This is a genomic window from Bacteroidales bacterium (assembly GCA_014860575.1).
Taxonomy (GTDB): domain Bacteria; phylum Bacteroidota; class Bacteroidia; order Bacteroidales; family JAAYJT01; genus JAAYJT01.
This window is the reverse complement of the sequence record JACZJK010000033.1, coordinates 57,672-115,342: the sequence shown is the minus strand read 5'-3', so window position 1 is coordinate 115,342 and position 57,671 is coordinate 57,672. Positions and strand designations below refer to the sequence as shown.

At 42.7% G+C, this 57,671-nt stretch carries 49 protein-coding genes (2 of these 49 cut by a window edge); 20 read left to right on the top strand and 29 right to left on the bottom strand.

All coding sequences use genetic code 11. The features are described 5' to 3' along the window. The 4 genes from IH597_09350 to IH597_09335 all read left to right on the top strand — a co-directional run. Nucleotides 1–1,039: the end of a T9SS type A sorting domain-containing protein gene (locus IH597_09350; GenBank protein ID MBE0662661.1), read on the top strand. Its footprint begins 3,488 nt before the window's first position; only the last 1,039 of its 4,527 coding nucleotides appear in the window; its start codon lies beyond the left edge, outside the window; its stop codon occupies nt 1,037–1,039. A 156-nt stretch (nt 1,040–1,195) separates the two neighbouring features. Further along, nucleotides 1,196–1,636 (top strand): response regulator, encoded by a 441-nt coding sequence (locus tag IH597_09345; GenBank protein ID MBE0662660.1) that lies wholly within the window; start codon nt 1,196–1,198, stop codon nt 1,634–1,636. A 178-nt stretch (nt 1,637–1,814) separates the two neighbouring features. After that, nucleotides 1,815–2,027, top strand: coding sequence for a type II toxin-antitoxin system HicB family antitoxin (locus IH597_09340; protein MBE0662659.1), 213 nt, complete (start codon nt 1,815–1,817; stop codon nt 2,025–2,027). Then, a complete protein-coding gene (locus tag IH597_09335; protein ID MBE0662658.1) occupies nt 2,024–2,212 on the top strand; it encodes a type II toxin-antitoxin system HicA family toxin in 189 nt (62 codons plus the stop codon). The genes IH597_09340 and IH597_09335 overlap by 4 nt, the downstream gene beginning before the upstream one ends. A 264-nt stretch (nt 2,213–2,476) precedes the next feature. On the opposite strand, the gene IH597_09330 is transcribed toward IH597_09335, so the two are convergent. The 6 genes from IH597_09330 to IH597_09305 are packed head-to-tail and all read right to left on the bottom strand — an operon-like array spanning nt 2,477 to nt 7,458. Then, entirely contained in the window at nt 2,477–3,049 is a 573-nt protein-coding gene (locus tag IH597_09330; GenBank protein MBE0662657.1) for an electron transport complex protein RnfA, read from the bottom strand. A 12-nt stretch (nt 3,050–3,061) separates the two neighbouring features. Beyond that, nucleotides 3,062–3,679 (bottom strand): electron transport complex subunit E, encoded by a 618-nt coding sequence (locus IH597_09325; protein ID MBE0662656.1) that lies wholly within the window; start codon nt 3,677–3,679, stop codon nt 3,062–3,064. Next, nucleotides 3,672–4,259, bottom strand: coding sequence for an RnfABCDGE type electron transport complex subunit G (locus IH597_09320; GenBank protein ID MBE0662655.1), 588 nt, complete (start codon nt 4,257–4,259; stop codon nt 3,672–3,674). The genes IH597_09325 and IH597_09320 overlap by 8 nt, the downstream gene beginning before the upstream one ends. Then, nucleotides 4,252–5,259, bottom strand: a complete 1,008-nt coding sequence (locus IH597_09315; protein MBE0662654.1) for an RnfABCDGE type electron transport complex subunit D — start codon at nt 5,257–5,259, stop codon at nt 4,252–4,254. The genes IH597_09320 and IH597_09315 overlap by 8 nt, the downstream gene beginning before the upstream one ends. Before the next feature lie 3 nt (nt 5,260–5,262). Further along, nucleotides 5,263–6,594: an electron transport complex subunit RsxC gene (gene rsxC / locus IH597_09310; GenBank protein MBE0662653.1), complete on the bottom strand. Its 1,332-nt coding sequence runs from the start codon at nt 6,592–6,594 to the stop codon at nt 5,263–5,265. 9 nt (nt 6,595–6,603) lie between these two features. Beyond that, nucleotides 6,604–7,458, bottom strand: a complete 855-nt coding sequence (locus IH597_09305) for an RnfABCDGE type electron transport complex subunit B (protein ID MBE0662652.1) — start codon at nt 7,456–7,458, stop codon at nt 6,604–6,606. Between the two features lie 472 nt (nt 7,459–7,930). Between IH597_09305 and IH597_09300 the strand changes: the two genes are divergently transcribed. Continuing rightward, nucleotides 7,931–8,233, top strand: coding sequence for a hypothetical protein (locus IH597_09300; protein MBE0662651.1), 303 nt, complete (start codon nt 7,931–7,933; stop codon nt 8,231–8,233). 8 nt (nt 8,234–8,241) lie between these two features. Next, complete coding sequence (locus IH597_09295) at nt 8,242–8,814, top strand: nucleotidyl transferase AbiEii/AbiGii toxin family protein (protein ID MBE0662650.1); 573 nt, start codon at nt 8,242–8,244, stop codon at nt 8,812–8,814. A gap of 18 nt (nt 8,815–8,832) precedes the next feature. Here the strand turns inward: IH597_09295 and IH597_09290 are convergent, their stop codons facing one another. Together IH597_09290 and IH597_09285 are read right to left on the bottom strand one after the other, a co-directional pair. Beyond that, the gene (locus tag IH597_09290; protein ID MBE0662649.1) at nt 8,833–9,246 is read right to left on the bottom strand and encodes a SoxR reducing system RseC family protein; all 414 of its coding nucleotides are present in this window, start codon (nt 9,244–9,246) and stop codon (nt 8,833–8,835) included. A 147-nt stretch (nt 9,247–9,393) separates the two neighbouring features. Then, nucleotides 9,394–10,092, bottom strand: coding sequence for an SDR family oxidoreductase (locus IH597_09285; protein MBE0662648.1), 699 nt, complete (start codon nt 10,090–10,092; stop codon nt 9,394–9,396). A gap of 198 nt (nt 10,093–10,290) precedes the next feature. Between IH597_09285 and IH597_09280 the strand changes: the two genes are divergently transcribed. Then, nucleotides 10,291–10,782 (top strand): dihydrofolate reductase, encoded by a 492-nt coding sequence (locus tag IH597_09280; GenBank protein MBE0662647.1) that lies wholly within the window; start codon nt 10,291–10,293, stop codon nt 10,780–10,782. 69 nt (nt 10,783–10,851) lie between these two features. On the opposite strand, the gene IH597_09275 is transcribed toward IH597_09280, so the two are convergent. The 7 genes from IH597_09275 to IH597_09245 all read right to left on the bottom strand — a co-directional run bounded on the left by IH597_09275 (nt 10,852) and on the right by IH597_09245 (nt 22,211). Further along, nucleotides 10,852–12,108, bottom strand: a complete 1,257-nt coding sequence (locus tag IH597_09275) for an asparagine synthetase B (GenBank protein MBE0662646.1) — start codon at nt 12,106–12,108, stop codon at nt 10,852–10,854. A 140-nt stretch (nt 12,109–12,248) separates the two neighbouring features. Then, entirely contained in the window at nt 12,249–13,784 is a 1,536-nt protein-coding gene (gene dnaB, locus IH597_09270; protein MBE0662645.1) for a replicative DNA helicase, read from the bottom strand. Nucleotides 13,785–13,867: 83 nt separating this feature from the next. Continuing rightward, nucleotides 13,868–15,340, bottom strand: a complete 1,473-nt coding sequence (locus IH597_09265; protein MBE0662644.1) for a hypothetical protein — start codon at nt 15,338–15,340, stop codon at nt 13,868–13,870. Nucleotides 15,341–15,396: 56 nt separating this feature from the next. Continuing rightward, entirely contained in the window at nt 15,397–16,077 is a 681-nt protein-coding gene (locus IH597_09260) for a hypothetical protein (GenBank protein ID MBE0662643.1), read from the bottom strand. Then, the gene (locus IH597_09255) at nt 16,049–16,621 is read right to left on the bottom strand and encodes a hypothetical protein (protein MBE0662642.1); all 573 of its coding nucleotides are present in this window, start codon (nt 16,619–16,621) and stop codon (nt 16,049–16,051) included. Before IH597_09255 ends, IH597_09260 begins: the two co-directional genes overlap by 29 nt. A gap of 26 nt (nt 16,622–16,647) precedes the next feature. Then, entirely contained in the window at nt 16,648–19,263 is a 2,616-nt protein-coding gene (locus IH597_09250; protein MBE0662641.1) for a T9SS type A sorting domain-containing protein, read from the bottom strand. A gap of 41 nt (nt 19,264–19,304) precedes the next feature. Then, nucleotides 19,305–22,211, bottom strand: coding sequence for a choice-of-anchor D domain-containing protein (locus IH597_09245; GenBank protein ID MBE0662640.1), 2,907 nt, complete (start codon nt 22,209–22,211; stop codon nt 19,305–19,307). A 304-nt stretch (nt 22,212–22,515) separates the two neighbouring features. Between IH597_09245 and IH597_09240 the strand changes: the two genes are divergently transcribed. The 3 genes from IH597_09240 to IH597_09230 all read left to right on the top strand — a co-directional run bounded on the left by IH597_09240 (nt 22,516) and on the right by IH597_09230 (nt 26,176). Then, on the top strand, nt 22,516–23,766 hold the full coding sequence (locus IH597_09240) for an imidazolonepropionase (protein ID MBE0662639.1): 1,251 nt from the start codon (nt 22,516–22,518) through the stop codon (nt 23,764–23,766). 146 nt (nt 23,767–23,912) lie between these two features. Beyond that, nucleotides 23,913–25,604, top strand: a complete 1,692-nt coding sequence (gene ftcD, locus IH597_09235) for a glutamate formimidoyltransferase (protein ID MBE0662638.1) — start codon at nt 23,913–23,915, stop codon at nt 25,602–25,604. Beyond that, nucleotides 25,601–26,176 carry an HD domain-containing protein gene (locus tag IH597_09230; GenBank protein ID MBE0662637.1) on the top strand — a complete coding sequence of 192 codons (576 nt, stop codon included), beginning with the start codon at nt 25,601–25,603 and terminating at the stop codon, nt 26,174–26,176. The genes ftcD and IH597_09230 overlap by 4 nt, the downstream gene beginning before the upstream one ends. Before the next feature lie 45 nt (nt 26,177–26,221). On the opposite strand, the gene IH597_09225 is transcribed toward IH597_09230, so the two are convergent. Further along, complete coding sequence (locus IH597_09225; protein ID MBE0662636.1) at nt 26,222–30,820, bottom strand: PAS domain S-box protein; 4,599 nt, start codon at nt 30,818–30,820, stop codon at nt 26,222–26,224. A 305-nt stretch (nt 30,821–31,125) separates the two neighbouring features. Here IH597_09225 and IH597_09220 point away from each other — a divergent pair, with 305 nt between their 5' ends. Beyond that, complete coding sequence (locus IH597_09220) at nt 31,126–33,810, top strand: S8 family serine peptidase (protein ID MBE0662635.1); 2,685 nt, start codon at nt 31,126–31,128, stop codon at nt 33,808–33,810. A gap of 312 nt (nt 33,811–34,122) precedes the next feature. Here the strand turns inward: IH597_09220 and IH597_09215 are convergent, their stop codons facing one another. Together IH597_09215 and IH597_09210 are read right to left on the bottom strand one after the other, a co-directional pair. Beyond that, entirely contained in the window at nt 34,123–37,131 is a 3,009-nt protein-coding gene (locus tag IH597_09215) for a M6 family metalloprotease domain-containing protein (protein MBE0662634.1), read from the bottom strand. A 104-nt stretch (nt 37,132–37,235) separates the two neighbouring features. After that, nucleotides 37,236–37,619 (bottom strand): transposase, encoded by a 384-nt coding sequence (locus IH597_09210; protein MBE0662633.1) that lies wholly within the window; start codon nt 37,617–37,619, stop codon nt 37,236–37,238. A gap of 122 nt (nt 37,620–37,741) precedes the next feature. Here IH597_09210 and trxA (IH597_09205) point away from each other — a divergent pair, with 122 nt between their 5' ends. The 4 genes from trxA (IH597_09205) to IH597_09190 all read left to right on the top strand — a co-directional run bounded on the left by trxA (IH597_09205) (nt 37,742) and on the right by IH597_09190 (nt 40,202). Continuing rightward, nucleotides 37,742–38,236, top strand: coding sequence for a thioredoxin (gene trxA, locus IH597_09205; protein MBE0662632.1), 495 nt, complete (start codon nt 37,742–37,744; stop codon nt 38,234–38,236). Between the two features lie 27 nt (nt 38,237–38,263). Next, nucleotides 38,264–38,632 (top strand): thioredoxin, encoded by a 369-nt coding sequence (gene trxA / locus IH597_09200; GenBank protein ID MBE0662631.1) that lies wholly within the window; start codon nt 38,264–38,266, stop codon nt 38,630–38,632. A gap of 96 nt (nt 38,633–38,728) precedes the next feature. Then, nucleotides 38,729–39,367, top strand: a complete 639-nt coding sequence (locus IH597_09195; protein ID MBE0662630.1) for a WbqC family protein — start codon at nt 38,729–38,731, stop codon at nt 39,365–39,367. Between the two features lie 145 nt (nt 39,368–39,512). After that, nucleotides 39,513–40,202 carry an ATP-binding cassette domain-containing protein gene (locus IH597_09190; GenBank protein ID MBE0662629.1) on the top strand — a complete coding sequence of 230 codons (690 nt, stop codon included), beginning with the start codon at nt 39,513–39,515 and terminating at the stop codon, nt 40,200–40,202. Here the strand turns inward: IH597_09190 and IH597_09185 are convergent. Then, a complete protein-coding gene (locus IH597_09185) occupies nt 40,176–41,306 on the bottom strand; it encodes a glycosyltransferase family 1 protein (protein MBE0662628.1) in 1,131 nt (376 codons plus the stop codon). The genes IH597_09190 and IH597_09185 overlap by 27 nt on opposite strands. Further along, nucleotides 41,299–42,417: a glycosyltransferase gene (locus IH597_09180; GenBank protein ID MBE0662627.1), complete on the bottom strand. Its 1,119-nt coding sequence runs from the start codon at nt 42,415–42,417 to the stop codon at nt 41,299–41,301. Before IH597_09180 ends, IH597_09185 begins: the two co-directional genes overlap by 8 nt. 110 nt (nt 42,418–42,527) lie before the next feature. Between IH597_09180 and murB the strand changes: the two genes are divergently transcribed. After that, nucleotides 42,528–43,541, top strand: a complete 1,014-nt coding sequence (gene murB / locus IH597_09175) for a UDP-N-acetylmuramate dehydrogenase (protein ID MBE0662626.1) — start codon at nt 42,528–42,530, stop codon at nt 43,539–43,541. A 197-nt stretch (nt 43,542–43,738) separates the two neighbouring features. Here the strand turns inward: murB and IH597_09170 are convergent, their stop codons facing one another. Then, nucleotides 43,739–44,860: a glycosyltransferase family 4 protein gene (locus tag IH597_09170; protein ID MBE0662625.1), complete on the bottom strand. Its 1,122-nt coding sequence runs from the start codon at nt 44,858–44,860 to the stop codon at nt 43,739–43,741. A gap of 145 nt (nt 44,861–45,005) precedes the next feature. Between IH597_09170 and IH597_09165 the strand changes: the two genes are divergently transcribed. The 4 genes from IH597_09165 to IH597_09150 all read left to right on the top strand — a co-directional run bounded on the left by IH597_09165 (nt 45,006) and on the right by IH597_09150 (nt 50,226). Further along, nucleotides 45,006–46,487, top strand: coding sequence for an oligosaccharide flippase family protein (locus IH597_09165; GenBank protein ID MBE0662624.1), 1,482 nt, complete (start codon nt 45,006–45,008; stop codon nt 46,485–46,487). A 91-nt stretch (nt 46,488–46,578) separates the two neighbouring features. Next, nucleotides 46,579–47,697: a hypothetical protein gene (locus IH597_09160; GenBank protein ID MBE0662623.1), complete on the top strand. Its 1,119-nt coding sequence runs from the start codon at nt 46,579–46,581 to the stop codon at nt 47,695–47,697. 4 nt (nt 47,698–47,701) lie between these two features. Beyond that, complete coding sequence (locus IH597_09155) at nt 47,702–48,685, top strand: hypothetical protein (protein ID MBE0662622.1); 984 nt, start codon at nt 47,702–47,704, stop codon at nt 48,683–48,685. Between the two features lie 35 nt (nt 48,686–48,720). Then, complete coding sequence (locus IH597_09150; GenBank protein ID MBE0662621.1) at nt 48,721–50,226, top strand: O-antigen ligase family protein; 1,506 nt, start codon at nt 48,721–48,723, stop codon at nt 50,224–50,226. A gap of 43 nt (nt 50,227–50,269) precedes the next feature. On the opposite strand, the gene IH597_09145 is transcribed toward IH597_09150, so the two are convergent. The 8 genes from IH597_09145 to IH597_09110 form a co-directional block, all read right to left on the bottom strand. Continuing rightward, a complete protein-coding gene (locus IH597_09145; protein MBE0662620.1) occupies nt 50,270–51,211 on the bottom strand; it encodes a UDP-3-O-(3-hydroxymyristoyl)glucosamine N-acyltransferase in 942 nt (313 codons plus the stop codon). Nucleotides 51,212–51,247: 36 nt separating this feature from the next. After that, nucleotides 51,248–51,814 carry an elongation factor P gene (gene efp, locus IH597_09140; protein ID MBE0662619.1) on the bottom strand — a complete coding sequence of 189 codons (567 nt, stop codon included), beginning with the start codon at nt 51,812–51,814 and terminating at the stop codon, nt 51,248–51,250. Between the two features lie 47 nt (nt 51,815–51,861). Beyond that, nucleotides 51,862–52,506 (bottom strand): ATP-binding cassette domain-containing protein, encoded by a 645-nt coding sequence (locus IH597_09135; protein MBE0662618.1) that lies wholly within the window; start codon nt 52,504–52,506, stop codon nt 51,862–51,864. 53 nt (nt 52,507–52,559) lie between these two features. Then, nucleotides 52,560–53,363, bottom strand: a complete 804-nt coding sequence (gene lpxA / locus IH597_09130) for an acyl-ACP--UDP-N-acetylglucosamine O-acyltransferase (protein ID MBE0662617.1) — start codon at nt 53,361–53,363, stop codon at nt 52,560–52,562. Nucleotides 53,364–53,387: 24 nt separating this feature from the next. Beyond that, nucleotides 53,388–54,788, bottom strand: coding sequence for a bifunctional UDP-3-O-[3-hydroxymyristoyl] N-acetylglucosamine deacetylase/3-hydroxyacyl-ACP dehydratase (locus IH597_09125; protein MBE0662616.1), 1,401 nt, complete (start codon nt 54,786–54,788; stop codon nt 53,388–53,390). A gap of 79 nt (nt 54,789–54,867) precedes the next feature. Continuing rightward, nucleotides 54,868–55,905 (bottom strand): UDP-3-O-(3-hydroxymyristoyl)glucosamine N-acyltransferase, encoded by a 1,038-nt coding sequence (lpxD, locus tag IH597_09120; protein MBE0662615.1) that lies wholly within the window; start codon nt 55,903–55,905, stop codon nt 54,868–54,870. 179 nt (nt 55,906–56,084) lie between these two features. Continuing rightward, nucleotides 56,085–56,858 (bottom strand): class I SAM-dependent methyltransferase, encoded by a 774-nt coding sequence (locus IH597_09115; protein ID MBE0662614.1) that lies wholly within the window; start codon nt 56,856–56,858, stop codon nt 56,085–56,087. 13 nt (nt 56,859–56,871) lie between these two features. Next, a protein-coding gene (locus tag IH597_09110) for a glycerol acyltransferase (protein MBE0662613.1) crosses the window boundary here: on the bottom strand, nt 56,872–57,671 show its 3' portion. 55 nt of this gene lie beyond the right edge of the window; the window shows 800 of its 855 coding nt (coding positions 56–855); the start codon falls outside the window, past its right edge — the gene reads right to left on this strand; it ends in the stop codon at nt 56,872–56,874.

Sequence of the window (57,671 nt, the reverse complement as noted above, 5' to 3'; positions counted from 1 at the left end):
TAATTATCTGGCAAGCCCTGAAGGTTCCGTTGATATTCACGCCAACGCCCCCGGCTGCAACAGCCCGGAGGAAGTAGAAGCAGCCTGCGAACAGCACTGCCTTCCTGACGGTATCACCTTCACCACCCAGGAACAGATTGATAATTTCCAGACTAATTATCCGGGGTGTACGAAGATTGAGGGGGATGTATTTATAAACGGCTGGATTACTAATCTTAATGGTCTAAACATGGTAACTTTAATTGGGGGTAACTTGGAGATTTATTATCCTGGGGAACTTCTAACAACTTTGATTGGCCTAGATGCATTAACTGCTGTCAATGGGAACTTAATGATTGCAAAAACTTCTCTTGTCAATCTTAACGGTCTTGGATCTTTGAACTACATTGGCGGAAACCTTATTCTTGGTATTGATGGTATGTTTCCTGCAACCAATCCTCTACTCATTAGTTTAAGTGGCCTTGAGGCTTTGATGACCATTGGAGGAGCGTTAAATCTCTACGCAAATAATTCACTCAGCAATTTTAATGGACTAAATGCTTTAGCATCTGTCGATGGTTTGGATATTCGGGAAAATATTAACCTCTCCTCTCTGGCGGGTATAGAAAATATCAATGTTGCATCTGTTAACCATATAGGGATAAGTGGAAATACTTCCTTATCATCTTGCAATGTTCAAATCATTTGCAATTATCTGGCAAGCCCAGGAGGTTCTGTTGATATTCACGACAACGCCCCCGGCTGTAACAGCCCGGAGGAAGTTATTGAAGCCTGCCCTACACTGGTGGAAGAAGTTACCGGTGAAACCAGCATCCGCATTATTCCCAACCCGGCCAGGGATATGATTACTGTATTATTGCCAATGCTTACCGGCAATGCGCAGCTTACCTTATTCAACATCACCGGCGAAAAGTTGCTTGAAAAACAGATCACCCGTGCCGAAACCCAGGTGGATATCAGCATGCTGCCCAAAGGCATGTATTTCCTACGCCTGCAATATGAGAATGATGTGAAGGCGGTGAAAATTATTAAGGACTAAAGATTTGGGATTGGTGCATCAAATGAGCATATAAAATGGAACGCGGATGACACGGATTTTACGGATTACCGCGGATTTGATCAGTGCAAATCTGCCTGATCGGTGTCATCTGCGTTCCATCAAAATGAATTGAAAAATGCCAGAAATACCGAGGTCATGCTGCAAACACTCATCATAGACGACGAAGCCCACATCCGCGATACCTTGTCGAAGATGTTGCTGAAGTTTTGCCCGCAGGTGAAACCGGCAGGCGTGGCAACGGGTGTGGCAAGCGGTATTCAGGCTATCTCAAACCTCCACCCCGACCTTGTTTTTCTCGATATCAACCTCGGCGACGGCAATGCATTCGACCTGCTGCATGCGATCAGGAATTTTGACTTCAGGGTTATATTTATTTCCTCATTTAACAACGAGGCCATCCGCACAATGAAGAAATCAGGCATTGATTTTCTGCAAAAACCCTTCAACCCCTCCGACCTGGTTGAAATTGTAAAGAAATCAGAGTTAAGTGATGAAGCTGATAAAACAACCCAGATCGAAGTACTTGAAAATAGCCTTGGATTTGGAAAAAGACGTGTTGAGGGCAAAGGGAAATAGAATTTCTAGTTCACTTGCCACGAATTCACGAATGAAATCCAGAAAACTGTTGCCACGGCTGATAAACTGATTTTATTCGTGCATTCGTGGCCATTAAAAATTATTCAAAGAACTCATTAAGGTTGGTTTTTGTATTTTTGAACTAAAATTACCAGAATAGAATTTGGAGACTCAGGTCATGAAAAATAATTATACGGCTGTAATAAAGCAAATTGATGATTGGTGGGTAGGATGGATCAAGGAAGTTCCGGGTGTAAATTGCCAGGAGAAAACATACGATGCATTGAAGGAAACCCTCGAAGTTACACTTCAGGAAGCTTTAGAATTTAACCGTCAGGAGGCGCTGGCTGCTGCTGGCAGCGGATTCAGGGAAGAAATCATCATTGTATGAAGCGCCGGGAACTCCTGAAGCATCTTCGAAATCATGGCTGTAAATTGCTTAGAGAGGGAAGCAAACATTCATGGTGGCATAATCCATCCCAAAATAGACGATCTGCAATCCCGCGTCATATTGAAATAAAAGATATTCTGGTAAGAAAAATATGCCAGGATTTGGGTGTCAGACCCTTAAAATAATGTTCAAAAAAATGGCCACGAATGCACGATTGAAATCCAGAATACAGTTGCCACGGATTCACGGATAAAAACCTGAATATGGTCGCAACGTAATTTGTCCACTCATGCTGATACACACATACTATCCTTGAATCAGTGGTAATAGAAATCCATGAATCAGTGGCGAAATATTATCCATGAATCAGTGGCAACCAATTCTTTTTAAATGCCACAATAGCGGAAACAACCCGCATTCTCTAAATCACAAATCCAAAATCGTAAATATTAAACCAGTCCTGCAAACCCCATAAACGCTAGCGCCAGGATACCTGCAACCAGCAAGGCAATAGGCGCACCGCGCATAGCTTTGGGAACACCCATCAGATCGAGATGTTCGCGGATGCCGGCAAAAATGATCAATGCCAGTCCGAACCCAATCGCAGTAGCAACAGAAAAAACAACGCTCTGCAATAAGTTAAAATCTTTTTGTACGGTAAGGATCGCAACACCCAGAATGGCACAATTGGTAGTGATTAATGGTAGGAAGATTCCTAAGGCCTGGTAAAGCGGAGGGCTTACTTTCTTGAGTATAAGTTCAACCATCTGAACCAGCGCAGAAATCACCAGGATATAAGTGATGGTTTGGAGGTAGCTGATCCCGAAAGGAATCAGGATAAAGTAGTAGATCAGATAAGTAACAATGGTGGCAATGGTCATAACAAACAATACAGCCCCAGCCATACCACCTGCCGTAGAAATCTTTCCCGATACGCCTAAAAACGGGCAAATGCCGAGAAACTGCGCCAACACAATATTATTGACAAATATGGCCGCGATGATAATTGCAAAGTATTCCATAATGCTTTCAGTTTATTTTTTCGACATTCTTTGTTTCAGCATTGCGTTTAACGCAACAAGGTATGCCAATGCAATAAATGCCCCGGGTGCAAGCACAAACACCAGCATCACCACAGGGTTGCCGTCGGCATCAAGCGGATAAAAACCCAGGTTCAGACCAAAGATGCTGCCCGAACCAAGAATTTCTCTTACGCTTCCCAGCAGGGTAAGCGCGAAGGTAAAACCCAGCCCCATTCCAGTGCCGTCAATGATAGAGGAGAAAACCGTATTTTTCGATGCAAAGGCTTCGGCTCGACCTAAAACCACACAGTTCACAACGATAAGTGGAATGAACAAACCTAGACTTTCGTAAAGTGCAGGAACAAATCCTTCGAGTACCAGTTGCACGATGGTTACAAAGGAGGCGATAACAACAATAAAGGCGGGGATGCGCACCTTAGCGGGGATCAGGTTCTTGATAAGGCTGATCACCAGGTTCGACATAATGAGCACAAAGGCTGTGGCAAGCCCCATCCCGAAACCATTCATGGCCGAAGTGGTAACACCCAATGTCGGGCACAAACCCAGCAACATGATAAATACCGGGTTTTCTTTTATGAACCCTTTTGTAAAGTTTGTAAGATTACTCATGCCTGTCTCCTTTCTGTTCCTTAAATGCGATAAAAGCCCTGTCAATGGCGTCGCTGTATGCGCGCGAGGTAATGGTTGCGGCAGTAATGGCATCCACATCGCCTCCGTCTTTGACTACTTTTAGTTTGAATGAACCGGGATGTTTTCCTTTGAACTGATCGCTCCAGGGCGATTTTTTCTTGTCTACTTTATCGCCCAAACCGGGGGTTTCCTTGTGTTCAAGATGTACCACATCAATGATGGTGCCGTCGGGTGCGAACCCAACCATGGCTCGGATCAGGCCACTGAAACCGTTCATGGTGAATGTTTCCACAGCAATCCCAACGGTATCGCCATCCTTTAGTGCGTAATTGAAGCCCAGCGGCAAGGCCATATCCGGGAATTCAATGTTCTGGCTGATCACCGTGTCAAATGCCGGAAGCACCTGTTTGAGGGCGGCTATTTTCTTGGCAAGTTTGGCCTTTTCTATAGGTTCTTTGGTGAGTTCATAAACTCCGGCCAGTGCGAAAGCTGCTACAGCCGTGATGATAAACAGCGTGAGCAGCATGTTTACAAAGGTTGATTCTGTTTTCTTAGCCATTTTTCACAACCTCCCCGAATCTTTTAGGTTTCAGATATTTATTGAGCAAAGGAGTAAACCCGTTCATGATCAGGATCGCAAAAGAAACACCTTCGGGATAAGCGCCCCATATCCTTATCAGGATAGTGAGTACACCGCATCCTATCCCGAAGATCAGTTGCCCTTTCCGGCTCATGGGTGAACTCACCATATCGGTTGCCATATAGAAAATGCCTAACATCAAACCACCGGTCACAAGATGAAACAGCGGGTCAACATAATAAGTCGGGTCAATCAGCCAGAGTATTCCTGCGAACACAATTACTGAACCCATATACGCTGTAGGAATTTCCCAGGTTATTATTTTGCGAACCAGCATGAAAAGTCCGCCAAGCAGCAATGCAATGGCCGACATTTCGCCTAAGGAGCCGGTCTGGTAGCCAATCATGGTTTCGATGTAGCTGGGGAAAGCCGGGTCGGACATGATTTCCTGAACCGTGCGGCCTGCTGCCACGCCTTCTTTAAGGATTCCCAATGGGGTCGGACCTGTCATGGCATCAGTGATGCTTTCGGCGAAAAGCGGTTTTGGAAGTGGCCAGGAAGTCATTTGCACCGGAAAAGAAATCAGCAGGAATACACGTCCAACCAGCGCCGGGTTGAAGGGGTTTTTGCCCAGACCGCCAAACGACATCTTTCCAATGCCAATGGATACAAACGCTCCAACAAGAATTATCCAAACGGGCAGATTGCCGGGCACATTAAAAGCCAGTAAAATGCCTGTGACCAGCGCAGAGCCATCATTGATGGTAGGTTCCTGCTTCATCAGGAATTTCTGAATAAGGTATTCGAACAACAGACAGCCGGCAACGGAGAAAAATATTACCCGCGCGGCATCCAGCCCGAAAAAGTAAAAAGACACCAGCATGGCCGGGATCATGGCAATGACCACCCCATACATGATCTTTTTTACCGATTGGTCTCCGAACGCATGCGGAGAGCCCGAAACAGTTAATGGATTCATTCGTTATTTTTTAGCTCTGGTTCTGATAATCTGGCCAACTTTATTCTTTCCTAATCGCAGGTAATCAAGCAATGGTCTGCCCGACGGACAGGTATAATGGCATGAGCCACATTCCATGCAGTCCATGACCAGTTCATTCTCAAGGTCTTCCCATCTTTCGGCGGCGCTGAGTTGTGCAAGTAAAACCGGTTCAAGGCCCATTGGACAAACTCCGATGCAACGTCCGCAGCGGATGCAATTGACCATCTTTGGCCGGGTTGCTTCCTTTTCGGTGATAATCAGGATGCCGCTGGTACCTTTCACAACTGGTGCTTCGAGCGAGGTAAGCGCTTTGCCCATCATCGGGCCGCCGCTGACGATCTTGCCGGTATCTTCGGGCAAACCGCCGGAAGCTTCCACCAGGTTGTTTACCGGTGTGCCGATCCGAACCAGATAGTTGGCGGGTTTTTTCACCGATTTTCCGGTAAGGGTCACAACGCGTTCAAACAATGGCTTGTTTTTCTGAACCGCTTCGTATACAGCAAAAGCGGTCCCCACATTCTGAACCACACATCCAACCTCTATGGGAAGTTTTCCGGATGGAACTTCGCGGCCAATCATGGCCTTGATCAGTTGTTTCTCACCTCCTTGCGGGTATTTTACTTTCAGCGCGTGGACTTCAATTCCTTTGAATTTTTTCGCAAGGTTTTTCAGGTTTTCAACTGCATCCGGCTTGTTATTTTCAATGCCTATATAAGCCTTTTCAACTTTCAGGGCTTTCATTAGAATGGTAACACCGACCAAGGTTTCCTCGCCTTTTTCAATCATCAGGCGGTGATCGGAGGTGAGGTACGGTTCGCACTCCACACCATTGATGATAAGGCAATCGGCTTTTTTACCGCTGGGAACCATCATTTTCACATGGGTCGGAAAGGTAGCTCCCCCAAGGCCAACCACACCCATATCTTTGATTTTCTGTGTGATCTCTTCAGGGCTGAGATGACAATCGCGGGTAATGTTGTCAGAACGGTCAATGCTTTCGTCCCAGTCGTCGCCGGCAACATCAATGAAAATGGCTTTGCGTTTGTAACCGCTCTGGTCAATCACATCGTCAACTTTGGCAACCTTTCCGGAAACAGAAGAATGCACATTGGCCGAGATAAAAGCTTCGCCTTTGCCTATGAGTTGGCCCACTTTCACCAAAGCGCCTTTTTCAACAACAGCTTTGGCCGGAGCGCCGAGGTTCTGACCCAGTGGAATATAGACTTTTGGAGGTATAGCAAGTACTTCTGTGACAGCTTTCTCAGAGATTTTGTTTTCAGGAGGGTGAACGCCACCCAAAGCAAATGTCTTCATGCGATGTAATTATGCGGTTTTAGTAGTTTCAGCAGCTTGCTCAGTTTTCTCTTTACGAGGAGGGAAATTAAGCTCATGGATAGCATTGGTAGGGCAAACCGGGGCACATTTACGGCAAAGTTTACACTTTTCGTAGTCAATGTAAGCCAGGTTATTTTCCATTGTAATGGCATCGAACGGACAAACCTGCTGGCATTTGCTGCAGCCAATGCAGGCTACTGAGCAGTTCTTTTTAGCCGGTCCGCCTTTTTCGGTGTTCACACAACAAACAAAAATGCGGCGGCTCTTCTTGCCAACATTTCTCATCTCAATGATTACACGCGGACAAGCTTTTACACAAGCGCCACAGGCCACGCAGTTTTCTTCAATGATCACCGGCAAACCTGTTACTTCGTCCATATACATGGCATCGAACTTACAAGCAGCCACACAATCACCAAGACCCAGGCAGCCATTGGGGCAACCGCTTTCGCCAGCCGATAGGGCATGTGCAAAGGCACAGGACATAGCGCCTTCATACCTGACTTTTTTTGGTGCATTTTCGCACGAACCATTGCAGCGCAGCACAGCCACCTGTTTCTCTTTGGCTTCGGCTGTGAGGCCGAGTGATTCGGCAATGTCGGTCATCATGCTTCCACCACCAACCGGGCAGTTGAGTTCCGAAAGATCAGTTGCTTTTACGATAGCTTCGGCGAAATTGCGGCAACCTGCAAAACCACAGCCTCCGCAGTTGGCGCCGGGCAACTTGTCGTTGACCTCATCAATGCGCGGATCTTCAATAACCTTAAATTTCTGAGCTATAAAATAGAGAATGATGGCGGCTGCAGCGCCGATGCCGCTGAGCGAAACGATGGACACCAACATGACATTACTTACCACGGATGCTCCTTTCTGTATATTTTAAATTCGAATTCGAGAAATCATTTATTTACAAGGACTTAAGATTTACTTTTGTTAAAAGCACTGCAAAAATAGAAACAATAAAAATTATGGGGCTTATTTATAAATGTTCTAAAAGGTTTTATAAAATGCACTTTATCAGTAGTATATAGGCTGTCATCAGCTACTGGTAAAATGCTAAAGTATTTAATCTAATTGAATTTCAATAAGATAAAAATGCTATTTGGAATTTATTTAAATTGAGAGGGAGATGGTGATAACCTATTGGGGGGAGTTAAGGGCCTAAGTTATCACGAGATACTGCTAAAATAGATTCACTGAATTATAACTACTTATGTATTTTTCACAAGCAGTCAAAACCATCCTAAGCAATTTCATTACTTTTGCTCCATACCTTTTAAAGCAAACCTTTAATTCTTTTTGGCAATTACCCATTATGGATCAGCAAGCAAAGCCAATATTCAACAAACGCATTTTCTGGGATGTGGATTTTGAGCAGTTAGATTATGACGCCAAATTGAATTTTGTGATTGAAAGGGTTTTTGAACGCGGCGATGTGGAAGACATCCGCCAGTGCCGGCGTTATTATGGTGATAATAAGGTGAGCGAGGCTCTCCTTGCTGCTAAGTTCCTGCCTGAGCATCGGATTTTTCTGGCAAGTGCAGTGATCAATAAACCTGTAGAAGAATTCAGATGTTACACATTAAGACAGTTGAACCCCACACTTTTTCCATACTGAAGAAATTAATGGAAATTCCATCACTGCAACCCTTCTCGTTGGTTGGAGGTACTGCCTTGACATTGCGATATGGCCATCGCAGTTCTGTTGACCTGGAACTATTCTCTCACCAAAAATTTGATCATTCCCTGATTGAGCATGAATTATTAAAAACATTTGGAAGCTCATTTACTTTCGAAAGCGGGCATACACAAACCGGTATTTTCTGCTTTATTGAAGAGACCAAGGTTGATATTGTTCATTACCCTCACCTGCCTATCAGTAATATAGAATTATTTACAGGAATCAGAATGTATAACGATGCAGACATTGCCGCAATGAAAATTCAGGCTATTTTGGGTAGAGCCAGGAAAAAATATTTTTGGGATATTCATGAGTTGCTTCAACATCATACACTTCAACAGATAATTGACTGGCACAAACAAAAGAACCCCAATCAGATGCTGGCTATAAGTATTCCCAATGCTCTCAGCTACTTTGTTGAGGCTGAGGATAGTGAATCTCCAGTGAGTTTTAGAGGCCAGACCTGGGATCAGGTTAAAAAGGATATTTCAAAGGCAGTTCGGGATTATCTAAGATGAAATAGCATTACGATCCCCCTACTCAATCTCAAACCTGAAAGTATTCCTCAGTTTTTTTCTCATCGCATAAAGGATCAGATAATAAGGAAAAAGCAACAGTAGGGAAATCAACCCGGACTGCAGTTCGCTGCCGGTGAGATAGCTGAACAGAAATAGTGAAGCCATCACTATTACAAATGGCAGCAGATATCCGAGCCACAATGCCTTGTTGCCCATTGAGGTTGACATATTGATGGTAACTACTTCACCGGGTTTGTAGTTCGTAGGGGTTGCATGCTGCACCTCGATGATCTTTTCCTGCACATCGCTGAGGTTGCAGATGCTTTTAGTCTGGCAGGAAGCGCAGGCGGATTTGGATTCGATACTTACCAGTACGCGGTCGTCTTCGCATTTTACGACGATTCCCTGGTGGCAAATGTTGTTTTCTTTCATCATTCAATTTTTAAGTCCCAAATTCCAAATCTCAAGCCCCAAGGGGAATTTACCAATTTTGTATGATTAAACTGAATTTCCAGAACACAAAACCTAATGCAATCTTCCCTTGGAATTTGGGATTTGAGACCTGGTTCTTGGGTCTTTTCACGGCGTTGAAACCGAAACCGGCAACACCTTCCCATTAAAATATTTATGGCCTTTTACTAAAAAATCCGCAACAAACACTGCCATCTCTGATGCAGAAAGCGGAGCTTGGTATCCGGGGAATGCTGCAGCAAGCATCTCAGTTTGAACCGCTCCAAAAGCAAGGCAGTTTACGCTGATCTTTCTATCTTTGAGTTCTTCAGCAAGGCACTCCGTAAGGATGGCCAGCGCTCCTTTGCTGGCACTATAAAGTGCGAGTCCCGGAAACTTGGCGCTGCCTTGCACCCCGCCCATGCTTCCTGCATTTATAATGTGCGAACCTTTGTTCATTAACGGCAGTAGATCTCTGATTATCCGGAATGGGGCATCAAGATTGGTTCGCATTACAAGGTTAAAATCTTCGTCGCTGCATTCGGCAAAAGGCTTGTTAACCAGAGCCCCGGCATTGTTAAAAAGACCGTCAATTCTGAAATCCAATTCGCTGAGGAAAGGGATGAGATTGTTTTTGATGCTGCCGTTTACAATATCAAATTTTAAGGGGATAATTTCTGAAACAAGAGGATTAGCCTTTGTAGCCAGCTCATGAAGTTTTTCAATATTCCTTGAGATCGCAATGATGCGGTTTCCCGGCAACTTTCCCAAGTGCCTTACAGTCTCAAATCCAATTCCTTTTCCGGCACCGGTAACAATTAAATCCATTTGGTGTTTTTATATGGTGATTTACAACTTTAGATGATTTTATACGCTGATAATCTGGTATTCGATGCAGTTCATTGATTTTTACCTTATCATCTTAAGCTTGCATCATGCAAAGTTAAGTTTTTATAGGTATATCCTAACGCTTGTTTTTTCTTTACTTTTGGTGCGAACTTTCAATACGGACTGAAATTTCAAAACATGATCTCACTCATCGTCGCCATAGCGCAAAACAATGTAATTGGCAAAGATAATAAGCTGGTGTGGCATCTTCCGGCTGATCTGCGTTATTTCAAAAACACCACAATGGGGCATACATTGATCATGGGTCGTAAAACTTTTGAGAGTTTTGGTAAGCCGCTTCCGGGTCGCAAATCTATAGTGATCACACGGCAGAAAGACTGGCAGCATGAAGGTGTTACAGTAGTTCATTCATTGCAGGAAGCAATAGGTTCCGCACCTAAAAATGAAGAGGTTTTTATTGTTGGAGGGGCAGAGATTTACCGGCAAGCCATGCCGTTTTGCCAGAAAATGTATATCACTATCATCCACCATGATTTTGAAGGCGACACTTATTTTCCGCCAATTGACTATTCGCAATGGAGGCTGATGAGCGATGAAATGCACATGCCCGATGAAAAAAATCCATGGTCTTATAGTTTCAGAATATTTGAAAGAACCCCTCAACTGTAACTATTTCCCTTCGCCCATGCCCTAAGCCCAACGCTCCATGCCCACTGCTCTTTACTTCAAGCTCTTCTCCTAGGTTTTCTGTTTTTTCTTTCTTGCAGCTGGAAACAACACATTATTTAATATGAGCCGGTAGCCGGGCGAGTTTGGATAAAGATCGAGGTTGGTTGGCGGATCGCCGACAAAATGCTGGTAATCTTCGGGATCATGCCCACCAAGAAAAGTAAATGTACCGTTTCCAAATGCTCCGTGAATGTAGCGGGCTTCGTTCCACGCTTTATTTTCTCCGAGGATAGTTACAGTAGGTTTGATATATTGTTTTCGGAACGCCGTTGATTGACCCATAAAACCTTTTACAACCGTTTCGTGGTTTTGGTTCAGCATAGTTGGAACCTGATCCCACTTGGCTGAGAATTCAAACAGGCTAAAGAGATCCAAAGCCTGGTTGCGGCCTGTTTTTGGAACATCCAGGCTTGATTTCGCATACTCATAAGGGTTCATGACCAATTGAAAATCCTGGAAGGCAAAAGTCTTGCTAAAATCAAGTTTTTGCTGTGCGTTTGGGTCAGGAGGATCGCCATCGTACATTACATCACAGATGTCAACTCCTTCTGCAGCAAGCGCAATATCGAGGCTTTCAGGCGCTGAACACATGGAAAAAAGATACCCGCCCCCGGCAACAAACTCCTGTATTTTCTTTGCTACCGAAAGTTTTAGATGAGAAATCTTGGTAAACCCATGTTTGTTGGCAATATTGGTCAGCGTGCGGAATTCCTCCTGATACCAGGCTGCATTGCGGTAATTGGCATAAAACTTTCCGAGTTGCCCTGTAAAATCTTCATGGTGAAGATGGAGCCAGTCATACATGGGAAGAGCCCCATTCATTATCTCATCGTTATATATTTTTTCGTAAGGGATCTCTGCATAAGTGAGGGCGAGGGTAACTGCATCATCCCAGGGTTGGCTGAGCGGTGGCGTATAAACTGCAATGTTGGGCGCTTTATGAAGTTTTACCTCATCCATGTTGACGTTTGGATCAGCAATTTCATTCAGGATTGCCGCGGCCTGCACATCGGCAATTACCTGGTAGGATACATCACGGATAATGCACTCATTTTCAAATGTTTTATGATGCTGAAACATAAAACTGCCGCCACGGTAATTCAGCAGCCAGCTTATTTCTGTTTCGTATGTAAGCACCCAATAAGCGATGCCATAAGCTTTAAGATGGTTTCGCTGGGAGTTATCCATCGGGATCAGAATATAAGCCCCAAATCCCTGGGCATAAATAATTAATACGAAAAAGAATAGGAGAATTAGTCGTTTCATTGGCATCAAGGCATTGGTTGAAATAGAAAACTATAACGCTTGAGTCACGGAATTAGTTTAGTAAGCACTTTCTGCACTTTGCTCTCTGCTTCACGCCCTTAGCCCCAAGCTCTATGCACCATGCTCCACGCCCCACGCCCCTAGAACGGTTGGTCGTCGTCAGACGAATCATCCATCTCGTTAATTTTACTCTGGTAGGTAACAGTATTCTGATTGCCTTGATAAGGATGCTGCTGGTTGTAACCCGGGTCGCTTTGATAGTTCTCTTCCAGATCCATGAAGCGGGCAAACTGATCAACGAAGCGCAGGTTAATATCTGCAAGCTTGCCGTTCCTATGCTTTGCAATACTTATTTCTGCGATCCCGGCCAGGGAGTTCCCCTCACTGTCCTCGGTGATTTTGTAATATTCCGGGCGGTAGATAAACAAAACCATATCGGCGTCCTGTTCGATGGCGCCTGATTCACGAAGGTCGGAAAGAATTGGCTTTTTTGAACCGCCACGGGTTTCAACGGCACGGCTTAATTGCGACAGGGCAATGATCGGGATATTCAGTTCTTTGGCAAGCGCTTTCAGCGATCTTGAAATATTGCTAATTTCCTGTTCGCGATTTCCCCTGTTTTCACCGCCACCCGACATCAACTGCAGGTAGTCAACCACGGCAAGTTGAATATCATATTGTGCTTTCAAACGCCGGCATTTGGCCCGGAGTTCAAAAATCGTCAGTGCCGGTGTATCGTCAATGAGCAGCTTGGCATCTTCCAGATTTTTTATTTTAGCATTGAGTTGATGCCATTCATGGTTTTCAAGTGTTCCTTTTTTCAGTTTATCGGCCGGAAGCATGGTTTCGGCTGAGATCAAGCGGGTCACAAGTTGAATAGCCGACATTTCAAGAGAAAAAACAGCCATAGGCCTTTTGAAATCAACGGCAATATTTCGGGCCATTGTAAGTACGAAAGCCGTTTTACCCATACCAGGCCTGGCTGCAATAATGATGAGGTCAGAAGGTTGCCATCCGTTTGTGATGCGATCCAATGCGGAAAATCCGGATGGAACCCCACTAAGGTGACCTTCCATATTTTTTGCTTTCTCAATATTTTCAACGGCTTCCTTTATAAGTGAAGGCATGTCCTGAAAATTGCGCCTGAGGTTGGTTTCGCTCAACGAAAACAGGTTTTGTTCAGCTTTGTCGAGCAAGTCGAAAACATCGGTGGTGTCTTCAAAGGAATCGCGGATGATTTCTGATGAGGTTCGGATCAACTCACGCTGAATATATTTCTGCATCAGGATGCGGGCGTGATATTCAATGTTGGCGGCCGAAGATATCCTGTTTGTAAGTTGCGTAATGTAATATGGCCCGCCTACAATTTCAAGCTTGCCATTGGTTTTCAGCTGGTTGGTGACGGTGAGGATATCAACAGGTTCAGTCTTTTGAAAGAGTTGCGTAATGGCTTCAAAAATAATATGGTGAACTTCCTTGTAAAAGGTATCGGGCTTTAAAATGTCAATTACCGCTGTGAGTGCATCTTTTTCGAGCATAATAGCTCCGAGTACGGCTTCTTCGAGCTCAATAGCTTGTGGCGGCAATTTGCCATGATCCATCAGATCATTAGTAACAGCGGGCTTTTTGAGGCGACGGCGGGTGCTATCGGCAAAGGTGTTTTTTTGTTCTTCCATGGGGTCAAAAATAGGGATATTAAAACAGGTTTGGCTGTGAAATGTGCGAGAATATTTTTCAACAATTCGCTACAATCAACTAATCAATTGGTTGGAAATTTTGGCTCAGTTATTATTTTCAAATACTTAAAAAATGCTGACATCTTTTGAATCTGAAAATGCGAGCTTGCTTGCATCCTGATCATGAAATCTTCCTGCTCCTTACTCTTTCCTGACACAATGTTATAAGCTGATGAAGCTTCAAGTTCGCTGGCAAACAAGTCTTTTACAGAAGTACTGAAAGATGCGACAGTAGGAATCTCCGGAAGTTCATTTTTCTGGTTTGCCTGAGGGTCGTAATAATAATTGCTTTTCAAAACTGCAGACAGATCTAATATTGTTTTATTCGAACCTGGCTGAATAGTAGAATTTAAAACCGAAACTTTATCAATTAAGAATACGTCATCAAACAGAATGATGCTCTTGCTGGTTTCGAGGATTTCAATGAGCAATTGATAGAAAACTGGCAATGAATTTTGACCAGGTTCAAAATAATGATGCTTTAATTCTGGTTCAGAAAAGGAACGATACGCATGGCCAGTGCTTAGAAAAAACGGCAACTTCTCATATGGCCTCGTCCCCGCATATAGTGGTACAGCCGGCCGATGATACCAAACTTTAAGGAAGCATACAGCATATTCAATCTTTTCAATGAATCCGCGGATGAATTCCTTGTCAATGAAGGGTGTTGCGGTTTTGTGTGCCTGGAGTTTCATTTTCTGAACCGGGTCGGTAAGGAAATCATCAGGAATATCCACCAGCAGCAAAATACTTTTTGAGTACAACTCAAACTTTTGTTCCTCATTTAACAATTGCAGTTCGAAAATGGAGTTTTTGGGAATGTGCTTCCAGCAATGCCCCTGGAAATCGCAGGGGTAGGGCTTGTTGCAATGCGGGCCGATGTCAATGGCCGGAGATTTTGAAAGTTCGGTAACTTTGAGTTGGGCGGCAATTTCTTCGGCTATCATGGGCTGCCTTGATCTGGCTTCTTCAAGCACACTTTGTGTGATGAAAAGTTGGTTCAGATCAAGTTCCGCTTGCCGCACATAATCCTTGTTCATATAAATAATGGAGAAGTCTTCTAGGTCAACACCGCAATTGCTGATCACATGGTATTGCAGAGCTGCATCATTGAGATAGGTTTCGCTGATTGAGAGTGAACTTTTTACTTCGTAACCATACCATTTCCCATCTCTGTGTTCAAGAATATCCAAAGCCACCACAACAGAATCATTACTGAAATAGGCTTCGTAAATAACCGGATGTTTCCTGGCTACAAGTTCACGGGTTGTTTCTACCGCACGGGCAGTTTGAAAGTGGATTGGAGGACTTGCATCAAACCCATTTGGGAACAATTGTCTGGCCAAAACACCCACATTGGTGCCGCGTTTAAACTTTGCCAATTGTTCAGGCAAGAGTTTATCGCGCAGGAAATATCTATGCTTATAAAGGTAAAGCGATTTATGGCATTGCATTCCACGGATAAATGTGGATTTGGAAAGTAAATTTTTCTTCATTCCTGTATTCGATTGTTTGAGAAATGGCCTTAACAGAATTTCCGTTTGGCTGGAGCTTAATTCATGCTTCTTAAAACTTCGATTCCATTATTCATAACATATTTTACAAGCCCATGTTCTCTGGCAATAAAAATTTCCCTGATTGTAAAATTTGTCCAATTTTCAGGAAAATCATTTATTGTAAACTTCAAAACCTCGTCATACGTGAAACCGTTCAGTTCAAGATGATTTAGCATTTCAACAGTTGACTCAATGATGATGTAACCGGAGTATCCTTCGTCTGTCATCGTCTTTGATTTATAGCCAAATGGCGTGTCAAGCCTTGAAATTTCGTTGTATTTCAAATCGTAGGCAAAGGTAATCCCATCAAGGTTCACATATAATTCATCGCCAAACGGAGGGTAATTGGCGCTCAAAGAAAGACTGAATCTATGACTGTAAGTGGATGAAAAAGCCTGGTGAAATGACTCCCTTTTGCTTACTTCGGTTGTAACAAAGAAGTACCCACTGGCGCCTTCACTAAACTCATGATCGCTGGAGTACAATAAAAAACTTTCTGAAATTCCATTATTGTCTGCCATGATTATGCCGCTGCCAACATCTCCATCATACAACCAACCTTTGTTCCCATCTTCAATCTTATAAACTTTTTCTTTTGGCAGATTGCAGGCTGCAAGCGAAGCCATCAGCGCAACCAATATGAAAGTATTAATCAATAATGCTATAGTATTCTTCATTCGACATTTTAATAAAGATTATACCTTCAGTTCGGTTGTAATACACACTATCAACCTTGATGGGTTCATTGTAAAGGTTATGGTTGTATGGTTTGATCCTGAAAACATCATAATAATACGTGCTGCCAATCTGTATCGAGTCGGCATAATCAAGAAATACTGAGTATTGATGCTTGTGAACCGGGATGTTGAGAAAGTATTTGCCAACATTGCAGGAAAACCCATATTGAATAGTGTCAGCGTTTGATAGCCAAAAGTCAATGCTGAAAACAGGATAATCAGGGGTCAGTTTGGTTGAGTTGATTTCATAACTGATTGTGTGATCACAACAATAGTGGCAATCCTCTACTTCCGTTTCTGAAAACCGTGTGGAAGCAAAGTTGATTATTTGTCCATTGGAATGCTGAAGCGAGTAAACATTTCCATCTGCATAAGGAACCATCGCAAGTATGCTATCTGGCAACGGTCCGTTGTCGAGCACAATCGGATCATCGCATGGCACGCAGCCATACAGCAGCAACACTAAAAATAGGTTGGTTCTCATGAAATTAATGATTGGTAGATTGTTTCTTAATCTGCGATCACAATTTTCTGGTTGACGTTACCCGACCCGATTGCAAGGTTGATAATATACACGCCGGCAGTAAGGGATTTGCCATTTTCATGCGTAGCATTCCAGTTATAAGTGTGGGAACCGCCAGGATGATTTCCTGAAGCCAGGGTAGCAACAAGCATTCCGTTGAGGCTGTATATTGCAAGATTGACATTGGATTCGCTTGCCATGTAAAACGAAATTTCAATTTCCGAGGTAGCTGCTCTTGAAAATGGATTAGGCGCAGGTGGTTTGAGCACAACAGCATTGCTCTTTATTTGCTGAGCTGTTTCATCATATCCTGTGAGAAGACCAAGATCAAGCTTGTAAGCTGAACAACCATAAGTTCCTGCCACAATGCTGCGGGTTGGATGATGAATTTTCAGATCCGTTACCGGCACATTCGGAATACCCTGCGATAAACCCCACCATTGCTCCCCGCCATTTTCTGTGTAAAATATCCCGGCATCGGTTCCCACAAACAAACGGTTCTGAACACCGGGATCGGCAATAATAACATTCACAGGTAACTCAGGCAGGTTGCCATTGATGCTTTCCCAATCCTGGCCAAGGTTTGTGGATCGAAACACATAAGGATGCGGCTCATCCCATCTGAACCCCGATACTGTAGCATAAATAGTGTTAATTTCAAACGGATCGAAAGCCACCCGTGTGATCCAGCGCACAGGCAGGCCCGCAGAGATATCCGCCCAGTTCAGGCCTCCGTTTGCAGTAATGTGAACGCGCCCATCATCAGATCCGGTAAGCAGGTAGTTTGGATTAAGTGTAGAGATTGCCAGCGTGCTTAGCGTACTGAATCCGGAAGCACCAAGGTTGTTAGTAAGATCACTGCTGATAGCCGTCCAGGAATTGCCCCGGTTCGTGGTTTTCCAAACCCGGTAAGTTCCGAAAAACAAAGTTTGATTATTATCAGGATGCATGACAAAAGGTGAGGACCAATTGGTGCGGTCGCCTGAAAAATCATCAGCTATGTACGAGAAGTTATTTCCTCCGGTGGTTGACCGGTAAAGATTTCCCCATTGTGATTCAGCATAAATGGTGTTGGAGTTGGTGTAATCTACCAGGCAATAGAATCCGTCGCCGTCAAGGATGCGCTGCCAGTCGGTGAGTGAGCCGGTAAGCGTTCGCACCGTATTGTTATCCTGGGTTCCGCCATAAATTCTTTGTGGGTTCAGGTAATCAATTTCGATGGCGTAAAATTGGGTCATTGGCAAGTTATTGACTTTGTTCCACGAGTTGCCATAATTGGAACTCGTGTATAAGCCGCCATCATTTCCATGAACAATAAACCCTGTGTTCGGATCAATATACATGGCATGATTATCAACGTAAATTTCATCTATATTGAAGTAACCGGCGATTTGTGTGTAAGAACTGCCGCCATTATCTGAGCGGTAAAGGTCAACACCAAGCATGAAGATGCGGTTGTCGTTGAGCGGATCAACCCTGATCTGGCCAAAGTACCAGCCGAAAGTACTGTTCATGTCCGAAAGTGCACCATCATTGGTTTGTTGCCACGATGCTCCTCCGTTGATTGTTTTATAAACACTTGCAACAACGTTTCCACTCATATTGCGGTCAATAAATGCATACACGATTTCCGGGTTGTTCTGCGCAATGGCCAGCCCGATGCGCCCTTTCTGGCTTCCGCCGGGAAGCCCGTTTTCCAGCAAAGTCCATGTATCGCCTCCATCCATGGTTTTGTAAATACCTGAAGTTGGCCCGTGCGAACGCCGGTAAGTAATGCCGCGCATGCGTTCCCACATGGCAGCATAAAGAATGTCCGGATTGGAAGGATGCTGCACAATATCAACTCCAGCCGTGGAGTCCGAAACAAACAATACCTGCTCCCAGGTACTACCGGCATCTTCGGAACGGTAAATACCACGTTGCTCATTGGGTGTGAACAGGGTTCCGCAGGCGGCAGCAAAAACACGCTGGCTATTGGAATGGTCAACCAAAATGCGACCAAAATATGCCGATTGCTCAAGCCCGATAAAGTCCCATGAAAGACCTGCATCACTTGATTTATACAAACCGTTGCCGATAAAGCTGTAACTTGATGCATTGGCTTCACCGGTTCCGGCATATAATACGTTCTGATCAGCAGGGTCAATGGCCAGCGCTCCAATCGAAATCACAGGGGCTTCAGTGAAAACATTTTCCCAGGATAATCCGTTGTTGGTTGTTTTTAGTATGCCGCCGGATGCTGCACCAATATACATGGTGGTTGGATTATCAGGATGTATGGCAATGTCGGTAATGCGACCACCAATATTCTTTGGCCCGGCCAGTTCCCACGAAGCCCTGAAAGAGGGTGAATTGTCATGCAACGTTCTGGCCTGCCGGAGTGAGTGTAAGTAATGCTCATGACTGAATTTGGAATTGGGATAGAGCTTTTGCTTGGCCATCCAGTCGTTAGGCACCATCTTTGGCTCCTTGTTTTCAGGCAAGGATTGGAAAAGTGGTTTTTCATTGGAAATGGTGGCAAGATAGAAAGTAATCCCGGCTATTCCTAGAACCAGAGCTAGTAGGCTAAGTAGAGTTGTTCGGCGTAATCTGAGTTTGTGCATCGCTGAATATATTGGTGTTAGAGTAAATTAGTACATTGGGCTTACTCGCCCATCAAAATCAACTTACCCGAAGAACTCCGGCCCTGCAACAATACTTCATAAATGTAAATGCCTTGGCGCAGTTTTTTTCCATGATTGTTAGTACCGTTCCATTTGATTTCATGTTGGCCCTGCTGATACATCTTTTCCGGCAACTGCCACACATTGGTTCCCGAAATGTCAATAATATTAATGCTCATTGAAGCTGCAAATGGCAGATTTACTGTAATGGTTGTTTCTTCCGTAAACGGATTCGGAAAACTGCTGACCATGAAAGTGTTTCCTTCTGGTTTCTGAGGATCATCAATCCCTACAAAAGTATCCACTCCGCCTGAATAGCAAACAACTTTACCATTTCTTCCACCGGCAATCATTTCCCATGAATGGTCGCCTGTAATATCCGGAATAACACCGATGGCATCAATAGCCTCTCCATAATTCTGCGAGAAAAGGTCTGTACCGTCGGTTCCTTTCAGGAAATAGACAAAATTGCTTTGGAACAGGGTTCCAACCACAACATCATTAATGTTGTTTCCGCTCACATCGGGGATGCGTGCCACATTCCAGGGTTTATCGGGTAATGATTTTGTCCAGATTTGCGAACCATCATAACCATTGATCACCATGGCTACGGTTCCGGAGTGGCCGGGTATGATATCTGCATAGCCATCGCCGTTCACATCATCAAGGCTCGCGAATTTTACAATCAGGTTGTTTCCTAAATATCCCTGGTGCAACACCGAGCCATTTACCGGGTTCATCAGGTAATAATTACCGTTAAAACTTCCTGCAATGATATCGGGTACTCCATCGCCGTTGATATCATCAAGGGTTTCTATGGCAAATACTGAAATACCTGAAGTGGTGTAAGACCACAAAATGCCACCGTTGGTTCCATTGATTCCTGCTACCCTTCCTGCACTTCCGCTTTGGTTGTCGCCGGCAGCAATTACATCAGGAATTCCGTCATTATTAAAATCTTCAACACCCATTACGGCAAAAGCTGCTGCACTGAAGAAGGATTCCCAGATTGGATTTCCAATTTTGCCATCAAGGCAATAAACCCTGCGTGGGCCGGTGCCGTTGCCATCATCTCCTGTTGCTGCCAATACATCGGGAAATTCATCTCCGTTGTAATCAAACTTTGTATCAACGGCATAAACCCATCCACCTCCACCTATGTTTGTAGTGCTGTGTTTCCATAAAATTTCACCTGTTTTCCCGCTTAGGGCTACTATTGAGCGATCACCGCCCGTGGTTCCCACTACAACATCGGTATAGCCATCTTCATTGATGTCTTCAATGAGTGTAAGTGCAGTTTGCTGGTAGATATTACCGGAATAAATTTCCCGTGCCCAAAGTACTTGTCCCTCACCGGACGCATTGCCATTAAAACACCTTACGTTATTATCTTCGGAGCAAACTATGTAATCAGCTATTCCATCTCCATTAATATCTGGAATATAATGCATGGCTTTTGGGCTGTTATCGAAACCATTCGTAATAACATGCTGCCATAAATTGGTGCCGATAGGGTAGGGGCCATCCTGTCCGGAGCCTGCCAGCTCAACGAGTAAAGGATTGTTGGGCAGGTCATTGCTTTCGATGCTCAGTGTAGCCTCATAGGGCATGCCTTGTGAAGGCCAGAACCAGACATTGAAATATGCCTGTGCGAGCGGAGCCAGGTTTATCGGCAGGCTGACATTGTCTTCTACATAAAAATTTGGATCGTCAACCGTGATTGAATTAATTGTCAAAACAGCATTTCCAGTATTCTGAACCTCCATCGTCCAACGTTTAGTAGCATTGGTACGGATGGTTCCATAATTATGGCTTGAAACCGGCAAGTGAATATTGGGGCCATCAATTACTCCATAACCATTCATGGTGATGCTTACCGATGGGTTCACAGGATCGTTTGATACAACCTGGGCGCTGCCATTCAATGGTCCGGCTGCCTGTGGTGCGAACACAATTGGAATTGTTGCCGATTGTCCGTTTGGAATTATAACCGGAAAAGTAGCTGTGCTATACACCGGAAAATTGGGTGGGAAAAGAATATTGCTGACTTCCAACGGCGCTGTACCGGTGCTTTGCACAAGCAAATTCCAGGTTCCTGTAGAACCAACGGTAACATTTCCAAAGTCCCATGAGTTAACCGGTACCTGAATTGCAGGAGTTCCTGCTCCACCTGGATCAACTTTATAAAGTGTGCTGTTTGCACCCAGCGGCCCATCAACATACCAGAGATAAGTTCCATCAAATACAATCCCTGCCGGACGCTGATTCTCGGCATCATGACTTTCGAGGACAGTGCCGGTTTGATCAACTTTATTAATCTTGTAGGCATTGTAATCAACAATCCACAGGTCATTGCCCTGCAGGCAGATGTCCCAGGGCTGATCGTGTGGCGGAGCAAATTGTTGGAGAATGGCGCCGGCGTTGGTAACTTTATAGACCACGCCTGGATCCGGATAGTAAACATTAACCCAAAAATCACCATTATCGTAGGCTATGCCCGACATGTACTGAGCCGGAAGTGTAAACTGTGAAACAATATTTCCACTCAAATCAAGCTGCAGAGCATAAGAAGGACCGGACGTTCCACGGTCAATGATCCAAAGATGCTGCCCATCGTAAGTCATGCCATATGAATCGCCTATTGATGGATTGGAGAATTGCAGTTGGTTTGTTCCGCTTACCGGATCGAACCGATACACTTTGTCACCGTTTGCACCGTAAATACCAAAGTAAAGGTAGGTTCCATCCCATGCCAGTCCGGAAGCTTTGCCCGGAACGGTGTATGTTTCGAGGATAGTCCAGCTTCGCTCACCGGTCTGGCTTTGAGCTGTCTGGAACAGCATCAGGCTGATAACGATTAAAATAATTTGTAAAGCTTTGTTTTTCATGACTTTAATATTGGTTAAAGGATTATAATAATTTGCAGGTCGTCAAAGAGAAATCACTCAGACTGCTTTTTCAGCAGCAAAAAAAAAGTTAGCCTGTAAAGGTATGAATATTTTTTAGGTTGTACTTTGACCAGTTTTATTCGTAAAATCTCTCGCTACGAGGTGAAGTTGCGAAGAGAGTTTAGAAGTTTAGAAGTTTAGGGTGTTTAGAGAGTTGAGCGGTGTGTAATGATCGCAAAAAACCGGTTTCGTTCTTCTTTCCTGTAATTGTTTAATTTCGCAACCGAATTATAATAAAGCAACTATGGAGATTTTGATTGAAAGCATTAAGGAATTAATTGGCATTGATGATGGAAACCGGCTTTTAGCCAGGGGTAAGGAAATGGGCAGGCTTAATACTTTGAAGAATGCCTGGCTGCTCATCGAAGACGGTAAAATCGCTGACTTTGGAAGCATGCGAGACTTATCATTAAAAAATATAAATACGGAAAAATTAGAAAAGATTGATGCCAGCGGTAAAATGGTATTCCCATCATTCTGCGACTCCCACACCCACCTTGTGTATGCTGGAAGCCGCGAAATTGAATACATTGATAAGATAAAGGGCTTGAGTTATGAAGAGATTGCCAAACGCGGTGGAGGGATTTTGAATTCCGCAAAGCGTTTGCATGATACATCTTTTGACAGCCTCGTTGAACAGGCACAGGCAAGGCTAAATGAAATTATTGGCTTTGGAACCGGCGCCGTTGAAATCAAAAGCGGTTACGGTCTGAACACCGAAGACGAATTGAAAATGTTGCGTGTGATCCGAAAGCTGAAAGAAGTTTCTCCGCTCACTATAGTGGCTACATTTCTTGGAGCGCACGCTGTTCCGCTCGAATATAAAGGCAGGCAGGGCGAATACGTTGATCTGATCATCAATGAAATGATCCCGGCAGTTGCTGCTGAAGATCTTGCCGATTATATTGATGTTTTCTGTGATAAAGGATTCTTTACAACCGAAGAAACCGAACGCATTCTGATGGCTGGCATAAAATACGGCCTGCGTCCAAAAATACATGCCAATGAATTGGATTTTTCAGGTGGCATTCAGGTGGGCGTAAAATACAACGCCCTTTCTGTTGACCACCTCGAATATACAGGTGATGATGAAATTACATCATTGCTTGATTCTGATACCATGCCTACCTTGTTACCGGGCGCATCTTTTTTTCTTGGTCTGATATATGCCCCTGCCCGGAAAATGATTGATGCAGGATTACCTGTGGCAATGGCAAGTGATTTTAATCCTGGTTCATCTCCTTCGGGAAACATGCAACTGATCCTCTCCATGGGTTGCATCAAATATCGTATGACCCCAGAGGAAGCATTTAATGCTACAACCATCAACAGCGCTTATGCTATGGGCCTGAGTGAAGAAATGGGCAGTATTGCAATTGGCAAAAAAGCCAATCTTTTCATTACACAGCCCATCCCTACATACGCTTTCATGCCTTATGCCTATGGCAGTAATAAGGTTGAAACGGTAATCCTAAATGGTAGGGTCGTTAAATGAAAAGAAGTGTTTTCATTCTGCAAACAACCTTTTTAATATCAGATTTTCGGTAACATTCAGCATGATGGGGTTTTCGGAATTCTCATCCAATTCTTACATTTGCAACCGGCAATTCCAATCTTAATTACTCTTAACAGAACTTAAAGATTATGCAACAACTTATTGAATGCGTCCCCAATTTCAGTGAAGGCCGCGATATGGCAATCATTAAACAAATTACCGATCAGATTGAAAGCGTTGAAGGTGTAAAACTGCTTGATGTTGATCCCGGTGCAGCAACTAACCGCACAGTAGTTACAATGGTTGGAACACCGGAAGCGGTGATTGAGGCTGCTTTTCTCGCTGTGAAGAAAGCATCCGAAATTATTGATATGCGCAAACACAAAGGCGAGCATCCCCGCTTTGGAGCTACAGATGTTTGCCCGCTAATTCCGATTTCAGGAATTACCATGGAAGAAACCGTTGAATACGCACGAAAACTTGCTAAAAGAATAGGGGAGGAGTTGGGTATTTCAGTTTATTGCTATGAGAATGCTGCACAGTTTCCTGAACGAAAGAACCTTGCAAATTGCCGCGCAGGCGAATACGAAGGGCTACCCGAAAAGCTTGCGAACCTAACATGGAAACCCGATTTCGGGCCTGCTACCTTCAATGCCAGATCAGGCGCTACAGCCGTTGGCGCGAGGGATTTTCTGGTTGCTTATAATATCAACCTGAACACAACTTCCACCCGTCGTGCTAATGCAATTGCTTTTGATATCAGGGAAAAGGGACGGCCAAAAAGAGAAGGCAACCCGATTACCGGCAAAATTCTGAAAGACGAAAAAGGAAACCCGGTGTATATTCCCGGTTCGCTGAAAGAGTGCAAAGCCATTGGTTGGTTCATCGAAGAATATGGGATTGCACAGATTTCAATTAACCTTACAAATATAAGTGTGACCCCGGTTCATGTAGCTTTTGAAGAAGCCTGCACCAAGGCTCAGGAAAGGGGCATTCGTGTTACCGGTTCTGAACTTGTTGGTTTGATCCCTTTGAAAGCAATGATTGACGCTGGCAAATATTTTCTCAATAAGCAAAATCGTTCCCTGGGAATTTCAGAAGATGAGATCATAAAAATCGCAATAAAATCGCTGGGACTTGACGATCTGAAACCTTTCAAACCAGAGGAAAAGATCATTGAATATATCCTCCGCGATAGAAATGAGAAAAAGCTTGTGGATATGACCTGCAAAGGGTTCGCAAATGAAACGGCTTCGGAATCACCGGCACCCGGCGGCGGGTCTATTTCGGCTTATGTTGGCGCTTTAGGAGTATCGCTTGCAACCATGGTTGCGAATTTATCATCGCACAAAGCCGGATGGGATGATCGCTGGGAAGAGTTCTCTATCTGGGCCGAAAAAGGCCAGCAATTAAAAGATGAAATGTTGCACCTGGTTGATGAAGACACTAACGCTTTCAACCGCATCATGGATGCTTTCGGTTTACCAAAAGCTAATGAAGAGGAAAAAAAAGCACGCAAAAATGCGATCCAGGATGCAACACGTTATGCTACTGAAATTCCTTTCAGGGTAATGGAAAAGGCGCACAAATCAATGGAAGTGATTAAAGCGATGGCCGAAACGGGCAACCCCAATTCGGTTTCTGATGCCGGTGTTGGAGCGCTTTGTGCCAGAGCCGCCGTGATGGGCGCTTACCTGAATGTGAAAATCAATGCAGCCGGTTTGGAAGACAAAGTTTTTGCTGCAAAAATTATTGAACAAGGCGCCGCGATTGAAAATTCTGCCATCGAACTGGAATCAGCTATCCTTAAAATCGTAAACGAAAAGATAGGCGTATGAAACCATTAGGTTTTGATCCGGGCAAATTTATCCTGAATGAAAGCCACTTTGATCATCAGAGTTTGCTGCACGGGATAAATCATACTTACAGGGTTATGTGCCATGTAATGCTGCTTGGAGAGAAACTGGAATGGGAGCGTGAAACCCGACTCGCATTCTGTGCGGCCTTTATTCATGATATGGCGCGCAAGCATGATGGTTATTGTTCAAAACATGGTTTATGGTCAACTGAGAACAAGCTACCGGTCTTTGCTGAGTTTTTTATGAGCCAGGGTGCGAACGCTTACGAGTTGGAAGAAATTGGAACCGCGGTTAGAAATCATTCCGAAGGTTTTGAACTGCACAAAGATCATGCGTTCTGGAAAACTACTGCCTTGCTGAAAGATGCTGATGCACTCGACCGTATCAGGCTGGGTCACGGCAATCTGAACGTAACTTACTTGCGTCTGGACCCGACTCCAACATTTATTCCTCTTGCTAATGATTTGTATTTTAGCACGTCTGATATTTTAGTGAAGTCTTTCACTAATATGCTTGAAATTGCAAAGAAGAATGAAAGCAATAGAACCTGAGGAAGAATTCCTTTATTATTCAGGTTTAAAATTAAAACATTGGAGCTAGTTCACAGGATTTTTGGTAATGTATTTCTCAAGCATGGCTATTATTTCAGAAGGACGAATGGGCTTCGTAATATGGTCGTTGCACCCGATCTGCTTCGAACGCTCTACTTCTTCAGCCATAGCAAAGGCTGTTTGGGCAATTACCGGTAGGTTCGGGAAAAGGTCCTTGATTTTCTGTGTTGCTTCATAGCCATCCATCACTGGCATCCGGATATCCATGAATACGAGATCAATGTTATTACCGGTTTGGCAGGTTTTGAGTGCATCAAGTCCGTTGGTTACTATTGTAACCCGTGCACCGGTTTTAAGTATAATAGTTTCAAGAAAATAGGCGCTTGAAGGTTCATCTTCTGCAATAAGTATATGAAGTCCCGATCCATCAAAAAGCTTGTTTTCTTCTTCTAAAAGATGTTGGTTGGCGCCCGGCATGCTGTTAACTTGTTCAGATGGCAGTGAAACATAGAAAACAGTACCTGAACCGGGAGTACTTTCAACCCAGATTTTACCACCAAGCATCTCGGTAAGGTTTCTCGATATTGTAAGGCCAAGCCCGGTTCCGCCAAAAATTCTTGCATGTGAGTCGTAAGCTTGCCTGAACCGGTCAAAGACAAGGTTTAGCTTGTCTTCTGGAATGCCCACTCCAGTATCTTTTACATAAAAGGTGATGGCTGGGTCCGGTGTTCCTTCAGGAGCGGATGCAGGCACTTGAAAAGTATATCCAAGTTCAATGAATCCAGCTTCGGTAAACTTCAATGCATTGTTGATCAGGTTCGAAATAATTTGCCTGAACCGGAATGAATCGGTTTTGAGCTCCAGTTTGCCGCCATGATAATTTGGAAACCTGACCTCGATACCGGATTTATCCATTTTATGCCGGTATTCGGTGAAATAGTTAAACAGTTCATCGAGCACTTCATTGATGTTGACAACCTTTTTGTCAATTCTTAGTTGCCCGGCTTCAAGTTTGGCCATGTCAATGATGTCGTCAATAAGGTTGAGCAAAACATTGCCGTTGTTCTGAATGATGTGAATAAAATTCTTCCTGTCCTCTTCATTCAGTCCTTTGTCGGCAAGTAAATCTGAGAACCCAATGATGGCGTTCATTGGTGTTCTGATTTCGTGCGACATATTTGCCAGAAAAGCTGTTTTTAATTTGTCCGATTCAACAGCTTTTTCCTTTGCCTGCCGCAATTCATCTTCGGCCCGTTTCTTCTCGATGCTCAACGCAATCTGGTTCGAAACAAATTTCATGATCTCCAAGTCGTTGAGTGTATAGGCGTTAGGGTTTTCATAATCCTGAATTACCAATGCACCTATTACATCATTTTTAAATCTTAAAGGAACACCTAGCCATGATTTTGAAACGGTTCCATGGATTTCAATCACGCCTTCAGCATTCAACTTCCTGATTTCCTCTTCTCCAACAAGCAACGGCAGATCATTCGAAATAACGTAACCTGTGAGGGTTTTGCCAGCCGGAAATGTTGGAAAATGATCTTTTTGGTCGGCCATAAATGGAAGACTTATCGAATTGTCTTCAGCGTTGTGAAGTGCGATAAGGAAATTATTGGTGTCAATGATTTTTGAAAGCTCCTGTTGGATCAACAAAGAAATTTCCACCAGGTTTCCAGTAAAATTGACTGCATTGGCTATGTTAAAAACAACTTTCTGTATTTCTTCATTCCGCTTGCGCCAATTGATATCTGAAATAAATCCTTCAAGAAAAAGCAGTTCATCATTATCATCGTAGATTCCCCTTCCTTTTTCCCAAACCCAAATATAATCCCCCCTGATCGTCTTCATTCTGAATTCAAATTCATAAGGCTGTTTTTCCTCAACTGCAACCTGAACCAAATCCCATATGTCCTGCCTATCATCAGGATGTATCAATTCACTGTATGCCCTGGATCCCTGTTCAAGGAAATCATCAGGTTCGAAACCCGTGATCGCTTTTATGCCATCGGAGAGGAATTGCATTTCCCAATCCTCATTATTGCGGCAACGGTAAACGATGCCTTGCAGGTTGCTCATGAGCGTTGCAAGTGTGCGCTGGCTTTCACGCACTGTTTCTTCTGAGTGTTTACGCGCTGTGATATCCATTGCTGTAAACATCACTCCTTTTTTATGGTCCTGCGGATCTAGAGGTACTGATCTTAAAAGTATATCAATAACTTCACCGTCTTTTCTATTCCATCGCGATTCAACTTCGCCAACTCCCGAAACTTCTATTTGCCTGTATTTTTCTCTTCCTACGAATTCATACTCAACATCATCAGCATAGAGCATCCGGACACTCTTGCCGATGAGTTCCTCATGGCTGTAGCCGGTCAGATTACAAACCCGCTCGTTCACTTCGATGATTACACGGTTAACAACCATTCCGATGCCAACCGGCGCTGCTTTAAAGATACTTGATAGCCTTGATTCATTCTCCGCTATCCTGAGCATTGCTTCCTTTTGCTCAGTAACATCCATTACTGAGATCATTCCGGCAGGTTTGCCATTGTATTGAATCAATGTTCCGCTCAGGTCAACCCAATGTGTTTTTCCGTTTTTTGATATAATACGAAACTGGTATCTGTCGGGAACTGGTAATCCTTGCTGTCGGGCACGCCCTCTTTCCATAATCATGGACTGGTCATCGGGGTGCACGATATGCCAAAAGTTCATTTCTAGCAGGTTCTCTGGTTCATATCCGGTTATTAGTTTCGCACCTTTGTTGGCATAAACCCAGGTATCGCCCTGGTAAATCATGATAGCAACCGGAGTTGATTCAGCCAGCAAGCGGAACTTTTCTTCACTCTCCCGCAATACCTGCTCTTGCTGGTATTTTTCAGTAATATCCCTAAACACGATCACAACGCCCACCAACTCACCATGTTCATTGTGAATAGGAGCAGCGCTGTCGGCAATATGAATTTTTACGCCCGTTTTTGATACAAGTACAGCTCGATTAGACAAATCAATCACGGCATCTTTGCTAAAGACTTTATCTATTATACTTTCAAGGGGCTGATTAGTTTCGCTGTCACGAATGTTCAATATTTCGTCCAAATGTTGCTGGAACGCTTCTGAAGCCTTCCATCCGGTTAATTGCTCTGCTACCTTGTTCAGGCGTGTAATGCGCCCTTCTTTGTTTGTCACAATTACTGCATCGCCAATGCTTTCGAGTGTAATATTCAGGTTGTTTTCACGCTCAAGAATTGCTTGTTCATAATTTTTATGGTTAGTAATATCGCGGACGATGCTTTGTATAAAAACTGTGTCTTCAATTTTAATGCTGCGGGCGCTGATCTCAACAGGAAACTCAATGCCGCTTTTAGTAACATGAATGCTCTCAAGTCGGGTATGGCCTTCACTTAATATTTTTTTAAGAATAGTAGTGGTTCCCCCCTGCATTGACGCTGCCCTAAGCCTGTTGATATTCATACCTTTGATTTCTACACTGGTATACCCGTATTTTTCCAATCCTCTTTCATTCATCTGAATTAGGTCGCCTTTTTCATTCATCAACATAATGATGTCGTTGGCGTATTTGGTGAGGTATCCGTAATGTTGCTCAAGGGCTTTGGTTTCTTTTTCCAATTCAAGCTGCTGCCTTAAAAGTTGAGTTTCATTTCTTTTCCATATTGTTATGAGTACTGAACCTATGGCTATAAGCAGTGCAATAATCATGAATATTAAAAGTATTGTCCTTTCCCAGAATGGGGCATAAATTTCGCGTAAATCAGATTTCACTATCATGAACCAATTGGTTCCAGGAATACCAGAGACACTGGCAAGCACTTTTTCTCCCCGATAATCTGTACCAATAATAACTCCGGCATCACCCAAAATTGCTTTAACTGCCGGAATCACTGAATTGGAATCAATTTCAAACTTTAAGGCGAGTGGTTTATTATTAATAAATCGTGTTTGGTTGATTATTGTCACGCTATCGCCATCTGTTTTGGCAATAAGCGCTTCAGATGTTTCACTTGAAACGGGCCACTCCCTGATTGCAGGGAATAAAAAAATCTCAGGATTAATCGTAAGGATAATAACACCCAACCTGACTCCATCCTTTTGAAGAGGGACAATTATATCGAAATGTAAATGACTGGCAGTTGAGTCGTAATAAATATCACCAAATCGGATGGAATCAGTAAGTTGTTTATTTAAATAATCTTTATGAAAAAGGGTTACGGGTTCATGCGGTTCTGGGCCGGAAAAGAAATAAGCAAGTAATTGATTTCTCAGGCCATATAAATGCATATCCGAATAATCGTGGTTGTTGAGAATTGGTTTGAGCCATTCACCCAATTTAATTTTTGCCGCAGAGTCTTCGGGGTTTTGATTGAGTTGAATAATCATTTCGACAAAATCAGGATTTTGCTGCAGAAAATACCCTTCATTTTTCCGTTCTTCAATCCAGCGTGTTACTTCCCGAACCTTGAGATTGGTAATTGCAGTAAGCTCGTTGTATTTTTCATTCTGAATCTGGCGTTTAAGGAATCTGGAAGCCCAAATACCTGAAATGCCAATGATAAGACCGAGGATCAGCAGTGTAGAAACTATACGTCTGAGCACATTTTTGCGTTTTTTTTTGATCTGCATAAGACTAATTATTTCCGGCCAATAAACAGATATATTGCTACAAACCTCAAAAAAGCATGGGTTCCCCGTCCATGTTTAATTCAGGCAATAAAAGTAACATATTATTATTTGAATGTGATAGTTGTAGGAAAAACACTTTGATGGTTTTTTTGTTGATTAAAAATGCCTGGTTTGCACCGTATAAGTATTTGGAAAAGAAATAGCTAAGACTTTGTGCTTGATTTATCCGGTGGTTCGGGCTGTCTATTAAAACATATTTCTATCTTTGTTCCTTGTATCAAAATGTAAGATTTAAAATTCAAAAAATGAAAACCTTTATGCTCAATCGTTCCCGGATGTTGGTTCTTGGATTTATTACCATTTTCTTTTTCTCGATGAGTTCCTTTGCTCAAACCTTTGAGAAGTATTACCTCGACGGGCAGCTATTTGTAAAATTTCAGGATAATTACGATCCGCAAATTGCCGTAGCAGAAGATCATTCTGTGAGGTTGGAAGATGCAGCCTACTTTTCTGATATCCTTAGCCGCTATAATGTGGAAAGTATCTCTCGCCCACTTGAAGTGAACAATGATGTTAAGTTATTGAGAACCTTTAACCTGAAATTTGAGGATCATTCGGTTCTTGAAAAAGTGATTGCCGAGCTTGAGCAAAAGCCTGAGATTGAGTATGCTGAAAAAGTTGCATTGTATTATATTGACCACAAGCCTAATGATAGCTTGTATAATCTGATCAACGGCCCATTGAAATGGAAATGGCATCTGGATGTGATAAATGCCGAACAAGCCTGGGATATTACAACCGGATCGCCCGATATAAAGGTTGCCATCGTTGATAATGCAGTGTGGTCAGCCCATCCTGACCTGGCAGACAAAATTGTTTTGCAGCGTGATGTTGTCAATAACACGGCCAATTCAAGCCCCCCAGGTACAGGCAGCCCTGGCGACTGGTCTCATGGAACGCATTGCGCTGGCCTTGCAACAGCAATTACCAATAACCATCTGGGAGTGGCAGGGATTGGCTACAACACAAGTATTATAGCAATTAAAGCTGGTCACAGTAATCCTACCCAAATTTCTCATTCTTACGCTGGCGTTTCCTTTGCAATTAACAATGGTGCTGATATCGTTAGCATGTCTTTTGGCGGGCCAGGATTTAACCAAACTTTCCAGAATCTTGTAAATGTTGGCAATTCCATGGGTGTAGTATTTGTGGCGGCAGCAGGAAATGATAATACTAACGCACCTCACTATCCTTCAAGTTATGCAAATGTAATTTCCGTGGCTTCAACCAATGATAATGATGTTAAATCAGACTTTTCAAACTATGGTACCGCAGTAACGGTTAGTGCACCTGGTGGCTTTGCTTCACCCGGGCCATCAGGCTTGCTGAGTACCACCTTCGATTTAACCGCAATGGGTTATTACGATAGTTACTTTGGCACTTCAATGGCCTGCCCTGTAGTAGCCGGACTTGCCAGCCTCATGTTATCAATAAACCCAGCTTTAACGCCTGCACATCTTACAAATATAATGACGGCTACTTGCGATAATATTGATGCTCAAAACCCGAATTATATCGGACAACTCGGAGCAGGCAGGATTAATGCTTACCAGGCTGTACTTGCAGTTCCCTTTTCACCTACGGCTGATTTTTCCACACCGGTTACTATCATTTTACCTGGTACTGCTATAGATTTCACCGATCTTTCAATCGGGGTTCCTGACTCATATTCATGGTCATTTCCAGGTGGAACTCCTTCTTCCTCAAGCCAGCAAAATCCTTCAGGTATTATTTATAATACTCCTGGCACTTATAATGTATCACTTACCGTTCAGAATATTTATGGTTCCAATTCTATCACACTGGACAGTTACATAGTTGTAACATCAACACCTCTTCCCTTTATCCAGTTTGAATCAAGTGAAATTGAATCTTGTATTTATTCTAAAATTGTCCTGGAAGACCTAAGTCTTTACAATCCTACATCATGGCTTTGGGAGTTTGATCCGCCTAATCATGTTTTTGTTGATGGAACGAACCAGAATTCTCAAAATCCACATCTTTATTTTACGCTGCCCGGCACTTACTCAATCACTTTATCTGCTACTAACGCAAATGGTATGAACACAGTGACTTTTGAGGACCATTTTAGTATCGGTGGTATTGCAGTTCCTTTTGAAGATGATTTTGAATCGGGCGCGACAAACGAATTTGAATTGGCGGCCAATGTTAAGGCTGTGATTAAGCTGAGTAGTCGGGCTGCCAATGATAGCGAATACGGATTGCATTTCACCGGAGGCAGTACACCCACCGGTTGGGCTGGCACACCGACTGGCACCTCACCTGCCCAGGCCTGGGAATCAAATACTGACTTCCATGCTACCGCCCATGTTTGTAATATTGACGCTACCGAGTTTGCTGGTATTCACGTTTTCTTCGATTTACGCCAGACCTTTAGCTATGGAAACAAACTATCGTGGTTCAGGGTACTTGTGAATGATTCAATTCAGGTGTCGGATTCAGAAGGAGTTTTTGATTTTAATCCGGTCACGAATGAAGATCCCTTCGTCCGTAAGCATTTTGATCTGACTGAGTTTGGAGGAACAACTTTTTCTTTAACTTTCCAGTCAGCATGCAGGCTATACGATTATTTTTATGCTCAGGGCGATAATGCTTTTGTTGATAACCTTGATATTCGTGGAAGCCTTGTGGGCAGCGGCGAGATGATCAAAATTCCAGTGAACATGCTTTCAATTTTCCCGAACCCAGCCAAAAACATGGTATCGTTTACTTATTTGAGCGCGGGGAAAAGCAATGTTGTTGTATCATTGAATTCGTTAGATGGCAAACTGGTTTATAACCAGAACATGAGTATTGCAGAAAGCAGGTTTGAAGGAAACATTCCCACCGATGGCATTGCGCCGGGATTGTATATTCTAAGTTTAAAAGATAATGACCGGGTATTTACCCGTAAGCTGGTTATTGAATAGAATATCCATAAATTATTGAATGCTTTAAATTCCTCTTCCATTACTGGAAGGGGAATTTTTTTATCTAATGCCCAATTCATCAAATGGTAAGGAATCTCTTACAGTGCAGCACTTTTCCCGATCTACAAGATCGGTATCTGTGTTCAAATCGGGTTACTAATCAAAAGCCTGACAAGTTCTTAGTTTTGTCAGGCTTTTATTTCTTCTTATCCAGACCTGGGTTTTAATCAGATCACGAATATTTTGCTTATTGAATAGCGATATGCCGGTACAGTTTTTGTTTTTCTGGTTCGAACCGGTTAATGCATTGTCTTAGTTAATAAATACTTTCCTGGTTTCTACTTTCTCAGATGATGTTACTCGAACAAGATAAATACTATTTCTAGGCAGGTTTTGGATAGATACTTTGCTTGTGTCCTGGCTTGTTGCAGATGCTGCCAATCGGCCGGTTATATCAAATACCTCAATTACTATCCTGGAATTATCCTGGGGATTAATCCGAATTTCACCATTATATGCATATACGCTGAAATTTGATACAGGAATGTTTTCCAAACCTGTCGGGATTGTTACCGTTAGAGCTACAGGAATTTCAACCACCGGGTTATCGAAATCGTTGCTTTCAATTATTATAGTTGCATTGTGCGTTCCTTGAGTCATTCTCCTGGTATTAAAAACAAGCGGAATCTCATGTGTTTGACCGGCCTGAAGCAGTTCGGGATCCCAGTTAATGAAGAGCCATTCCAGCATGCCGTCGTCAATCCGAAATAGCATACCACCAGTTGCTGACCACCAGAAATCAGTACCATCATGTGCAAAGGCATAGCTCAGGTTCGATGGGCTGTCAAATTCATCAATGACAATGAATTGACCATTTTCCTCTTTCAGTCTCACTATTTTTCCTATACTGCATGCCCATAAGTTTGCCCCGGTATGTTCGGGAACCCAAACCAGCTGGCTGGCGCGGCTCTCGAGGTCGGTTGCGTATTGTTCAAGAATTTCGCCCTGATGGTTCAGACGGTAGAAGAAAGGGCTATTTTGCCCGGCAAGGTTGGCTATAAATGAGTTGCCATCCCAGGCAAGTGTATAAATTTCGTTGGTAGGCATTGAAAAGGTTTCACCAGTTGCAATTCCATTAAGATCATAAGCAGAGAAAACGCCCGTTGAACTTCCGATCCATAAATTTTCGCCATCAAATGCAATGCTGAAAGCCTGGTTGTGGATATCGTAAGTATTAACAACTGCTGATTGCAAAGTGTCATATACATTGAGGGTTCCACCCATTGATACTATATATAGCAAACCGTTGGCAAAGGTTAACCCGGTCCGGCTTGAAGGAAGATTACCATAAGTGCCTTGTACTTCGCCTGCATTTCCGGATTTCAAAGTTGATTGTTTGCTGGCGTCATATTCCTGATCCATGAAATAACGTAGCCATGTATCGCCAGGATTGGTAATATTGAGGGTGTTGTTTGAAGCAGTGTTTACCTCCATGGAAAGATTAAATACAGCAGGGTTAGGTTCAATAACCGGATGGCCCACAATAATGAGATCATTCTTGGTAATTGATCCAAAACCATAGTTGTTTGAAGCGACCAATGAAACCGGGTAAATTCCAGCGCTATTATATACAATGGTAGGATTCTGCAAGTTTGAACTTGCGGGTGTTCCGCCCGGGAATGTCCATATCCAGGAATTGGGAATATTTGTGGAAAGATCAGTGAAATGCACCGAGCCGGTAACCGGTACTGTGGTTGCATCAGCAGTAAAATCGGCGTCAATCTCAGTACCCATTAAAATATCAAAAGAGATGGTTTCGCCGGAAGCGGTGATATTGAAAATATTCAAACCACCCGGGCCACCATTCTGAAGAAAACTGCTGGGATTGGTTTCGTCGTTGATGGCAGTGCGGTTAACATTGAGCGAGAAATTTGCCTGGCTGACATTTCCGTTACTTGTTGGTGTGCCGTTAGGCCTGTAGATATAAACTTCATCCGGGGGGCCACTGGCATTGCCATTTCCTGCTGAAGGATCAATGCGATAAACCAGCAGGCCATCACCAGGAAGGTTTGTTTCATAAAGTCCGGTTCTCTTCCGGTACTCAACAATAAAAAATTCAACACTGGATTTGGGTGAAGCGATTTTGTAGATGTTGTTGGTTGATGAAGTCAGCGGGTTCAGCGTATAGGTTCCGGCAACTGTAATCACGGGGAGTTCTGTGATCCACTGTTGGTCAGCATATTTATACTTCATATAGGCCAGCATGTGCCCGAAACCACTTTCCATCAGATCCCAGGGTCCTGCTGGTGAAATGCCGTTTCCGGTATAATGATAAAGATCCGGAGCTCCTAGAACGTGAAACATTTCATGGCAGAGCGTTTGCGTATTATTTTGGTTCTCAGGTTGAAATGTATAATCGTAGGCGCGTTTTCCGTTAATGTAAACATTGTATGAGTATAATACCCAGCGATGTGCCCATAGTAACTCGGCCCATGCACCGGAGTTGCCACGAATAATGAAGCACATATTGTCAATGTCACCGTCATTGTCGGCATCAATAACCAGATCGGTAGGAACCTCAGGGGCAATAAAGTTGATGGCATTCACCAGCAAAGTATGTTCTCTGGTGCGGCGCTGGTTATCTCCCTGGTAGCCATTCGGATTGTTTACTGCATGGTATGGTTCGTAGTAATTACGTGGATTAGGGTCCATATAGGATAAATTGGTCGTCAGCTCACAGATTGGATACTGGGAACTCTCAATCAACAACTGTTCATAAGAAACCTCGTAAAAATAATTTTTTAAGGAAACGCCATCCGGGTTATTAAAGCGATTATCATAGAAAGATCTTGGCTGTGTGAATTCATTCTGATCACTAAATCTGATATAAACAACAAGGCTGTTGAGCGTGCCGGTATGTGGGGCTTTTACTGATTTATCAGCTCCATCCCAAAATGCATCCTTGCGCTTAAGGTATTCTTTGTTTGAAATCTTAGCCCAGGATTCGAGCCCAATACCGGCAGGGTCAACGCTATTAACCCTATATGCTGTTGGAACCACAAACTCACCCTGAACTTTACCATAATAGTAAAAACCATCTTCGCCAACAATAATGGTATAGCCGTCTTCATCATGGAGCCAGTTAAAGTATTCGTCGCCACTTGCATAGCAGTCAATAGTGCTACCATCGGGTTGGGTTACCGAATATGGCAGACGATCGAACCAGGCTGCCTGAAGGCTTGGTGTGAATATAAACAGGATCAAGCTTAATAGAAATGTAAATGTTACTAGCTTCCAGTTTTGTGTAGAAAAAGTTTTCATATTGTTGTATTGATTTTAAGATAGGAAAATTACGGCCGTAAAATTACTAAATTGTTTCTGTAGTCGGGCAAAATATTGACACTCATTTTAGGATAAGGAAGCTTTCACGAATGATTAATACATTCAAGCACTTTCTTCTTTAACTTCCAACAAGTCATTTGCCGGGTTTGATAAATATCGGAAAGTTTGTAAGTGGAAATATCGGGCTGGCAGCAAATCTCGTAAGCCATCTGAAAAGCCATATTTAGTGGCATCCTGCAACCATGAAAGGGAGTATGGGCCGTGGCTGATTCGTCATGTTTGCAACGTGTGCACCTTCGGGAATAAAGTGTTTTGCCCTTACAATAATTATCATGTCCGCATTTTTTACACCTGAACTGTTCAGTCCATTTTGCCTGAGCAAGAAACGCAAGACATTCCTCCTCAGTAGCAAACTGTGTTGAATATACATTGGAAGAAACTTCTGAAAAAATGCTTTTAAGGTTCATGTTTACTTGGGTCGAACTTTAAACAAAAAAACTAATTGTGTGTTTATTTTGCAAAATTAGTGATATTAATGCGATTTAATTAAATAATTTTTCTAATTTTGCAGCGAATTAAAAATTACATCATGAAAAGCATATTTCTAACAACTGTACTTAGCATTGCACTTTTCACCACCAGTTGCGCCAGTCAGGGTAGTGAAGACAATCAATCCACGTCAAATGCTACTTCTTCTTCATCAAATGAAGGAAAAGCGATTAAGATCAACCAACAGGAATTTCTGGATCTTGTTTATAACTACCAGGCCAATCCCAACGATTGGGTATTTGAAGGCGATCTGCCTGCCATCATTGATTTTTATGCCGATTGGTGCGCACCTTGCCGTATTGTAGCACCTATTCTTGATGAACTGGCTAAAGAATATGAAGGCAAGATCAGGATTTATAAAATTGACACCGACAAAGAAAAAGACCTGGCACGTGTTTTCAACATCCGCAGCATACCGACCATGCTTTTTATTCCGGCCAAAGGGCAGCCGCAAATGAGCCAGGGAGCCTTGCCTAAAGAAACACTTAAGCAAGTGATAGATAATTTTATGCTTGCCCCAACAGAAGAAAAATAAAACATAACCCATTAACTCAATATTAAAATGGAACATTTAACAAAAACAACTTTTTTAGAAAAGGTATTCAATTTTGAAGAAAACAAAGAATGGAAATTTGAAGGTAAAATTCCTGCCCTCATTGATTTCTATGCCGATTGGTGCGCACCTTGCAAAATGATTGCCCCGATACTGGAAGAATTATCAAAAGAGTACGCCGGGAAGATCAATATTTACAAGATTGATACTGAAGCCGAGCAGGAACTGGCGGGTATTTTTGGCATCCGGAGCATTCCTTCATTATTGTTCTGCCCTGTTGGCGATCAGCCACAGATGGCAGCAGGAGCATTGCCAAAGGATTCATTGATACAGGCTATCAATGATATTTTGTTAAAACAAAAACCTGAAGCGAACTAAAGATTGATTTTTTCTTAGGATTCGGATTTTATGTGTTTGGGCGCGGCGAAGCCGCGCCCATGTTTTTTTATCTTTGTCGTCAAATCGTGATCCTGTATGTCGTCCACAGTTTTGCTTTCCACAGCTTACTTTCCTCCCATTTCATGGTTTGCAGCAATACTGAAAAACGATAAAGTAATTCTGGAAGCCTGTGAGACTTATTCCCGTCAAACTTACCGAAATCGTTGCCAAATCCTTGGACCAAACGGGTTGCAGTCACTCTCTGTACCAATAACAAAACCTTACGGAAACAGAACTCAAACTTCAGAAGTTCAAATTGTAACCCCATCAGCCTGGAACCGGCTTCATTGGCGGGCTATTGTAACAACTTACAATGCTTCTCCATTCTTTCTCTATTACCGCGACAAGATTGAACTTGTTCTTTTCGAACCACAAAACTCTTTATTTGCGCTCAATCTTTCGCTAATCGAACTCCTGCTTGAATTACTCGAGATTGAAAAACCAGTCAGCCTTTCCATCGACTTTGAGAAAGACCCGAAAGACCTGATTGACTTACGCAATTCAATTCATCCCAAGAAGGCATTTCTTTCCATGGATTTATTCCCACCATACACACAGGTTTTTAGCACTAAATTTCCTTTTATACCTGATCTCAGCATCATTGACTTGCTTTTCAATGAAGGCCCGGCCAGTAAAGACTATCTCCTCAATCTTTCACAAAAAATTACGCAATGATGCAATACTAATTATACTCTCTTTGCTTTGGCTTCTATTCAACATCACAGCATCACAGCATCAATGCATCACAGCTTCACAGCTTCACAACAACACTGCATCACAATTTTATTACCTAATTTTGCCTTTCAACTAATACAATCCCATGGCGCTCGACACGGTAATTGAACTTAACAATGTTTCTATTTTTCAGAAGAACATCCTTATACTTTCTCAGGTCACGCTTAATGTTGAGAAAGGTGAGTTTGTGTATCTCATTGGTAAAACCGGTACTGGTAAAAGCAGCCTGCTAAAGGTTCTGTATGCTGATTTACCTGTTGCCGAAGGCTATGTAAACGTTGCCGGATCCGAACTCGCCACGCTGAAACGTAAAGATATTCCCTTATTGAGAAGGAAGCTTGGCATTGTTTTCCAGGATTTCCAGTTGTTAACGGATCGCAGTATAAATGAGAACCTTTTATTTGTGATGAAGGCAACCGGTTGGAAAGACAAGCGGGAAATGGAAAAAAGACTGCAGGATGTGCTGAATAAAGTTGGCCTGGGAACCAAGGGATTCAAACTACCGCATCAACTTTCGGGTGGTGAGCAGCAGCGGGTGGCTATTGCAAGGTCGCTTATCAACGATCCCGAAATCATTCTAGCCGATGAGCCTACCGGCAACCTCGACCCTGAAACTTCAGAAGGCATCATGGATTTGCTGTTTGACATCAGTCGTTCAGGCAGGGCAGTGCTCATGGCAACCCATAATTATTCCCTCATCAGGAAATACCCGTCAAGAACCTTGAAATGTGAAAACGGAAGGGTGAGTTCACTCGCCGAAAATGTATTCAATTAATTTTTTGACGTTACTCTCATTTGAATAATTCCCGTTAAGTAATTTCCGGCGGTGCTGGAGTTCGTTCTGATCAAACTCTTTTTCAAATAAATTAAGTGTGCTTTCCCTTATGGTGTCGGCAGTTTCACGCACGGTGCAAAGTTCATCAAGACCGGTTCCATTTAAAATGGTTTTGTTCACAATCACATGGCGACCGTTGTAAAGTGTGTTTAGAAGCTTGAGTTTTAATCCGGTTCCCTGGAAAGTAACCAGCACATTTACCTGCGCATTTCGGATCAGATCAAACATTTCCTCATCCGATGGATTTGCGACCAAACTGATATTACCACCATTGCCAGCAATTTTCTTAAGTGTCTCGGGAGGATTTAATCCTGCAAGGATCAACGGTACCTGAGTTCCCGGAAATACTTCCTTGGCCAGAAACTCTGCAGCAATCGTGTTTTCCGGAACCGAAAGGTTTCCATGGTAGAGAGCATAGCCTCCCTTTCCTTCAAGAATATTGAAATCATCACTTGGGTGGAAACTGGGAAGATGGATTATTCTCTTATGTGGAAAATGCGTCTGCAGATATTTTGTGTCCGCCTTTGAAACAGTGAGCATCAACTGAGCATGCTCAAGAACTCTCTGATACATTTTCAGCTTGATGCTGGCAAGCAGGAAATATGCCTTTTTTAATACGTTGCGTTCAGCCTTGGCCAGGTTAAAGTAATAATGGTGTTCAATATTACTTTCCCGGTAAACTTTTATGCGATCCTTTAGTTTCGGATGATCAATGTAATAGCAGCTATGCAAGCCTTCAAATAAGATGGGATAATCGTCTTTTAATAGGTTCTTAAGTAATTCATCTGAACGCCGGCTCGAAACTATATAAGGTTTTAAACTGAAAGCTGCAAGAGGCCAGGTTAAGCGTTTGTAATAATGCACTTTATGACAAACCGAAGCAAGCTTGCCATTGCCTTCGCGGTCGTATTTGAAGCAATGCAGATGCACCTTTACACCTTGCTTATGCAAGGCCTTCAGCTTGTAGTAAACATCAATCACTCCGCCATAATTGGCAGGGTAGGGGATGTTAAAAGAGATAATATGCAGGTGCTTATCAGGCATATTTGCTGTATAGATCAGTAAGTACTTTTTTTTCGTTTTCCCACGTTAGTTCAGTAGCGGCAAGTTTCAGGTTTGCTTTCCACCTTTTTCTGTCCTCACTGTTTTCGAGCATCATCTTCATTTTGTCAGCAATATGATTCGGTTCGTGATTATCAATAAGACAACCTACATCATATTTTTCGATAATCTGCTTAATTTCTACGAGTGGAGTAGCAAGCACAGGAACGCCTGCGTGGATATAATCGAACAACTTGTTGGGCAGACTATAGCGGTAATTAATGTTGGTGTCTTTGTCCAATGTAAGCCCAATATCGGCTTTGGTTGTGTATTCAAAAAGCATTTCTGGTGCCTGGCGGGGAATAAATTTTACTTTTCGATCCAATCCCATTCTGTTCACTTTTAACTTAAGCTCAACCACAACATCCCCATCGCCAAGAATTACGAGCACAGAATTATCAATGTATTGCATGGCATCAATGGCTTCCTCTGCTCCGCGGTCAACGTTGATGCCGGCTCCTTGAAGCAAAATAATACGCTTTTCTGTTGGAAGCCCAAGCTCAGATTTAGTGGTTTGGGGTTGAGTTTTTACTGTGTCAGGAATATTCCTTACAACAAGAATGTCATTACCATATTCCTCGTGGTAAAGCTTTGCAATGCTCTCATTTACCGTGATAACATGCTGTAGCTTGGGAAAAATCCTGCGTTCAATTGCTTTCCAGATTTTGCGAACGCGTTTACGAACTGCCAGTTCAGGAACCCCGGTAAAATATTCATGTGTATCATAAACCAAAGGTGTTCCTTTAAACTTATGAACCAGGTAATTGGGAAGCAATGTATCGAGATCATTTGAAACAAGCAGGTCAGCTTTATGCATGAGCAATTTTAAAAGGAGGCGGATATTATATTCTGCGTAGAAGAAAGGGCCTTTCCTGAATATCAAATGCATCCGATGGGTTTTATAGGCCCTCTTGCCTATTGCAGGACTATTGTGATATTTCCGACCTAACAATTTTACTTCAAAACCCATTTCGTTCAATGTGTTGCAGACCCTGTCAACACGGCGGTCGCTTACTAAATCGTTGATGACTGAAACAATTACCTTTTTCTTCAACCCGGATGTTTTCAATAAGTGCAACCTAAAAAGTGCTCGCTTCGCATTACAACCACCGTATTAAAAAACCTAATACCTATCTTTGATGCGATTTAATTCTGAAAGGTTGCATAGTGGTACTCAATAACGTTTCAATAAAGCCATATAATACATTTGGTGTAGATGTAAAGGCAAAATATTTTGCTGTTGTTGATCATCCTGCTCAGATACAGGATTTGTTAAACAGCATTAAATTCAAACACTTGCCTGTATTTCTTCTTGGTGGTGGAAGTAATATTCTGTTTACAAAAGATTTTGATGGACTGGTTCTGAAAGTGAATATAAAAGGTATCAGTCATGATTTTGTGGGAGAAAATGAGGTGGTTGTAAATGCTGGCGCTGGTGAGGATTGGAGCAATCTTGTTGAGTATTGTGTGAACCATGGCTGGGGTGGACTCGAAAATTTATCCTTTATTCCAGGAACGGTTGGTGCGGCGCCTATTCAAAACATTGGCGCTTATGGTATTGAACTTAAAGATGTGTTCAGCTATCTGGAAGCCCTGGATTTGAAAAGTTTCGAGACTAGAAGGTTTACATTACCCGGTTGTAATTTTGGTTACCGCAACAGCATTTTTAAGTCTGATTTAAAAGACTGTTTTTTAATAACATCAGTCAGCTTGAAATTATCGGTAAAGCCCGAACCAAACCTTACCTATCCTGCCCTTTCGGGCGAACTGCAGGATACCGGTGAAAAGATAACGATCCGAAATATCGCCGATGCTGTAATCCGGATACGCCGCAGCAAACTTCCCGATCCTGAAATATTGGGAAATGCCGGGAGTTTTTTCAAAAATCCGGTTGTTGATCCTGCAAAATTTAATGCCCTTAAATCAGCAAACCCTGCCATACCTTCTTTTTTACAACCCGACGGTTCAGTTAAAATTCCTGCTGCATGGCTGATTGAGCAGGGTGGTTGGAAAGGAAAACGCTACGGCGATGCCGGTGTTCATGAAAAGCAGCCATTGGTTTTGGTCAATTATGGCCAGGCAAGCGGACTTCAATTACTTGAGCTTGCAGCAAGAATCAAAGATGATGTTTTTAACCGCTTCCAAATCATTCTCGACACCGAGGTAAATATTTTATAATTCTTTAATCTGGAATAGGCGTTTGGGGTTCGATACTAACCAATCCCGCATGTGCGGAATCGCATTTTTTGTGATGCAGTATGCAGTGATGCTGCTTAGGGCTTTTGCCGACTGCTCATTGCCAACTGCCAACTCTTCCCCAAAGGGCTTCTCTGCATCGGAGAAATATAGGGAATAAGACTCAAATCTGATTTTGATTACAAAACCTTTTCAATTGTTCCCCATAACCTATCAGCGGTTTGCTGCCATGAGAAATGCTGCCTGCGTAGCCTCCCCTTGCTAATAAGATCTTGGCGAAGTTCTTTGTTTGAAACTACATCATGCATAGCTTCTGCAATGGAATTGGGCGAAAACGGGTTGACAAGTAATGCTGCATCACCGGCTGCTTCGGGCATGGATGTAATATTTGATGTGATTACAGGGGTATCGCAATAAAACGCTTCTATAATGGGAATTCCAAATCCTTCAAAATAAGAAACATAGGTAAGCGCCAACGCAGAACCCAGCACTTTGTTGAGTTCTTCTGTATTTAGCCTTCCGGTAAAAACAACATCATTCTTGAAAACCATTTCGTTGTAAGCCTGCTCAATGGCTTTGGTCCACCACATCTTTGCGCCAACAATAAGCAGGTTGATGTTTTCAGTATTTTCTTTACGAAAAATATCAAAAGCCTTAAAAAGGTTCACAAGGTTTTTCCGCGGATGAAGCGCTCCAACGAAAACAAAATAGGGTTTGCAGGCAGAATACTTTTGTAATGTTTCCTGCTTCACAGATTCGCTGACCGGTTTATATAAAGGATTGGAACCATTGTAAACCACATCAATCTTGTCGGGGTTCACACCGTAGGTTTTTACTATGTCCTGCTTTGAGTATTCCGATACGGTTGCAATCCGCTCAGCTTTTTTTGCGAATTTCGGGAAGTATCGCCTGTAGTAGAAACGCTCCACAGTCGGAACATCCATGGGGTAATGTTCGAAACTCAGATCGTGGAAGACATTTACAGATTTTACTTTGGTTCGCAGTGATAGGTAACCATCAGGAGAAAAAAACAAATCGGGCTGAATTTTTCGCAATACAGTTGGAATACTGTGTTCGAACCAGACATAATATAATAATGGATGGCGAGCCTGTGGTGGAACTGAAATTGGAGTAATGTTATCGGAGAAGATAAAATCGTTACTCCATTTGCGATCGAAAATGAAAAAGAACTCATGCTCAGGATGTTGTGTGCATATCCTTTTCAGGCTTTCGTATGAAAACCAACCAATGCCTTCAAGTTTATCTTTTAATAAAAGGCGTGTATTAACTGCAATTCTCAAATTCCCAGTGGTTTGACGGTCGTATGATGGATTTCCGGCCCTGAAATAAAATAACGGACTTATTCAATACATTTGCACAAAAATACAGAATTTGAGTTCACGCAAGCCTGTTGCCATTAATTGAGCATATTCATATCATGCTGCTATGCAGAAAAAGTTCCTGACGAATCTCAGCCTCTTGCTCTTTCTGAACCTACTGGTGAAGCCATTTTATATCATTGGCGTTGACCGTGGAGTGCAAAACGCAGTGGGCGCCGAAGAATATGGCTTCTATTTTACAATCCTGAACTTTTCTATTATTTTCAATATCCTTCTCGATTTTGGGATTACAAATTTCAACAACCGGAATATTGCCCAGCATCAGCAGTTATTAAATAAACACTTTTCGAGTATAGTGATATTGAAACTGTTACTATCGGTTTTATACTTCATTGTGATCTTCAGTGCCGGCCTTATAATGAAATACGACAGCCGTCAGCTAATGTTGCTTACAATACTTGGCTGCAACCAGTTTCTGCTGTCATTTATCCTTTATCTGCGATCCAATATTTCGGGTTTGCTGATGTTCCGGACTGACAGTTTGCTTTCAGTAATGGATCGCGTTCTAATGATTCTCTTTTGTGGCATCCTTTTGTGGGGCAATGTTACTGAAGTCCCCTTTAGAATCGAATGGTTTGTTTACACCCAATCTGCCGCATATCTATTGACTATTGTTGTGGCTGCAACGATTGTATCTATCAAGGCTAAGTTCAGGAAGTTGCATTGGAACCGCTTGTTTTTTATCATGATTATCAAGAAAAGTTTTCCGTTTGCATTGTTGGTGCTGCTCATGGCCTTCTACAACCGGATTGACTCAGTAATGATTGAGCGGCTGCTGCGCGACACCATCGGAAATGAACAAGTGGGTATTTATGCCCAGGCTTACCGTTTGCTCGATGCTACCAATCAGATCGGATATTTGTTCGCGGTACTTTTGTTGCCGCTTTATGCTCATATGATCAGGCAGCGCCAATCGGTTCATGAATTGGCAAAACTCGCTTACACATTGTTGTTTGTGGCAGCTATAATGGTAGCATTAAGCGCTTTATTTTATGGTGAACCCATCATGCGCCTGCTTTACCCGCCGCATGATCTTGAAGTGATGGTTGACTATGAAGCCCGCATGAAACAATCGGCACAGGTATTTTCGCTCCTGATGTGTGGCTTTCTGCCAATCAGTACAACCTATGTTTTTGGAACCTTGCTCACAGCCAATGGCAACCTGAAACAGTTAAACATTGTTGCAGCCGGTGGCATGATTTTAAATATTGTATTGAATCTCATCCTTGTTCCGAAATTCTTTGCTACCGGATCGGCTATCACCAGCCTTGCCACCCAAAGCATTACGGCGCTTCTGCAGGTTCTGATAGTGCAGCACATTTTCCATTTCCGGATTGACTACCGCTATTTGCTTCAGCTACTTGTTTTTGCAGTTGGGGCAATAGCACTTGGAAGGTTGTCGCTCAACCTTGAATTGCACTGGATATATTCATTTGCAGTCATGATAGCAGCTTTAGTGGCATTTTCTGTTTCACTTCGGTTAATGAACATTAAAGCTTTTGTCAGGATATTCAGAGGATTAGATTAAGCCGGGATGTTTACACGATCTCTCTTCACCATTTGTTTCGCACGTTAATTAATTTTATAATTTTGGCCTTTCATTTTTTAATCTGACATCTATGGCAGATTCCATTGCAGGAAGCGACAAGTTTGACTCTGGAAGCATTTTATTCTTTATCTATAAATGGAGAAAACCATTGGGTTTTATTGCCTTGGCTGCTGTTGTTCTTTCGTTTGTTTTCTCTTCTCCATTGTTCATTACTCCCAAATTCAAGTCCGCAGTAATACTGTACCCATCTGCTTCGATTAGCATTTCAAGGGCATTGCTGACTGAACGTAGTGGGCAGCGCTATGACATCCTTGATTTCGGCCAGGATTCCCAGACCGAACACATGCTGCAAATCCTGAACTCAAGTAAAATCAGGAACAAGGTTGTCGATCGTTTCAACCTGCTTAACCATTATGATATCCTACCTTCGTATCGCTACAGCAATACGCGGCTTCAGCGGGAATATGAGAGCAATATTTCTTTCAGGCGCACAGAATATATGGCAGTAAAAATTTCAGTTCTCGACAGAGATCCCCAAATGGCTGCCGATATTGCAAATTATATAGCTGTGCTGGTTGACTCGGTTCGCAATAGCATGCAAAAAGCCGTGGCCATTCCAGGGTTCGAGATTGTAGAACAGCAATATAGTCTCCTGCAGAATGAAATCAGGGTGAAAGAAGACTCTCTCACTAAACTCCGCGATTTGGGTGTTCATGAATATGAATCACAATCAGAAATGCTTAACCAGCAGCTTGCAATAGAAATAGCAAGGAATAATCAAGTTGCGATCCGTGCACTGGAGCAGCGGCTGGATATACTTTCAAAATATGGAGGAGCCTATGTTTCGCTGCGGGATCAATTGGTTCACGACAACAGGCAACTTAGCATACTCAGAACCAGGTATGAAGAAGCAAAAGTAGACGCGGAGCAGCAATTGCCATTCAAATTTGTGGTGGAAGAAGCAGTAAAAGCTGAGCGCAAAAGCTACCCGATACGATGGCTGATCATGGTGCTTTCAACCATCGGGGCTTTGCTTGCCGGGGTAATCGCCATTTTGTTGGTCGAAAATTTCAGGGAAATGGCAGCCTACGCTTCCAGTCAAAAAAAAAATCTTCCCGAAACGTTCTCTATTCCAATGGAAAGTGAACAGGAAAATTTCAAAAAATTCAGTCAAATTAAAAAGAGCTAAGACGATGGATAATTATTTCAGTAATATGAACCTTCTGAGAATTTTCCTGAAATGGAAATGGCACTTGCTGGTCATTATTGCTATTGCAGCCGGTGCTGCCGCATTGATATCCAGTCCGGTTTTTATAAAGGAGAAGTTTCGGTCTTCTGCGGTATTGTATCCATCAAACATTGCACCCTACTCTGATGAAAGCGAAACAGAACAAATGTTGCAGTGGCTAAACTCAAGGGATATCATGGATAGTATGTTTGTACACTATGATCTTCCTGCACATTATGGCATCAGTCGTGACCACAAGCATTTCCATTCTGTAATGCAGTATATGTACAACAAGAATGTAAGGATCAGTAAAACCCAATTTGAATCAGTAAATATTGATGTAATGGATACCGATCCGGTTCGCGCCAAGGATATGGTTAATTCCATTATTGATTTTTACAACCAGAAGATCAGGGAAATACATCGCGATAAATACAGAGAAGTAGTTGCCAGCTACAAAAAAATGCTTGAATTAAAACAAATGGAAATAGATTCAGCCCTGCAGCAACATTATATATTGCGAACCCAGTATGAAATCATTGATTATAACAATCAAACGCAGGAAGTTGCCCGTGGACATCTTAGAACCGTAGATGGCAGCAATGTCCAGCATATTGATACGAAAGCGGTCGCAAAACTCAAATCCAACCTCGAAGAAAAAGGTGGCGATTTTATCTTCTACAACACAATGGTTTACACTCTCATGGACCAATTGGGCAAGATTAAAAGTAACTACGAGGATGCGCTTTTACATTATACAAAGGAGTTCACATACACCAACGTCGTGAGCAAGCCGGTAGTTGCTGATAAAAAAATATACCCAATCCGCTGGTTAATTGTGCTTTACACCGTTGTTGCTGTTGCTTTTTTTAGCATTGTGGTAATTGCCATCATTGAGAACAGCAGGAGCATCGAAGAGCGAATAAGCGAAGGAAATGATACGGCATGACATGGCATCGGCTTGATGCGTAAAACTGAAAATTCATGTTGGGCGATATCAATGTAAAATCCATTATCAATGAAATCGGTGAAAACCGCCTTTCGGAAAAAACCAAGCAAATACTGGTTTACTTTCTGAGCGCATTATTTATTGCTATTAATTCATACTTGATTCACAAAGAATTTTACTGGGGAATTTTCATTCCGCTTTTCATAGTTGTCCTGTTCTTCTTCCTGTTTGCATACGATAAGGTTATCCTACTCATCATCTTGCTGACCCCTTTATCAGTTTACTTCCTTGATCCTGAACTTAATGTTGGTATTTCATTGCCTGCCGAACCACTGATGTTTGGTGTGCTTCTGCTTTTTTTGCTGAAAGTTTTATTTGATTACAAATACGACAGGACAGTTCTGAGGCATCCCGTAACAATTTTTATAATTCTTAACCTCATCTGGATGCTGGTAACTACCATCACCAGTCAGATACACCTAATATCAATCAAGTACTTTATTTCAAGGCTTTGGTTTGTAGTCCCAATGTTTTTTGCCGGCATTATGCTTTTCAAGGATTACAGGAACATTAAAAAACTTTTCTGGTATTATGCCATTTCTTTGCTGGTGGTTATTGCATATACTACTATCAGGCACTACTTGAACGGCTTTGAAGAAAAAACCGGCACATGGGTCATGAAACCATTCTACAATGACCACACTGCCTACGGCGCTGTGATGTCAATGTTTATTCCGGTATTTATTGGTTTGGCTCTGATTCGTAATCAAAAACCATGGATGCGAACTGCAGCATTCATTGTGGCTTCAGCAATGCTCATGGCTCTCATCCTGTCGTTCAGCCGTGCTGCATGGCTGAGTGTTGCTTTTGCTTTTGGAGCTTTCCTTATTACGATTTTCAGAATTAAATTTCGTTGGTTGTTGATAGCTGCAATTTCTCTAACTGCAGTCTTTTATTCCTTCAGGTTCGAAATCATTGATTACCTCTCGAAAAACAAGCAAGACAGCTCGGCAAACTTTGTTGAGCATGTGCAATCCATTGCCAATATTTCGTCTGATGCAAGTAACCTGGAGCGCATAAACCGGTGGCAATCGGCAATCAGGATGTTTGAGGTAAAACCGATACTTGGTTTCGGACCCGGCACTTACCAGTTTCTGTATGCACCTTATCAGTTATCGAAAGAGAAAACCATCATCAGTACAAACTTTGGGGATGTTGGCAATGCACATAGCGAGTACATAGGACCAATGGCAGAATCAGGGATTCTGGGAATGCTTACATTTGTGGCTATTGCTATTGCCTTGCTGTTTACTGGATTCAGGGTATATAAGCAGTCAAAGATCAGGGAGGTGAGAATTATAAGCCTTTCGGTTACGATTGGGTTGGTAAGTTACCTGATGCATGGCTTTCTTAATAACTTTCTCGATACTGAAAAACTCTCCATTCCATTTTGGGGATTTGCCGCAGTGCTGGTGGCGCTGGATCTATATCACAAAGAAAAGCCAAAAGCTGAAGAAAAATCTGAGGTCGAAGTCCTATAAGTCAGGATCGAAGTTCAAAGATCAACCAATCATTTTCAACTGTTTATTCACGCTCTTTTTCAAGCCTTGCGATAATTTCAGGCAATTGCTTCAATGCAACAAGTTCTCTCCACTTTTTGCGGGCTTCGATGGCGGGAACGCCAAAATACACTTTGTTGCCTTCGATGGATTTATCAACTGCTGACGTTGCTAATACTACAGCGCCTTTACCTATTACTATGTCTTTCTGAATAGCCACCTGGCCCCAAAGAATAACATCGTCCTCAACGACCGTAACACCGGCCACCACAACTGCCGATGCAAAAAGACAGTTCTTTCCGATCACGGTGTCATGCCCGATCTGGATATGGTTGTCGAACTTAGTTCCTTTCCCGATTCGCGTATCGCCCGAAACGCCTTTGTCAATGGTGCAACAGGCTCCGATTTCAACATTGTCTTCGATGATAACCCTGCCGCAGGATTCAAATTTTGAGTAACCGTGTGGCTTACGCTGAAAATAGAAAGCATCGGCGCCGATCACAGTTCCGGAATGTATGATAACATTATTGCCCAGGATGGAATGATCATAAATGCTGACATTGGCATGGATCAGACAGTTACTGCCTATTTTAACATGATTGCCAATAAACGCACCGGGCTGGATGATGGTGCCTTCACCAATGCTGGCTGATAGACTGATCATTTGATTGGCCGGTTCAAACGGGCGATATTTTTTTACAAGCCTTACATAATCAGTGAACGGATCGTCGGAAAAAATCAGTGCTTTACCTTCGGGCCTTTCAACAGTTTTGTTGATGATGATGGTTGTTGCTTTCGATTCCAGCGCTTTCTTGTAGTATTTGGGATGGTCAACAAAGGTGAGATCGCCTTGTTCAACCATGTGAATTTCATTGAGGCCGCTAATGATAAATCCAGGATCGCCATCAAACTTTACATGCAGAAGTGCAGCAACCTCCGCGAGTGTTGTAGGATTTTCTAATCGCATAAAATGAAGTTGTTGAAAATTGTTTGAGTATGGCGCTTAGCCTTTAACCCTTTCGGAATAATCACCTGTACGTGTGTCAACCTTAATGCGATCGCCAATATTTATGAACAGCGGAACATGCACCGTTGCTCCTGTTTCAACAGTAGCCGGCCTGAGGGTGTTGGTGGCAGTGTCGCCTCTCATGCCTGGTTCGGCATACACTACTTCCAGTTCAACAAAAGGTGGAAGATCGCAGGTTAAAGGGGTTTCGGTATCGGCATGAAATACAATTTCTACTTCCTGTCCCTCTTTCAGTAAACCTGATGCACCGATGAGTGCTTCGGATATAAAAGTTTGTTCGAAAGTTTCGTTATGCATGAAATGATATCCGGATTCATCTTTGTATAGATACTGGTAAGGCCTTCTCTCAACCCTGGCAATATCAATTTTAACACCGGCATTGAAAGTGTTTGGAACCACTTTTCCGGTTTTCAGGTTTTTCAGTTTTGTTCTCACGAAAGCGCCACCCTTGCCGGGTTTTACATGCTGGAATTCGACGATGGAGTACAAATCCCCATTAAAATCAATACAGAGGCCGTTTCTGAAATCAGCAGTTGTTGCCATAAAAAATCTAAAATTTGTGTTTATAAAATCGCGCAAAGGTAGTAAAGTTAACGTGATTTTAAAGTTGCGGCAGGTTTGTAAAAACTGATTTCAATGCTGTTGCTGCAAGGTTCATACTCATTTTCCTGGTGGTTTGAGCATATAATCACAAGTCGGTTCTTTGAAACTGAATCCAGGAGCCTGCGATACCATTCCACCCCTTGCGCATCGAGGTTGGAGCAAGGCTCATCAAGCATCAGCATTTGGGTGTCAGAAAAAAAGGCCAGTGCCAGACGTAAACGTTGTTTCATTCCTGATGAATATTGCCGGATTGGTTTCTTGTTAATGTTTTGCAAACCCAGCAATTCTTTGAAACCTTTAACATCCAGGTCAGGAATGATTGGCTTCAATCCGAAATGAAACTCAAACAATTCATCAATATCAAATTCCTCAATTAGCGAAAGGTAGGGTGATGCAATCGAAATATAGCGGTATTGCTGGTCAGCTGCTATTAGTTTATCATTATCGTGAAAACTGATACTACCTTCGGAAGGAACTCTGTAACCTGCTATTGTTTGTAATAATGTTGACTTCCCTGAACCATTGCCGCCAAGGATTACATACCTTTCACCTTCAATCAGATCCTTGCTTAAACCACGAAAGATCCATTGATTGTTAAACCGTTTACCGAGCTTATCAAGTGAAACTTTCATACTGTTGCAGGCGCAAACCTTTTCGGTTTAAGAAAATAATATAAGATGGCGGGTTATTCTTCAGTGTCCCGTTCTCTGTGCTTGTAATATCCTTTCATGATACCTCGCTTGGAAGTATTTATAAAGGCAAGAATTTCGTCGCGCTCTGGTGTTGCCGGGTAATCAGCTTCGATGATACGAACGGCCTGGCTAACATTGTACCTCTTCAGGTAAATATGCCGGTAAATATTCTGGATATCATTGATTTGATCGGCGCTGAAGCCTCTCCGGCGTAAACCTATTGAATTGATACCTGCAAATGAAAGCGGCTCACGGGCAGCTTTTGTAAAAGGAGGTACATCTTTCCGAACCAGCGATCCACCTGCTATCATAACATGCGAGCCAATGTGAACAAACTGGTGTACGGCTGTAAGTCCGCCCAGGATCGCCCAATCGTCAATAACAATGTGCCCTGCCAGGTTCGCAACGTTAGCGAGTATACAATTTTTGCCTATAATACAATCATGGGCAATGTGCACGTAAGCCATTAGCAAAGTATTGTCGCCAACAACAGTTTCCCAGTTGGCTTTGGTAGCGCGGTTTACGGTTACAAATTCACGGATGGTCACGTTGTTACCGATTCTTACTAATGTTTCCTCACCATCATATTTCAGATCTTGCGGGATGGCTGATATAACGGCTCCGGGAAAAATCCGGCAATTCTTCCCAATTCTTGCGCCTTCCATGATTGTAACATTCGATCCGATCCATGTGCCTTCGTCAATTTCAACATTTTTTTCGATGTTGACGAAGGGTTCTATTACTACGTTTTTAGCAATTTTGGCCTGTGGGTGAACATAAGCTAAGGGCTGATTCATAGTTTTGAAATAATTTTAATAGGATTACAAGTCGGGTTTACGAACAATCTGTGCCATCATTTCGGCTTCAGTAGCAATTTTGTTTCCTACCCATGCCGTCCCTTTCATGTGGCAAACTCCACGCCTGAATGGCGATAATAATTCAAGTCTGAAAACCAGGGTATCACCCGGGACAACCTTTTGACGGAACCTCACATTTTCAATTTTAAGGAAGTATGTGATATAATTTTCCGGATCCGGAACGCTGTTGAGTACAAAAACGCCACCAGTCTGGGCGATGGCCTCTACCTGCAGGACACCAGGCATGAGCGGTTCATCGGGAAAATGACCGATAAAAAATGGCTCATTCATAGTAACACTTTTCATGCCGATAATATAGTCTTCGCCTATTTCAATGATTTTATCAACAAGCAGGAAGGGCGGGCGATGTGGCAGAATTCGTTTGATGTCGTTAACATCGTAAAGTGGTGGCTTATTAGGGTCGTAAAACGGTGCCGGCGGTTGCTTTGACACTTCCCTGATGTGCTTACGGATCAGCTTGGCAAACTGGGTGTTGGATGCATGACCCGGCCTTGTAGCTATGATGTGGGCTTTAAGCGGAACTCCTACAAGTGCCAGATCGCCAACAACATCAAGGAGTTTGTGGCGGGCGGGTTCGTTAGGGAAATAAAGCTCAAGATTGTTGAGAATTCCTTCTTTTAAAACCTCAACCTTAGGTTTATTAAAGAATTTGGCAAGCCTGTCGAGTTCTTCCTGCTGGATTAGCCGGTTCACAAAAACAATGGCATTGTTAAGATCGCCGCCTTTAATAAGATTGTTATGAATCAGATATTCAAGTTCATGCAGGAAAACGAAAGTGCGGCAAGGGGCAATCTCGGTTTTGAAATCCTCAATCCTGTTCAAGACAGCATTTTGTGTTCCAAGCACCTTCTCATCAAAGTCAATCATAACAGAAATCTTGTATTCCTTGCTCGGAATTGCCAAAAGTTCAACCTTGTGATCGGGATTGGTGTAAATGATGTTTGAGTCGAGTTCGTACCAGATCTTTTCTTCTTTTTGGGTAATGAGGCCAACTTTATCTATTGCTTCAATATAATACTTTGCACTTCCATCAAGTATTGGTGTTTCGCTACCGTCAAGCTCAATAATTACATTGTCGAGGCCCATGCCAACACATGCTGCAAGAGCGTGTTCGGTTGTGTTGATGCGAACACCGTTTTGCTCAAGCGTGGTTCCACGGTTTGTATCAACCACGTTTTCAACACCGGCATTAACAATTGGGTGACCTTCAAGATCGGTTCGCTGAAATTTATAACCGTGATTATCGGGTGCAGGTTTAAAAGTGAGGGTTACAGTTTTGCCTGTATGCAATCCGGGGCCAGACACCGAAACCGGTTGCTTGATGGTTTTTTGCTTTTCTTTCATACGTCGGCAAAGATATACAATTTTGGATGTTTAAACTTCTTGTAACACCAAGGATAAAAGTTTGTTTCTTAGGCAACAGCTATTGCTGATCAGCATTAAAAACTTTGGCTTTCAGTTTTTGTAAATCGTCAGCAATGTTTTGGAGGTTTTTGAAATATACTACCGACCGTTTGAAAATTGAAGCATCAATGGCTGGCGTGCCTATCACAATTTTCCCGGGAGTTTTAATGCTTGATGAGATACCGGATTGTGCACCAATCTTAACATTGTCGGCAATGAAAATGTGGCCGGTAATACCTACCTGGCCGCCCAGCATACAATTGCGACCAATTTTTGTGCTCCCTGAAATGCCTGTTTGAGCAGCTATCACTGTGTTCTCACCAATCTCAACATTATGGGCTATCTGAATAAGATTATCAAGTTTCACACCTTTGCGTATTATGGTTGAACCAAGTGTTGCCCTGTCAATGGTAGTATTTGAGCCAACTTCAACATTTTCTTCAATAATAACATTGCCGATTTGTGCTACTTTCCTGTAATTGTTGTCTTGTTGTGGTGCGAACCCAAATCCATCACCACCAATCACAACACCGGAATGAAATACACATGAATCACCGATCAGGCAATCGGAATATATTTTCACTCCCGGGTACAAGATCGTGTTGTTTCCAATTTTGGTATTGTCGCCAATGAAAACCTGGGGGTAGATTTTCACGTTGTTGCCTATGGTTACATTTTCGCCAATTACTGAAAAGTCTCCGACAAAAATACCTTCTCCAAGATGTGCAGTATGTGCAATAGATGCACGTTCGGAGATGCCGGTTTTGTTCATTTTGATCTGGTTGTAAACTTCGAGCAATTGAGCAAAGGCTTCGTAGGCATTGTCTACCCTGATTAATGTGCTATTAACAGGCTGTTCAGGAACGAAAGTCTTATTTACGACTACAATACTGGCGTTTGTTGAATAGATATATGGTGTGTAAACAGGATTGGCGAGGAAAGTAAGCGAACCAGGTTCTCCTTGTTCAATCTTGGCCAGTCTATGAACGGTAATATTGGGATCACCATCAACTGTTCCTTTGAGTAAGTCGGCAATTTGTTTTGCTGAAAAAGTCATAAAAGTGCTTTAATAATATCTGATGCAGGCCTGGCGCTGTACAATTATGGTTCCGAAAACGCGCGCAAGATAGCATTATTTTGCATACCGGAACATCAAAACTGTCTCATATCATCACTGATCTGGTTTTCAATCCAAAATCTTTGTAAACGAATGCCCGGAAATGACCGCTAGGTCAACTACCTCTTTTGCAATACATAGAAAAAGTAATTGTATTTGTTTGTTGCAAACAGATTATATGTTTCGCCTCCAACATTACCGGCAAAGTTAAATGCCTGTTTGCGAAGAAAGCCAGGAGTCAGTCTTTTTACAAGGTTTCGCCTGCGATCGTCGTCGGCCTCAAGCGCTTTTACAACATTGTCAGTAATCATGGCTTCCTTGGTAATCGTCAGTCCTGATTCATCAATCATCTTTAGGATTCCTGCCATTTCATGATCAAAACCAAAATCAGTGTATAAAAGTGAAGCGCCCGGACGCAAAATACGATAAACTTCTTTGAAAAAAAGGTCCATGCGTGGATAGCGATGCGAAGATTCACAATTGATTATAATATCAAGCGAATTGTCTTGCATGAATGAAAGGTCCTGCGCATCGCCGATCGCAAATGTAAGTCCTTCAAGGTCATAATTCTTTCTACAAAAATTTACAGCGCTTGTGCTGATATCAATTCCCTTGGCTGAGGCCGGGGCAAAGGTTCGCACGATATAAGACAGCCCACCGCCGCGTCCACAACCGATTTCGGCTATTTGCTTTCCGGCAATGCTGGCTGAACTTCCAAGCAAGTGGTACAATTGCACTGAATATCTGTTGGGTTCGTCTGCGGGTTCCAATTCGATCTGATCGCCCGTAAATTTATAGCCATAGTTCATGAAGAGGATTTCAGCATTTTTATCAACTCTGTTCACGTACCAGTACCAAACCCTGAAGATCCATTTCCGGAAAGATAATATCATAGTATTGTTAGTTTTAGAAAGTTATTTCCTGATCTGTTTCTCCCATTTTATAAACATGCTGTCTTACTTTTTGCGCCCATTCGTGGTGCGTCATTGATTTATCGAACCTGGACCATGGAATGGGTTTTCCGATAATCAGGCGGATGGTTTTGTTTCTTTTTTTGAACATTTCGCGGGGCAGCAAAGCCAATTCAAGATTTGTTTTTATTCCTGTTAACTTCCTGAACCTAAACACTAAATAGAACAAACGGGAATTGGTTCCAGCAAAATAGCAAGGTACAACATCGCGATGAGCCGAAATGGCTTTGGTTACAAAACTCTTCTGCCAGGGAGAATCCTGAATTTTTCCGTCATAAACGCGTGAAACTTCACCCGCAGGAAAGTGTGCAATGGCAACATCTGAGTTATAAACTTCATTCAGCGCTTCAATATATTCTCGCGAACTTTTTCCAAATACATTTACCGCAGCAATCAATGGCCGCAGATTGGGCACGTAAAGAAAAGACTCGTTTCCGATTGCCCTTAAATCGCCATATTTACGGCCAACCTGATAACCAAGTACCAAACCGTCAATTACACCGAAAGGATGATTGGCTGTAAAAAAGCAACGTGAATGTTCGGGCATGTTTTCGATGCCTCTGATATCAAGCTTTATATTGAATTCTTTGATTACCTCAGGATGAAAACTGACGCCGGTAAAGTCAATGTATTTATTTATCACAGCATTGATCTGATCCTGGTAAATGAACCTTTCGAGGATTTTAACAATGGTTTTGGGAAGCCGTCTGAGCCCTTTTGATTGCGTACCCTTTA

Bases quoted from the DNA above. Each gene is read 5' to 3' on its own strand.
- IH597_09245 (MBE0662640.1), bottom strand. From the start codon at position 22,211: ATGAAAAACAAAGCTTTACAAATTATTTTAATCGTTATCAGCCTGATG.
- efp (MBE0662619.1), bottom strand. From the start codon at position 51,814: ATGGCAACAACTGCTGATTTCAGAAACGGCCTCTGTATTGATTTTAAT.
- IH597_09155 (MBE0662622.1), top strand. From the start codon at position 47,702: ATGGATAATTATTTCAGTAATATGAACCTTCTGAGAATTTTCCTGAAA.
- IH597_09280 (MBE0662647.1), top strand. From the start codon at position 10,291: ATGATCTCACTCATCGTCGCCATAGCGCAAAACAATGTAATTGGCAAA.
- trxA (MBE0662632.1), top strand. From the start codon at position 37,742: ATGAAAAGCATATTTCTAACAACTGTACTTAGCATTGCACTTTTCACC.
- IH597_09320 (MBE0662655.1), bottom strand. From the start codon at position 4,259: ATGGCTAAGAAAACAGAATCAACCTTTGTAAACATGCTGCTCACGCTG.
- IH597_09340 (MBE0662659.1), top strand. From the start codon at position 1,815: ATGAAAAATAATTATACGGCTGTAATAAAGCAAATTGATGATTGGTGG.
- IH597_09335 (MBE0662658.1), top strand. From the start codon at position 2,024: ATGAAGCGCCGGGAACTCCTGAAGCATCTTCGAAATCATGGCTGTAAA.
- IH597_09215 (MBE0662634.1), bottom strand. From the start codon at position 37,131: ATGAAAACTTTTTCTACACAAAACTGGAAGCTAGTAACATTTACATTT.
- IH597_09115 (MBE0662614.1), bottom strand. From the start codon at position 56,858: ATGATATTATCTTTCCGGAAATGGATCTTCAGGGTTTGGTACTGGTAC.
- IH597_09195 (MBE0662630.1), top strand. From the start codon at position 38,729: ATGTCGTCCACAGTTTTGCTTTCCACAGCTTACTTTCCTCCCATTTCA.
- IH597_09290 (MBE0662649.1), bottom strand. From the start codon at position 9,246: ATGAAAGAAAACAACATTTGCCACCAGGGAATCGTCGTAAAATGCGAA.
- IH597_09255 (MBE0662642.1), bottom strand. From the start codon at position 16,621: ATGAGAACCAACCTATTTTTAGTGTTGCTGCTGTATGGCTGCGTGCCA.
- IH597_09285 (MBE0662648.1), bottom strand. From the start codon at position 10,092: ATGGATTTAATTGTTACCGGTGCCGGAAAAGGAATTGGATTTGAGACT.
- IH597_09275 (MBE0662646.1), bottom strand. From the start codon at position 12,108: ATGAAACGACTAATTCTCCTATTCTTTTTCGTATTAATTATTTATGCC.
- IH597_09295 (MBE0662650.1), top strand. From the start codon at position 8,242: ATGGAAATTCCATCACTGCAACCCTTCTCGTTGGTTGGAGGTACTGCC.
- IH597_09225 (MBE0662636.1), bottom strand. From the start codon at position 30,820: ATGCAGATCAAAAAAAAACGCAAAAATGTGCTCAGACGTATAGTTTCT.
- IH597_09150 (MBE0662621.1), top strand. From the start codon at position 48,721: ATGTTGGGCGATATCAATGTAAAATCCATTATCAATGAAATCGGTGAA.
- IH597_09345 (MBE0662660.1), top strand. From the start codon at position 1,196: ATGCTGCAAACACTCATCATAGACGACGAAGCCCACATCCGCGATACC.
- lpxD (MBE0662615.1), bottom strand. From the start codon at position 55,905: ATGACTTTTTCAGCAAAACAAATTGCCGACTTACTCAAAGGAACAGTT.
- IH597_09330 (MBE0662657.1), bottom strand. From the start codon at position 3,049: ATGGAATACTTTGCAATTATCATCGCGGCCATATTTGTCAATAATATT.
- IH597_09210 (MBE0662633.1), bottom strand. From the start codon at position 37,619: ATGAACCTTAAAAGCATTTTTTCAGAAGTTTCTTCCAATGTATATTCA.
- IH597_09190 (MBE0662629.1), top strand. From the start codon at position 39,513: ATGGCGCTCGACACGGTAATTGAACTTAACAATGTTTCTATTTTTCAG.
- IH597_09315 (MBE0662654.1), bottom strand. From the start codon at position 5,259: ATGAATCCATTAACTGTTTCGGGCTCTCCGCATGCGTTCGGAGACCAA.
- IH597_09250 (MBE0662641.1), bottom strand. From the start codon at position 19,263: ATGCACAAACTCAGATTACGCCGAACAACTCTACTTAGCCTACTAGCT.
- IH597_09185 (MBE0662628.1), bottom strand. From the start codon at position 41,306: ATGCCTGATAAGCACCTGCATATTATCTCTTTTAACATCCCCTACCCT.
- IH597_09125 (MBE0662616.1), bottom strand. From the start codon at position 54,788: ATGAAAGAAAAGCAAAAAACCATCAAGCAACCGGTTTCGGTGTCTGGC.
- dnaB (MBE0662645.1), bottom strand. From the start codon at position 13,784: ATGGAAGAACAAAAAAACACCTTTGCCGATAGCACCCGCCGTCGCCTC.
- IH597_09260 (MBE0662643.1), bottom strand. From the start codon at position 16,077: ATGAAGAATACTATAGCATTATTGATTAATACTTTCATATTGGTTGCG.
- rsxC (MBE0662653.1), bottom strand. From the start codon at position 6,594: ATGAAGACATTTGCTTTGGGTGGCGTTCACCCTCCTGAAAACAAAATC.
- IH597_09240 (MBE0662639.1), top strand. From the start codon at position 22,516: ATGGAGATTTTGATTGAAAGCATTAAGGAATTAATTGGCATTGATGAT.
- IH597_09135 (MBE0662618.1), bottom strand. From the start codon at position 52,506: ATGAAAGTTTCACTTGATAAGCTCGGTAAACGGTTTAACAATCAATGG.
- IH597_09265 (MBE0662644.1), bottom strand. From the start codon at position 15,340: ATGAAGAAAAATTTACTTTCCAAATCCACATTTATCCGTGGAATGCAA.
- IH597_09305 (MBE0662652.1), bottom strand. From the start codon at position 7,458: ATGTTGGTGTCCATCGTTTCGCTCAGCGGCATCGGCGCTGCAGCCGCC.
- IH597_09220 (MBE0662635.1), top strand. From the start codon at position 31,126: ATGAAAACCTTTATGCTCAATCGTTCCCGGATGTTGGTTCTTGGATTT.
- IH597_09160 (MBE0662623.1), top strand. From the start codon at position 46,579: ATGGCAGATTCCATTGCAGGAAGCGACAAGTTTGACTCTGGAAGCATT.
- IH597_09300 (MBE0662651.1), top strand. From the start codon at position 7,931: ATGGATCAGCAAGCAAAGCCAATATTCAACAAACGCATTTTCTGGGAT.
- trxA (MBE0662631.1), top strand. From the start codon at position 38,264: ATGGAACATTTAACAAAAACAACTTTTTTAGAAAAGGTATTCAATTTT.
- IH597_09325 (MBE0662656.1), bottom strand. From the start codon at position 3,679: ATGAGTAATCTTACAAACTTTACAAAAGGGTTCATAAAAGAAAACCCG.
- IH597_09145 (MBE0662620.1), bottom strand. From the start codon at position 51,211: ATGCGATTAGAAAATCCTACAACACTCGCGGAGGTTGCTGCACTTCTG.
- lpxA (MBE0662617.1), bottom strand. From the start codon at position 53,363: ATGAATCAGCCCTTAGCTTATGTTCACCCACAGGCCAAAATTGCTAAA.
- IH597_09230 (MBE0662637.1), top strand. From the start codon at position 25,601: ATGAAACCATTAGGTTTTGATCCGGGCAAATTTATCCTGAATGAAAGC.
- IH597_09165 (MBE0662624.1), top strand. From the start codon at position 45,006: ATGCAGAAAAAGTTCCTGACGAATCTCAGCCTCTTGCTCTTTCTGAAC.